This window comes from Vibrio sp. MM46 (assembly GCF_027587135.1).
In the GTDB taxonomy this organism is placed as follows: domain Bacteria; phylum Pseudomonadota; class Gammaproteobacteria; order Enterobacterales; family Vibrionaceae; genus Vibrio; species Vibrio harveyi.
This window is the reverse complement of the sequence record NZ_JAPPTO010000019.1, coordinates 1-57,671: the sequence shown is the minus strand read 5'-3', so window position 1 is coordinate 57,671 and position 57,671 is coordinate 1. Positions and strand designations below refer to the sequence as shown.

The window sequence follows — 57,671 nt, the reverse complement described above, 5'->3', positions numbered from 1 at the left end:
GCTGAGTTTTGTGAAGCGCTTGCCGTCAGCTCTGCATGACTTGCTACCTCAGCAGCGGTTGCTGACATCTCATGAATGGCGGTTGCAATTTGGTTAACGTCATTTTGTTGATGCTCAACGCGACCCGCAGCCATCGCAGATAGCTCATTTGCTTGATTCGCTTGTTCTGAAAGCTGTTCACTGTTCTCGACAATGCTTTTTAACATGGTCTGCATTTGTGCAAGGAACTGGTTCACGTGGGTTGCGAGTTCGCCAATTTCATCCATGCGCTCGATCTTGATGCGTTGCGTAAGATCGCCTTCGCCCTGTGATAGCTCTGAAAGCGCATCAGACAGCGTTTGGAGAGGTTGTAGCAAGCGAGTGATGATGTAAGTACTGATTGCCGCAATAATCAGGTACAGCACGATAGAAGCAATAGCCGTAAATGTCACTTGTTCAGAGACAGACGCAAATGCCATTTGTTTGTCTTGCACAATACCTAAAGACCAATCGGTGTTCGGCACTTTAGCTACGTAAATCAGCTTATCGCCTTGGCTGGGCCATTGAATCGTGTCTAGCCTTGCTTCGCCAGCAAGTGTCATCATCGTACTATGAGTTAAGGCTGGATTGAGTTCTGTCAGCGGTTTTTGGCTAAGCTTTTCATCTTTGTAAGCTACCAAGTTATTGTTGCCATCAACTAGGAATGCGAAACCGTCATTATCAAGCTGAATATTAAGGACTTCTTTGATGATGTCAGTTACCGCTAAGTCAGCGGCAAGCACACCTTTCTTACCTTGATTGAATGCCTTAGCAAAGCTAACCACAATGCTGCCATCGAAATCTTGGTATGGCTCTGTGATGATCAAACCAGATTTCGCCATCGCATCTTGGTACCAAGGGCGAGTGCGAGGATCGTAGTCAGAAGGCCAAGATTCAGATTTATCACCGTAGGCAATTGAGCCATCAGAGAAGCCAGCATAAACCGATAGAAACTTACCGGCTCGCTTTGTCAGTAGCATCTCGCGATCGGCATCGTCACTGCCAGCGATGATGTTTTCATTCGCGAGCATCATATCGCTACGAATCGCAAGCCAGTCACTGATGTAGCGGTTGGTCGATTGAGAGATGTTTTGAATTTCTCGATTAAGGGTAGAAGTGGTTTCTTCGCGTAGTTGATTGACGGAAACCCAAGCCTGAACGCCACTAACAATGGCGATAATGACTGCAATCGCAATCTGTATTTTTAATTTGATGGTATTTCTCATTGTCTTACCTTCATAAAACAGACAAAAAGATCAACGTCACGAGTTGTGACTCCAAAGGGTATGAGACGATTCAAGCACTGAAAGTTACATGAAAGGCTGTACAAAATTTATCGACCTATATTCGATAAACTTGAGTCGAATAGTGTGATTTTTATTCAACTTATTGATTAACTAAGTGAATCAAATTTGAGATAAAAACAGAGGGAGTGATGCAAAACCAGATAGGTATATGGGTGATAAAGCTCTGCGGCAACCTTTTGTTACCGCAGAGCGATGGACTAAAACAGAATAATTACCGCACCATAGACAATGAACAGACCGACCAAGCCGATAATCAAACCGACCTTCGCCATGTCTTTACTTTCAATTAATCCCGTCGAGTACGCAAGGGAGTTTGGTGGTGTTGATACTGGTAAGATCATACCTAGTGAAGCCGAGAAAGCGACGACAACCAGCAATCCTTGTAAGCCACCGATAGCAACCAGACTTGGCATAGAAGCACCAATCGCCGCTGCAATCGGCATCAACAAGTTCGCTGTGGCGGTATTCGACATAAAGTTTGCCATTAGCCAGCACACGATCGATAGGGCAACAACGACAGCGAATGGTGATAGGGACTCATAATCAATTGCGTGTGCGAGTGCTTCAGCCAAGCCAGTTTTATCTAACGCAATACCAATGGCGATACCACCGGCTACCAGCCATAGCACATCCCAGTTGATAAGCTTGAGCTCTTCTTTGCCCATGATTCCCGTTAAGGTAAACACCGCGAGTGGAATGATAGCGACTACATAGGTATTCATGCCATGCACTTTAGTTGTCATCCATAGCAGGATGGTCATGGCGAAGGTCACGTAGACCACTATGGCACGCCAGCTTTTCTTAAATTTACCATCCAAGCGCAGTTTCATTTCCGGTTCACTAGAAGGGAAGAGCTTTTGCAATAAGAACCAAGCTAGCGTCAGTTGCACTAAGACAAAAGGCAAGCCCATCATCATCCAAGATAGGAAATCGATGCTGTTTTCTCCGGTTAAATATTGCAAGGCAATCGCGTTAGGCGGGGTACCGATTGGTGTCGCGATACCACCTGTATTAGCCGCAATTGGAATACAGAGAACCAGCGCTTTTATCCCCAAATCGCCTTTTGGTGCAGATGCCACGATAGGACCCAATAACGCAAGCATCATAACGGTAGTCGCAGTGTTTGACATAAACATCGAGAACACGGCAGTGATCAGCATTAAACCCAACATAATGAACTTAGGTTGAGTACCGAACGGTTTAAGAAGAACACGGGCGAGGTTGTTATCAAGTTCGTATTTAGAAGCGGCAATCGCGAGCGCAAAGCCACCCATGAAAAGGATGATAATAGGAGAAGAGAACGCGGAAAATATATCCGTATAAGCAATCAAATCCCCCAAATCATGCCCCGGAGGAGGGGTACGAAAGAGATGTAAGCCTTTGTCCGATATCATAATCAATTCAAGAGCAATGATAAGAATGGACGTAGCAAATACGGGGACGGGTTCTAAAACCCAAAGTAGTGCAGCAAGAAGGAAAATAGCCAATAGACGATGTTGAATTAAAGTGAGATCGTCAATTGGAATGGCATCGATCGGCATCATTAAGACACCGAGTGGAATCAAAAAACACACCAGTAATTTGACCAGTGTGTCCGCACTCATCTTTGGCATTGGCAGCCCCTTTTATCATCATCCCTCAACGCAGAATAATTGATTGCGCTTTTAGGTACTTAGAGGCAAGTACGAGTTTGAAAAAGAGAGGCGAAATTTCGAACAGAGTTTTGCTTTTCGTCAATAAAAAAGCCCCCGTAAACGGAGGCTTCAAAGTCAGTTTGAGTAGGAGTCTTACTGCTGATGAGCGTAAGGTGTACCCATTACGGTTGGCTTACCATTTTCCATGCTTTCATCGAATGCGATAGCATCTTTTGCAAAAAGGTTGATAACGGTTGAGCCAAGCTTGAAGCGCCCCATTTCTTCGCCTTTCTTCAAGATAACCGCTTTATCGCCTTCAGCAGGGTAGTCCCATTTGTAAACCGAGTTACCGCGTGGTGGCGTGATAGTGCCTGCCCATACTTGCTCGATGCTACCTACGATAGTTGCACCAACCAGTACTTGTGCCATTGGACCAAACTCAGTATCGAAGATACACACTACACGCTCGTTACGTGCAAATAGGTTTGGCACGTTCTCTGCGGTTAGTGGGTTAACTGAAAATAGGTCACCAGGTACGTAAATCATCTGACGCAGCGTACCGTCACATGGCATGTGTACGCGGTGGTAGTCACGAGGCGATAGGTACAAAGTAGCAAAAGAGCCGTCTTGGAACTCTTCAGCCAGTTTTGCGTCACCACCTAGTAGCTCTTGTGCTGAGAAGTTATGACCTTTAGCTTGGATAAGCTGACCATCTTCAATCGGACCAAATTGGCTTACGCACGCGTCCGCAGGGTGAGTGATCACCTTTTCACCTTCCGTAATTGGACGAGCGCCTTCTTTTAGCTCACGTACAAAGAATTCATTGAAGGTTTTGAAGTGCTTAGGATCGGAGTACTTCGCCTCATCCATGTTCACATTGTATTGTTTGATAAACCAGCGAATGATTGCTGTTGTTAGACCGCCAGCCTCAGCTGAAGCCAGTTTACCCACTAGGCGCGTTAGTCCGTGTTGTGGGATCCAGTACTGCAGTCCAACTTTAATCTTGTCCATCTTTAATTCCGATACTTCTGTTAGATTCTCGCTTTAGGGCGCGTGATGTTACTGAAATTTCATCTGCTTGTCAGTATTAGGTGATGATTTCTTACACAGTTGCAGCGTTATCTCGGCTACAGATCAGCTTTCTTGCTGCGTGAGTACTGACGGTTGGCTTTGTTTTCCACCATGCTTTCTAGGATGCGATGGTAGTTCTCAAAACGGACTTCACTCACTTCGCCTTTTTCCACGGCTTCTCGCAAGATACAGCCAGGATCGTCATTGTGCTTACAGTCGCGGAACTTACAACCGCCAAGATAGGGACGGAATTCAACAAATGCTTTGGTCACTTCCTCTGCTTCTAAGTGCCACAGACCGAATTCGCGTACTCCTGGAGAGTCAATCAAATCGCCACCAGTAGGGATGTGATACAAGCGAGCTGCTGTGGTTGTATGCTGACCCAAACCTGAGTTCTCTGAGATCTCGCCTTCTTCCACTTCCTGCTCAAGTTCAGGCATCAGTGCGTTTACTAGGCTCGATTTACCCACGCCAGATTGACCAACGAAGATATTGATACGATCACGCAATTGCTCTTCAAGTTCGGCAATGCCTTCACCTGATTGCTTGCTCACAAACAGTACTTTGTAGCCAATGCGTTTGTATTCTTCTAGCCACTCTTCGTACATTGCTCGATCTTCATCAGCAAGTAGGTCTATTTTGTTGAGTACTAGTAGCGGTGCGATGTTCAGGGTTTCTGACGCCACCAAGTAGCGGTCAATGATATTGAGCGAAAGCTCAGGCAAAACCGAAGACACGATCACCATTTGGTCGATGTTAGCGGCGACAGGTTTCAAGCCATCGTAGTAGTCAGGGCGAGTTAGCATTGATGTGCGAGGTTCTACGGCTTCAACCACGCCAGATATACCTGCCATTGACTCAAGCCCTTCACGCCAAAGCACGCGATCACCAGACACCAGTGATTCGATACCACGACGAAGGTTACAACGCTGCACCTCACCGGTTTCTAGATCTTCGATGTCAGCGTGTTGACCGAAACGAGTGATAACGAGACCCTGTTTACTTGCGCCTAGCATGTTCTCATCCCACTGGATAGACTCTTCTTGCTTCTTTAGGCGTTTTTGTTGGTTGCTGCGTACGCGGCGCACCTGACCTTTGGTTAACTTTTTCTTTTTTGCCACAATCTTGTACTTAATGTGAGTTAACTCAACTGATTGAGCACGCTTTCGGCTCAAACTCGTGAGTATCGTGTTTCAAGTATTTTCAGGTATAGTACCTCTTTTATCGATAAACAAATAGGCGGCGTAATCATGTCCTTTAGCGATCAAAACCTGATTTGGGTGGATTTAGAGATGACAGGTCTCGATCCTGAAACGCACAAAATCATCGAAATTGCTTCTATCGTCACGGATAGTGAGTTAAATATTTTAGCTGAAGGTCCAGTTTTAGCCGTTCATCAGCCAGAAGAAGAGCTGGCGAAGATGGATGACTGGTGTACCAATACGCACACTGCAAGTGGTTTGGTTGATCGCGTTCGCAACAGTGACGTCTCTGAACAAGATGCCGTTGCGCAGACCATCGAGTTCCTTGAGAAATGGGTACCAAAAGGCGTTTCTCCAATTTGTGGTAACAGTATTGGTCAGGACCGTCGATTCTTGTACAAGCATATGCCTGAGTTGGAAGAATACTTCCACTACCGTTATTTGGACGTGAGTACGTTAAAAGAACTGACTCGCCGTTGGAAACCAGAAGTGTTAGACGGTTTTTCGAAGCAGGGCACGCATCTGGCATTGGATGATATCCGTGAGTCGATTGCTGAGCTAAAGTACTACCGCGAAACGATCTTTAAGATCTAACTGTTAAGGCTGCGATCCAAATTGTTGTAATTAATGAGCGTTTTGCTTGCTTTTTCATCTGTCAGTAAAAAAATAAAGTTTTTTTGAACGAAGGACTTGCATCACAAAAAAATGCTCTTATAATTCGCAGCCCTGAACAGCGGAAACGTTGTTGATGCGACACTAGCTCAGTTGGTAGAGCGCAACCTTGCCAAGGTTGAGGTCACGAGTTCGAACCTCGTGTGTCGCTCCACTTTTCTTAAGTGGAAAGAAAGGCTTTCATCATGCCTTAAATGGTGAACTATGGACGCGGGATGGAGCAGCTTGGTAGCTCGTCGGGCTCATAACCCGAAGGTCGTCGGTTCAAATCCGGCTCCCGCAACCAATTCTCTTTTGAGAGTATGCGACACTAGCTCAGTTGGTAGAGCGCAACCTTGCCAAGGTTGAGGTCACGAGTTCGAACCTCGTGTGTCGCTCCAATTTTATAGCTCTCATTGTGCTTAACAATGAAATACGGACGCGGGGTGGAGCAGCTTGGTAGCTCGTCGGGCTCATAACCCGAAGGTCGTCGGTTCAAATCCGGCCCCCGCAACCAATTCTCTTCTGAGAATATGCGACACTAGCTCAGTTGGTAGAGCGCAACCTTGCCAAGGTTGAGGTCACGAGTTCGAACCTCGTGTGTCGCTCCAAATTAAAAGGTTTTCATCATACCTTAAATGATGAACTATGGACGCGGGGTGGAGCAGCTTGGTAGCTCGTCGGGCTCATAACCCGAAGGTCGTCGGTTCAAATCCGGCCCCCGCAACCAATTCTCTTTTGAGAATATGCGACACTAGCTCAGTTGGTAGAGCGCAACCTTGCCAAGGTTGAGGTCACGAGTTCGAACCTCGTGTGTCGCTCCAATTTGATAGCCTTCATTGTGCTTAACAATGACATTGCGACACTAGCTCAGTTGGTAGAGCGCAACCTTGCCAAGGTTGAGGTCACGAGTTCGAACCTCGTGTGTCGCTCCAATTTGATAGCCCTCATTGTGCTTAACAGTGACATTGCGACACTAGCTCAGTTGGTAGAGCGCAACCTTGCCAAGGTTGAGGTCACGAGTTCGAACCTCGTGTGTCGCTCCAGCTTTATAGCTTTCATTGTGCTTAACAGTGAATTGCGACACTCGCTCGTTTATAGAGCAAAAACTTGCCAAGGTTGAGGTCACGCCTTTCTATTATGAATAGGGAACCTCGTGTGTCGCTCCAGCTTTATAGCTTTCATTGTGCTTAACAATGAATTGCGACACTCGCTCGTTTATAGAGCAAAAACTTGTCAAGGTTGAGGTCACGCCTTTCTGTTATAGATAGGGCAACCTCGTGTGTCGCTCCAATTCTTATTACTGCAAAAGCAGTGATACACGGACGCGGGATGGAGCAGCTTGGTAGCTCGTCGGGCTCATAACCCGAAGGTCGTCGGTTCAAATCCGGCTCCCGCAACCAATTCACATCGCTCTTTTCATAATGCTGCGAAGCATGAACCCCTGAAAAACAATATTTAATCCGCATCACTCGATGTCGGACGATTTCGTTTGTGTTTTAAACATGAGACGACTTGTCTGAACAGCGAATAATCTGGTGTTCGGGCCCCTTTCTGCTCTTTAATTAACAGAGTTATCCACATATGTCATTCTGTGGATAAGTTGGTTGATAAAGTGTTCTCAGCTTCAATTTGAAGGACTGTAAAGAAAGATCTTTTCTTTGTGAGGGCACAATAAAAGTTTTCTGTAACTGCATAACTGCTTGTTTTATATAGTAAAACTTGCTTTTATTGCGGATCGGGTGCGTTAAATTAGGATCATTAATTTGTGTTTTTTTGATCCTAGTCATTTCTTCAGGTTGTGTTTAACTTTTTTATCTTCCCTGAATTCCTTCGACTCTATAATTTTTTTCCACATTACAGAATTGAGAACAAGGTCATGAATTGATCGTGCAAAAAGAGTTTTCAATCTCTTGCATATGAGCTACGCATTATGCGTCTCTTGGAAGTCCTTTTTCTACGATTCTGATTAAACGCTTTTTCTTGGTCTCAATAGAATCCGATTCATTTGCTGGAAGTTGGTTGAATTGTTGTGCAAGAGCCCATTCAATGTGTTCATCGAGCAGTTCACTTTCACCGCGTCTTGCTTCTAGGGCATCAATTGTTCTCTGGCTGTATTCTGCATTGCCAAGTGCGACAGAAATATTACGTAGCCATTGCAGGTGTCCAATTCTACGAATTGCTGACCCTTCCATTTGTTTTAGGAAGGTTGCCTCATCCCAATTGAACATGGTAACGAGATCTGGGTCTTCAAAACTCTCGCGGCGATGAAAATCCTCTTGCTCAGTGATTTCTGCATATCGGTTCCAAGGGCAAACTAATTGGCAATCGTCGCATCCATAGATACGGTTTCCCATCGGTTTGCGGAACTCTTCTGGGATCACACCATCAAACTCAATCGTGAGATATGAGATACAGCGTCTCGCATCCACGACTTTTTCATCGACAATCGCTTGTGTCGGACAAGATGTGATGCAAGCTTTACATTTGTCACATTGATCAACGCTTGGTTCATCAACAGGCAAAGGTAAGTCGATAAGCAGCTCACCAAGGAAAAACCAAGAGCCGCAATCTTTATCCAAAATCAGAGAGTGTTTGCCAGTCCAGCCTAATCCGGCTTTTTGCGCCAATGGACGTTCAAGGATCGGGGCTGAGTCGACAAAAGGGCGATAGCCAAATTGTCCGACTTCTTGCTCAATAAGTTTGCCAAGTTTATTAAGCTGTTTTCTCACCAATTTGTGATAGTCACGCCCGAGCGCGTAACGGCTGATATAAGCGTGGTTTTTGTTTGCCAGATTGGAAGCAAACTTTGCTTCGGGTGGCAAGTAATCCATACGTACGCTAATCACTCGCACGGTTCCCGGCAAAAGTTCATTTGGTCTGGCGCGCATCATGCCGTGACGAGCCATCCAGTCCATTGAACCGTGGTAGCCTTGATCAAGCCATTTTTGCAGAGCCGCTTCATGTTCACTAAGATCAACATCGCAGATACCGACTTTCTGAAAGCCGAGCTCTTTACCCCAAATTTTGATTTGTTGAGCGAGTTGTTCGAAGTTCATGTTTTATCACCGAGATAAAGGGGGGCGGATCTTACCGGATCTTATGAATTGGTGCTACCAGAAAGTCTAGACATAAAGTCGAGAAATAGATTTTGAAACAAAGTCATCAAAAGTTGACGCAGGCATGAGCAATTTTGTTTATGCATTCAATAGAATCAGGTAATTAGGTTTTGCCTTATTGGCTACTTTTTTCGCACATATGACATTTGAAAGCTTGTCTCTCAAAACCAACACAGTTTACTATTCCTGTTCTTTTGATTTTTATATAGTCAACGATCATTAGTTAGAGAAACATCAATGAGCACGAAACAATTTAACCTGAAAGATGAGCATGAAACGGTAGCACTAGGTACCGCGTTGGCTCAACTTTGTTCCCAACAAACCACTATTTATCTGCATGGCGATCTGGGTGCGGGTAAAACAACCTTTAGTCGTGGTTTTGTCCGTGCTCTTGGTCATCAAGGAAACGTAAAAAGCCCGACCTATACTTTGGTTGAACCTTATCAGCTGGATAAGTGGCAAGTTTACCACTTTGATCTATACCGACTGGCAGATCCTGAAGAGTTAGAATTCATGGGGATTCGCGATTACTTCACGGATGATGCGATTTGTTTGGTTGAATGGCCAGAAAAAGGGCAAGGAATGCTGCCACAACCGGATCTTGATGTGGATATTCGCTACCAAGGCGAGCAGCGCGTAGCCGAACTTACGGCAAATAATGAATATGGTGTGCAGTTACTCAGTCGATTGGAGCTATGTTGAGTCTTTCAAAATTTAGAGTAGTGGCGGCATTTGTCGCCACTTTTCTCCTTATCATCCCCAATTTAGCATTTGCTAACGTCGTTAAAAGTTTCCGAGTTTGGCCTTCACCAGATGAGACTCGTGTTGTCATCGATTTAAGCGCGGAAGCTGACTATTCCTATTTCTCTTTATCTGGACCGGATCGCTTGGTCGTGGATATTAAAAACACGTCTATGCAAGCTAAGTTGCCTGTTACGGTAACGGACAGTCCTGTGTTGAAGCGTGTTCGTAAAAGCTCTCCGCCAAACAAAAGCACATACCGTTTGGTTTTTGAGTTGAAGAAGAGCGTCAAAGCTGAACTGTTTACGCTAAAACCAACGCCAGGTGGTCAGTATGGTCATCGTTTGGTGATTGATTTGCCACATGGGGCGAAAACATCAGCGGCGGCGAGTAATACTTCTAAGCCGAGCAAACCGGCAAAACCAAGCAAAGACATGAGTACGGTCCAACGTGCACAAGAGATTCTGATCGTGATCGACCCAGGCCACGGTGGTGAAGATCCTGGTTCAATTGGTCCATCACGTCGAAAGTATGAAAAAGACGCGGTATTGAGCATCTCTCGTAAGCTTTCAGCCCAGCTAAATGCAGTACCTGGCATCAAAACTCGCATGACTCGTACTGGTGACTACTTCGTCAACTTGAATCGCCGTGTTGCGATTGCTCGTGAACATGACGCACACTTATTAATTTCGATTCACGCCGATGCGTTTACCTCTCCTAAACCTCGTGGTGGTTCGGTGTTCGTGTTAAATACTCGTCGTGCCAATACCGAAATTGCACGTTGGGTAGAGAATCACGAGAAACAATCTGAGCTACTTGGTGGCTCTGGAACGGCATTTGTGAGCAATTCAAATGACCGTAACGTCAACCAAACTTTGTTAGATCTTCAGTTCAGCCATTCGCAAAAAGAAGGTTATAAGTTAGCGACAAACATTTTAGGTGAGATGGGCAAAGTTGCTCGCCTGCATAACTCGAAACCAATCAATACCAGCTTGGCAGTTTTGCGTTCTCCGCAGATTCCTTCTGTTTTGGTTGAAACGGGCTTTATCTCGAACCCAACGGAAGAGAAGTTACTATTCCAACGCTCTCACCAAGATAAGCTAGCGCGTGCGATTACTAAAGCTGTCGTACAGTACTTGAAAGATAATCCTCCAGAAGGCACGGTGTTCTCGTCTTCTGCGAAACCTGTTGTTCATACCGTGAAGCGTGGTGAATCGCTTTCTGTGATTGCACAGAAATATGGCTCGTCGACCAAAGCGATCATGAGTGCGAACAAGCTCAAATCAAGCGGTTTAGCCGTCGGTCAGAAGCTGAAAATCCCGGGTACAGGTGCCGTTTCAGTATCCATCCCGAATAAACCTAACACGGTAGAAACTGAGACAATTACGCACACTGTTAAATCTGGCGAGTTCCTCGGTAAGATCGCAAGCCACTACAAAGTGAGGATTGCTGATATCCGCCGTGAAAATAATTTGAAATCAGATACGCTTTGGGTCGGTCAGAAGTTGAAGATCACCGTTGCGGTGAAAGACAAACCAATTCGCAAACACAAGGTTGCTCGTGGAGAATACCTAGGCAAGATTGCGTCGAAATATGGTGTCAGTGTCTCTAGCATTCGCAAAGCGAACAACTTGCGCTCTGATGAGCTTGCCGTCGGGCAGGTACTGATTATTCCAAACAAGTAAGTGAACTGATAACTCATCATGACCATTAAGATTTTGCCAGCACGATTGGCAAACCAAATCGCGGCAGGGGAGGTAGTTGAAAGACCTGCCTCTGTCGTGAAAGAACTGGTAGAAAACAGTCTCGACTCTGGTGCAACCCGTATCGATATTGATATCGAGAAAGGTGGCGCTAAGCTAATTCGTGTGCGCGATAACGGCAAAGGGATTGTGAAAGATGAGTTAGGTTTGGCGCTAAGTCGCCATGCTACGTCTAAGATCCATACATTGGACGATCTCGAAGCCATCATGAGTTTGGGGTTCCGCGGTGAGGCGTTAGCGAGTATTAGCTCGGTGTCGCGCTTGACCATGACTTCTCGTCCAGCCGCACAGGAACAAGCGTGGAGTGCCTATTCTGAAGGGCGTGACATGAAGGTCAAACTCCAACCGACGGCGCATCCAATTGGTACCTCAGTTGAAGTCTTAGACCTGTTCTTTAATACGCCTGCGCGCCGTAAATTCCTCCGCACGGAAAAAACCGAATTTGCTCACATCGACGAGCTGCTAAAGCGTATTGCGTTAAGTCGCTTTGATGTCACTATCAATGTTCGCCACAACGGCAAAATGATTCGCCAATATCGCGCGGCAAAAAATCAGCTTCAAACAGAAAAACGCATTGCTGCGGTATGTGGTAATGCTTTTGTGCGTAATATGCTGCGCATCGAACTGGAACATCAAGGGCTCAAGCTTCATGGTTGGATTACAACGCCAGAAGGGGCTAGGCAGCAAAGTGATCTACAGTATTGCTACGTGAATGGCCGCATGATGCGTGACAAATTGATCAATCACGCGATTCGTCAAAGTTACGAAACCAGCCTCAAACCTGATCAATTCGCGGCGTATGTATTGTTTATTGAGCTCGATCCGCACCAAGTGGATGTTAACGTGCACCCTGCAAAGCATGAAGTGCGTTTCCATCAAGCACGTCTGGTGCATGATTTCATCTATCAAGCGTTGGCAGATGCCCTTGCGCAAAGTTCAGTGATTGATAAGCCACATGTGAATGAATCTGCATTCCACCACGCAGATCCTGTTGAGGCAGCAGAGTCACTTGAGGCAATGACGTCTCTCCCTGAACCAGAAAGTTCGCCAGAGGCAACTAGCACTCCAGAACTAACTGGTGCTCCAGAACATATCGCTTCCCCAGTGCCAGAACGCGTGTATCAAGCGATTGATAATACCCCAGCCTATCCGGGGCGCTCAGACTACGAAACGAAACCTCGCGATCGTATGCCAAGCGATTCCTCTGTGCGAGAAGCGCGCGTAGCAGACTCGTTCAAGAGAACAGATTGGATTGAATCAAAACCTGCGCCTAAACCGAGTGCACACAAAGAACAGCGTCATGCTGAGCCAGCACCAAGCAAACAAGAGGTGCGTGCGTATCATGAATTGCTACAGACACCTGATTTTGAACCTCGAAGCGAAACCAGTGCGGCTGCGATCACTAATCAAGCAGAGACAGCTTTAACCCCAGTGATGGCGCTGAGCAAAGCTTTAGCTGTGGTCGATGAGCAGTACGTATTAATGAGCAGCGACAGTGGTGTGGCTTTGGTTGCACTACCAAGAGCTGAGTTCTATCGAACCAAAGGGCAACTCACACCAAGTGATGGTGCATTAAAAGCGCAACCACTACTGGTACCATTATCGGTGAAATTGGAGCCGGAGTTGGTTCAACTTGCGCAGGATTACCAACAAGATTTTGCTCAGTTAGGCATTCAGCTAAAAGCTCGAAATGATAAAGCCTTGATGGTCATGGGCGTACCTTCACCATTGCGTCAACAAAACTTACAAAATTTGATACCAGATCTGTTATCTTACGCGCAAACTCGCGTGACGAGGGAAGTGGCAACGGCTCAGTTATTATCTGAGCTGATAGATTGGCTTGCTTTGCAGGTCACCACAGTTAAGAGCCACTATACTCTTTCCGAAGCCATCCAAATTATTGCGGAACTTGAACAGCTAAGACATGGTCAATTGCCATTAGAAGACACGAAATTTGTGTCTGCTGTTGATTTCTCTGCCACGATTGCCAAATTAAGACCATGACAGACAAACTACCTTTGGCGCTATTTTTAATGGGGCCAACTGCATCAGGTAAAACAGAGCTAGCGATTCGTCTTCGCCAGAAATATCCGGTTGAGATCATCAGCGTGGATTCGGCGTTGATCTACAAAGACATGAACATTGGTACGGCGAAACCTGATGAGCGCGAGCTGAGTCTAGCGCCGCATCGTCTCATCGATATTCTTGACCCGAGCGAATCGTACTCTGCGGCGGACTTCCGTCGTGATGCACTACAAGCAATGGATGACATTGTTGCAGAAGGAAAAATTCCGCTCTTAGTTGGCGGTACAATGCTGTATTACAAAGCGTTACTTGAAGGCTTATCACCTCTTCCTGCTGCAAATCCTGAAATTCGTCAGCAAATTGAGCAAGAGGCATTGACTAAAGGTTGGTCGGTGTTGCACGATGAGCTGAAAGAGATTGATCCTGTATCAGCTGCGAGAATTCATCCAAACGATCCTCAACGTTTATCGAGAGCGTTGGAAGTCTTCCGTATTTCAGGTAAAACTCTTACTGAGTTGACTCAAACTAAAGGCGACAGCTTGCCTTACCGAGTCAAACAGTTTGCAATAGCTCCCAAGGACAGGGCAGAACTTCACCGTCGAATTGAACTGCGTTTCGATAAGATGATGGAAGCGGGTTTTGAAGAGGAAATGAAAGCGTTGTATGCGCGCAAGGATCTTCACCCTGATCTTCCTTCTATTCGTTGCGTTGGCTACAGACAGATGTGGGAGTACTTAGATGGGGACTGCACACGCGACGAAGCCGTTTTTCGTGGCATTTGTGCAACTCGTCAATTGGCCAAGCGTCAAATCACCTGGTTACGCAGCTGGAATGATTTAACTTGGTTGGATAGCGATAACATTGAACAGGCACTTGAAACCATGTCAGAAGCAATAGCATCTGATTGAGATAGCTGTGTATAATGTGATCGTTTTTGCGTGAACGCACTCTCAAAGGATCTGTTATTGGCGGTTTTTATACTATGCTGCTAATTACTTAGGGTGCATTTTTGATTCGTTTAGCTCAGATGCAAAAAGCAGTACCTTTTGCATTGCACCACTAGCTAAATAATTACAACTACAAATTAAATAAGGAAAATAAAATGGCTAAGGGGCAATCTCTACAAGACCCATTCCTAAATGCGCTACGTCGTGAGCGTATCCCGGTATCTATCTACCTTGTGAACGGTATCAAACTGCAAGGTCAGATCGAATCTTTCGATCAATTCGTGATCCTATTGAAGAACACTGTTAACCAAATGGTGTACAAGCACGCAATCTCTACAGTTGTGCCGGCTCGTCCAGTAAGCCACCACAGCGGTGATCGTGCTCAAGGTGATCGTCCACAAGAGAAATCTGAAGATTAATTCTTCATTTAGTATTTTTACAATAAGGAGTTGATTGCTTGTTTGACCGTTATGAATCCGGTGAGCGAGCCGTACTTGTTCATATCAACTTCACGCAAGAAGGTGAATGGGAAGATCTAGCTGAATTCGAAATGCTGGTTTCTTCCGCTGGGGTAGAGACGCTACAAGTTGTGACTGGTAGTCGTCAATCCCCACACCCGAAATACTATGTCGGAGAGGGTAAGGCACAAGAAATTGCTACTGCGGTGCAATTAACTGGTGCTGAAATTGTGATTTTTAATCACTCCCTCTCTCCTGCCCAAGAACGTAACCTCGAAGCACTGTGCAAATGTCGAGTTCTCGACCGCACCGGTCTCATCCTCGATATCTTTGCTCAACGAGCACGAACACACGAAGGTAAGCTACAAGTTGAGCTAGCCCAACTTCGCCATATTTCTACTCGTTTGATTCGTGGTTGGACGCACCTTGAAAGGCAGAAAGGCGGTATCGGTCTACGTGGTCCAGGTGAAACCCAGTTAGAAACCGACCGTCGTTTATTGCGTGACAGAATCAAAGCTATCTTGCGTCGACTTGAAAAAGTGGCCAAGCAGCGTGAACAAGGACGCCGTGCCCGAAACCGAGCTGAAATACCAACCATTTCTCTCGTGGGCTACACCAACGCGGGTAAGTCGACACTCTTCAACCGTATTACAGAAGCTGGCGTTTACGCGGCAGATCAACTGTTTGCTACTCTTGACCCAACTTTACGTAAGATAGAGTTAGCAGATGTAGGACCTGCAATACTTGCAGATACTGTTGGTTTTATCCGACACCTGCCTCACGATTTGGTTGCTGCCTTCAAAGCAACCTTGCAGGAAACGCAAGAAGCTGACATTTTGTTACATGTTGTTGATGCCAGTGACGAGCGTTTTCGTGAGAATATTCAAGCTGTTCATGAAGTCTTAGAAGAGATCGATGCACATGAAGTGCCGACGCTCGTAGTAATGAACAAGATTGACAATCTAGAAGAGCAGAAACCACGTATAGAACGAGATGAGGAAGGCGTGCCTCGCGCGGTCTGGGTTTCTGCAATGGATGGATTAGGCATTGATCTTCTGTTTGACGCGCTGACCGAGCGTTTAGCGTCGCAAATGGTTGAGCATCAGTTGCGAATTCCTCCACAGTATCAAGGACGATTCCGTAGTACATTCTTCCAAATGAAGTGTATTCAACGTGAGGAATATGACCAGGAAGGTAACTTGTTGATCGATATTCGAATGCAACAGGTAGATTGGTCTAGACTTGAAAAAAGAGAAGGGGCAGTTTTAGTCGACTTTATAGTCACTTAAAGGACTGCTACAGTATAACGTCATATCAAATGATGGAGCTTTCTAATGGCGTGGAATGAGCCTGGAAATAACAACGGCAACAATGGCCGCGATAATGACCCTTGGGGTAATAATAATCGTGGTGGCCAGCGTCCTGGTGGCCGAGATCAAGGTCCGCCAGATTTAGATGAAGTGTTCAGCAAACTGAGTCAAAAGCTGGGTGGCAAGTTTGGTAAAAAAGGCGGCGGTGGTTCTTCTATCGGCGGTGGCGGTGGCGCAATTGGCTTCGGCGTAATTGCGGTTATTGCGATTGCGGTGTGGTTCTTCGCTGGTTTTTACACCATCGGTGAAGCAGAACGTGGTGTTGTGCTGCGTTTAGGTAAATACGACCGTATCGTAGACCCAGGTCTGAACTGGCGTCCTCGTTTTATCGACGAATACGAAGCGGTTAACGTGCAAGCGATTCGTTCGCTACGTGCATCTGGTCTAATGCTGACAAAAGATGAAAACGTAGTAACAGTAGCAATGGACGTTCAATACCGTGTTGCTGACCCATACAAATATCTATACCGCGTAACCAATGCAGACGACAGCTTGCGTCAAGCAACAGATTCGGCGCTACGTGCGGTAATTGGTGACTCACTGATGGATAGCATCCTAACAAGTGGTCGTCAGCAAATCCGTCAAACGACACAAGAAACGCTAAATCAAATCATCGATAGCTATGATATGGGTATCGTGATTGTTGATGTGAACTTCCAGTCTGCGCGTCCGCCAGAGCAAGTTAAAGATGCGTTTGATGATGCAATCGCTGCGCGTGAGGATGAAGAGCGTTTCATCCGTGAAGCAGAAGCTTACAAGAACGAAATCTTGCCGAAAGCAACAGGTCGTGCAGAGCGTTTGAAGAAAGAAGCGCAAGGTTACAACGAGCGTGTAACCAACGAAGCTCTTGGTCAAGTCGCTCAGTTTGAAAAACTGCTGCCTGAATACCAAGCGGCACCTGGTGTAACTCGTGACCGTCTGTACCTAGATGCGATGGAAGAGGTTTACTCAAGCACATCGAAAGTGTTGATTGACTCTGAATCTAGCGGCAACCTTCTTTACCTTCCAATCGATAAACTGGCTGGTCAAGATGGTCAAACAGACACTAAACGTAAATCGAAATCGACTTCAACGTACGATCACATCCAATTGGAATCTGAGCGTTCGCAAGAAGACACTTCGAACACGCAGTCTCGTTCAACTGGTACACGTCAAGGGAGATACTAAGAATGCGTAAGTTAATGATCCCTGTACTGGTCATCGCACTGGCATTGATGCTGATGTCACTGTTTGTGATTCCTGAAGGCGACCGCGGTATTGTGGTTCGATTTGGTCGTGTCTTGAAAGACAACAACGACATTACTCGTATTTACGAGCCGGGTCTGCATTTCAAAATGCCTTTGTTTGACCGCGTGAAAACACTAGATGCGCGTATCCAAACAATGGATGGTCGTGCTGACCGTTTTGTAACGTCTGAGAAAAAAGACGTAATCATCGATACCTACGTGAAGTGGCGTATTGAGGATTTCGGTCGTTACTACCTAGCAACTGGCGGTGGTAACACGCTGACTGCTGAAGCGCTTCTTGAGCGTAAAGTAACAGACGTTCTACGTGCAGAAATCGGTTCTCGTGAAATCAAGCAAATCGTATCTGGTCCACGTAATAACGACGTACTTCCAGAAGACGCAAGCAGTGATGAAGTGAGCACTGAGGCGGCTCGTGAAGCATTAGAAATCGATGGCGAACGTGACCTAATCATGTCTGAAGTGTTGAAAGACACGCGTGACAGCGCAATGAAAGACTTGGGTGTTCGTATCGTCGACTTCCGTATGAAGAAGATCAACCTACCAGATGAGATCAGTGAATCTATCTACCGTCGTATGCGCGCAGAGCGTGAGTCGGTAGCTCGTAAACACCGTTCTCAAGGTCGTGAGAAAGCAGAAGTAATCCGCGCACAAGCTGAGCTTGAAGTAGCGACGATTCTTGCTGAAGCAGACAAAACAGCTCGTGTAACACGAGGTGAAGCGGATGCAGAAGCAGCGAAGATCTACGCAGATGCGTACAACAAAGATCCTGAGTTCTTCAGCTTCCTACGTTCTCTAAAGGCTTACGAGAAATCGTTCAGCTCTAAGAGTGACATCCTTGTTCTGGATCCGAAGAGTGAATTCTTCCAATACATGAACAACGCGAAAGGCGCAGAAGCGAAATAACCTAAGCGTTACCGCAAATTGAAAAGGCTCCGTTATGGAGCCTTTTTTGTATCTTTTGTTTCTAACGGTATCTGCTAGACAAATTCAAGATAGAGTCAGAAGCGTGATTAACTCATCATGATAGCGATGACAGCCCCTGCTACCACTAAGCAACCACCAATGCGACGTAATTGGTTATCTGGCTGCTCACTCAACTGAGCCACCATGTTGCGCCAGCCATTTGGTGCGACCAATGGTCCAATACCTTCAACAATCAATACTAGCCCTATCGCTAGCCAAATAGACTCAGACATCATGATTCCTAGTTGAATTCTGAAAAGTAAATATTATCAGCGATGTAGTGATTTCGAAATGAGCAGGGGTGGCGAGTTTGCATTCTAGTATCAACTCTGTGAACAAAAAATGACTGCAAGAAGAGTGATTCGGTGCTAGAATCCATTTTTAACTAGCAATCAGACTTGGAAAGATGGGAAATAACGTAGTCGTTCTAGGCACCCAATGGGGTGACGAAGGTAAAGGTAAAATCGTAGACCTTTTAACTGAAGATGCAAAATACGTGGTACGCTACCAAGGCGGTCACAACGCAGGTCACACACTTGTAATTGACGGTGAAAAAACCGTTCTTCACTTAATTCCATCAGGTATCCTTCGCGATAACGTAAAATGCGTTATCGGTAACGGTGTTGTACTATCGCCTGAAGCTCTAATTAAAGAAATGAAACCTCTTGAAGAGCGCGGCATTCCAGTACGCGAACGTCTTTTCATTTCTGAAGCATGTCCTCTAATTCTTCCTTACCACGTTGCAATGGACCAAGCTCGCGAAATCGCTCGCGGTAAAAAAGCTATCGGTACAACGGGTCGTGGTATTGGTCCAGCATACGAAGATAAAGTTGCTCGTCGCGGTCTACGCGTTGGCGACCTATTCGATATGGCTACTTTTGCAGAGAAACTAAAAGAAGTAATGGAATTCCATAACTTCCAACTAGTTAACTTCTACAAAGCTGAGCCAGTAAGCTACGAAGAAGTACTTGAGCAAGCGAAAGGCTACGCTGAACTACTAACTTCAATGGTTATCGACGTAACTGACGAACTAGACGCAGCACGTAAGCGCGGCGACAAGATCATGTTCGAAGGTGCACAAGGTACTCTACTTGACATCGACCACGGTACTTACCCGTACGTAACTTCTTCTAACACGACTGCTGGTGGTGTTGCTGCAGGTTCTGGTTTCGGTCCTCGTCACATCGGTTACATCCTTGGTATTGCGAAAGCTTACTGTACTCGCGTTGGTGCAGGTCCATTCCCGACTGAGCTATACGACGGTCTAGACAAGCAAGATCCAGTAGGTAAACACCTAGGTGAAGTTGGTCATGAGTTCGGTGCGACAACAGGTCGTTTACGCCGTACTGGTTGGTTCGATGCTGTTGCTATGCGTCGTGCAATCCAAATCAACTCTGTATCTGGTTTCTGTCTAACTAAACTAGATGTACTAGATGGTCTAGAAGAGCTAAAAATCTGTACTGGTTACAAGATGGAAGATGGCTCTACGCTAGAAGTTTCTCCGATGGCTGCTGAAGCATTCGAAAAAGCAACGCCTATCTACGAAACAATGCCAGGTTGGTCTGAGAACACATTCGGTGCGAAATCAATCGAAGAGCTACCACAAGCTGCTCTAGATTACATCAAGCGTATCGAAGAGCTAACTGGCGTGCCAGTAGACATCATCTCTACAGGTCCTGACCGTAACGAAACTATCATTAAGGTTCACCCATTCGAAGCTTAATCGATACTCGTTAGAGATTATAAAAACCGGCTTTTATAGCCGGTTTTTTTGTATCTGTGAGTTGGGTTCACTGCCGAAAAATGCGACTCGCCGTGGCAAATATTTGCCGTTAAGCTTAAGTAGGAGGCAAAAATTGCCTAAAGCTTAACTGACCTTTGCCGATAAGGTTATCAAGCAGAGGAGATCCTTGGCTGATCTTTGGTTTCTTAGATACCTTAAAGAGTACATTTATGAAGTTACGAACAGTGGCTGCTTCACTGTTATTGATGCTGAGTGCGACATCGGCTTGGGCAGATGTTGCCGATGTAGGGGCGCCTGTCCCCATCTACACCGAAGCAGAGCTTATTAAGCTTATTGAGCAGAATAAGCACTTAGAACGCGTGCGCGCTGATAACTGCCAGCTAGTGGAAGATATCGTGGCACGTGCGACGCGCATTAACTTGCCGTCTTATGAATTCCTTTATGGCGATATGTTGGCGTGGGGCGTATGTGTAGAGCAAGACGTAGAGCTCGGTCTGTACTACATGGAAAACGCAGCCCACCAAGGCTTGCCAGCTGCACTAGAGCAGCTAGGTCGCTATTACTCTCGCGGTACTTTAGTCCAACAAGATAAAGAACGTGCAATCCCATACCTGCGAGAAGCGGCGGCAATGGGCAACTTAAATGCGCGTATTCATCTTGCTGAGCTATTGCTGCGTGATTACGGTAGCCCGTTGGATTACGAAGATGCCTACCGTTGGCTTTATAATTCGGTGACTGCCGATCAAAGAAAGCACAAACGTATTGCGATGCTGAGAAACGGTCTTGAGCAACGCATGCCACAAAACATTATTGCGCGCGCTAAGCGCCGCGACACCTTCTGGTAGGTGTACTCTTAAAACACCAGTAACTTCATAAAGCTCTGCCAATACATACAACAAAGCCCACATCATGTGGGCTTTGTTGTTTTTCCCGAAGCGTAATCGCAGGCGATTAAACGACTTTGTGTGGACCGAAGCACTCGTAATGGAACTGCTCTTGCGCTACGCCAAGCTCAAGCAATTGTTTCGCGACGTGCTGCATAAAGCCAACAGGACCACAGAAGTAAACTTGTACGTTGTCTTGCTTAAGGGCTGCTTCAATTTCAGTTAAGTTGACGAAACCGGTGAAGTGGAAGTCTTCACCAATCTTGTCTTCTGCTGTTGGTTGGTTGTACCAAACCAACGAGTTCATGTTCTCTTTAGCATTTACGAGCTGGTTTACGTGCTGTTTGAATGCGTGTTGTTGACCGTTTTCTGTAGCATGTACCCATGTGACTGGTGCTTGGTGCTCAGAAAGGCTCTCAAGCATTGATAGAGTCGGAGTTAGACCAACGCCCGCTGATACCAAAACAACCGGTGTAGCCGCGTCCACATCCATAAAGAAATCACCCGCAGGTGCCGCAAGTTGCACCTTATCGCCGATGCTCAACTCATCGTGAAGGAAGTTCGATACTTTACCGCCTTCTTCACGTTTTACCGAGATACGGTAAGTGTTCTCTTGAACCGCAGAGGATAGGCTGTATTGGCGAATCTCTTGGTTTTCGAACTTATCACTGTTGATGTAGATACCTAGGTATTGACCAGGTTTGTACTCAGAAACCACTTCACCATCGGTTGGTTTGAAAACAAAGCTACAGATGTTTTCGCTCTCAAGCTGCTTGCCCACCAACTCAAATTCACGCAGGCCACGCCAGCCACCTTGCAGTGCTGCATTCTCTTGGTAGATTTGCTCTTCACGCTGAATAAATACATTGGCCAGCACGCCATAAGCTTCTGCCCATGCATCAATCACTTCCTGACCCGGAGAGAACAACTCGTCGATCGTCGCAAGTAGATGTGTACCAACGATTTGGTACTGATCTTTGGTGATCATAAAACTGGTGTGTTTATGGGCGATTTTTTCTACTGCACTAAGCAGTGCTGGTAGGTTATCGATGTTGGTTGCGTAAGCGCAGATTGCATTAAATAGAGCTTCACGTTGGTCACCATTACGCTGATTACTCATGTTGAAAATGTCTTTCAACTCAGGGTTATGGGTGAACATACGATCGTAAAAGTGTGCCGTTAACTTCGGACCGGTTTCAGCAAGAAGTGGTGCGGTTGCTTTCACGATATCAATGGTTTGGTTGCTGAGCATAATGGCTTCCTATTTAAAGTTGTATTTGTAATGCATGTTTAAAGTTGTATCTCAAATGTATCTTTCGATCAAGAAAAGAATTACAATTTTGCTACTACAGAGGATAGCAACATGCAGTTAACTAGCTTTACCGATTATGCGCTCAGAACCTTGATTTACTTGGCTTCATTGCCAAAAGATGAGCTGACAAATATTACCGAAGTGACTGATTTATTTGGTGTATCACGTAACCATATGGTGAAAGTGATTAACCGTCTTGGTCAGCTTGGTTATGTGCATACGGTGCGCGGTAAAAATGGTGGTATTCGTTTGATGAAAGCGCCGCAAGAAATCACTGTCGGTGGTGTGGTGCGTGATTTAGAGCCATTAGATTTGGTGAATTGCTCTGTAGAATTTTGCCATATCACGCCGGCATGTCGTCTAAAAGAAAAGCTAGCGAAAGCGAAAATGGCGTTTTTGGCTGAATTAGATGGTTGCACGATTGAAGAGCTATTAAGTGATAATTCTGAACTGCTGATCTTACTTACCCGTCCTTAGCCTTCTTAACGTTCTATAAATCTTCTCACTGACACTCTTTTTTAAAGCAATTTCTGTAGCTTATCGAGAGACTCGGATATACTAGCTCTATACCTTCCTTGCTAGATAGGCGTGCCTATGTCAGACAATATTCCAAACGATCCTTTCGCAGATCGTGAATCCAAAAATTACGAAAATCCAATCCCAAGCCGAGAGTTCATTCTTGAGTTTCTAGAAGAAGCGGGCGTACCGATGAATCGCAATGATTTGTTTGAAGCGCTAAAACTTGAAGGTGAAGAGCATTACGAAGGTTTACGCCGTCGACTGCGCGCAATGGAGCGTGATGGGCAGCTCGTATTTACGCGCCGTCAGTGTTACGCGTTGCCAGAAAAACTTGAGATGGTGAAAGGTTACGTAATTGGTCACAAAGATGGTCATGGTTGGGTTCGTCCAGAAGGCAGTGTCGGCAAGGATAATGACATTGTACTGCCGCATCACCAGATGAAGCACATCATCCACGGTGACTACGTGTTGGTGCAACCAACTGACAACAGCAAGCGTGGTCGTCGTGAAGGTCGTCTTGTTCGTGTTTTAGAAGAGCGTAACACGCAGATCGTGGGGCGTTTCTTCCTTGAATACGGCTACTCATACGTTGTGCCAGATGACTCTCGCATCAGCCAAGATATTCTGATCCCAAATGAGCACAAAGCAGGTGCTCGTATGGGTAACGTGGTCGTTATTGAGATTACTGATCGCGGCTCTCGCTCACGTGGCATGATGGGTAAAGTGGTTGAAGTTCTTGGTGAGAACATGGCGCCGGGCATGGAAACGCAAATAGCAATCCGTACCCACCAAATTCCACACGATTGGCCAGCAGCCGTCGATAAACAGATCGAAAATCTGGGCGAAGAAGTTCCAGAAGAAGCAAAAGAAGGTCGTGTCGATCTACGTGACTTGCCACTAGTAACCATTGATGGCGAAGACGCTCGTGACTTTGATGATGCGGTTTACTGTGAGAAGAAAAAGAGCGGCGGTTGGCGTCTATGGGTCGCGATTGCTGACGTAAGTTACTACGTACGTACAGACTCTGCGCTGGACAAAGAAGCCATCAACCGTGGTAACTCGGTATACTTCCCATCGCAAGTTGTGCCAATGCTACCTGAAGTGCTATCAAACGGTTTGTGTTCACTTAACCCTCAGGTTGATCGCTTGTGTATGGTATGTGAGATGACCATCTCTGACACCGGTAAGCTATCAGGCTATAAACACTACGAAGCTGTGATGAACTCGCATGCGCGTCTGACTTACAACAAAGTGGGTGCGATTCTAGAAGGGGATGAAGAGCTGCGCATGCGTTATCACGCTGTCGTTCCTCACCTTGAAGAGCTGCACGCGATGTACAAAGTACTTAAAGAAGCGCGTGATAACCGTGGTGCGATTGAATTCGAAACCGTTGAAGCTAAATTTATCTTCAATGCGGATCGTAAGATTGAAAGCATCGAGCCGGTAATTCGTAACGACGCACATAAGATCATCGAAGAATGTATGATTCTAGCGAACATCGCTTCAGCGTCTTACGTTGAGAAAGCAAAAGAGCCAGCGTTGTACCGTGTTCACGAATCTCCGGGTGAACTGCGCCTGCAGGGGTTCCGTGATTTCCTCAGTGAGCTAGGTCTGGATCTGAAAGGTGGTTTAGAGCCATCACCAACCGATTATGCAGATTTGGTAAAACAAATTGCAGAACGTCAGGACAAAGAACTGATTCAAACCATGTTACTGCGCTCAATGAAGCAAGCGGTATACAACGCAGACAATGCCGGTCACTTTGGTCTAGCGCTGAAACGTTACGCGCACTTCACGTCGCCAATTCGTCGTTACCCTGACCTGTTGCTGCACCGCGCAATCAAGTACCTGATTGCTAAAGAAGAAGGTCGCAACCAAGATCGTTGGACACCAACTGGCGGTTACCATTACTCGTTTGACGACATGGACTTCTACGGTGAGCAATGTTCGATGACAGAGCGCCGTGCAGACGACGCAACTCGTGAAGTGGCAGATTGGTTGAAGTGTGAATACATGCAAGACCATGTTGGCGACGAGCTGGATGGTGTTATTGCCAATGTAACCAGCTTTGGTTTCTTTGTTCGTCTGACGGAACTGCATATCGATGGTTTGGTGCATATTTCAACGCTAGCGAACGACTACTACCAATTTGATCCTATTGGTCAAAGACTTATCGGCGAAAGCTTCGGTAACATCTATCGCCTAGGCGATGCGGTAAAAGTGAAAGTGCTTGCGGTTAACTTAAATGACAAGCAAATTGACTTTGAATTAATCGAAACAAGCCGTAAGCTACGCGGCAAAGGTAAGACTGCGAAGAAACGCGCAGCGGATGCCAAACGCAAAGCGAAAGAGAAAAAACGTGCGGCAACGAAAGGCGGCACTCGTGCAATACCTGCGATTGAACCAACCAAGCGACCAGAATCTGCTGAAGCAGAAAAACCTCGCAAAAATGGAGCAAAACGCAGTGACACTGAAGGTGCTAAAAAGCCGAAGAAAGCACGCAAGAAAAAGCCACACAGTAAGCCGAGAAAGACTAAGCGTACTAAGAGCGACGCTGAGTAGGCTGAATCGCCAATCTAGTCTGGATTTAAAGGGGTAGATTGGCGCAGGCAATACGACCAGAACAACAGGTTAAACAATGAGTAACGAATTTATCTACGGCATTCACGCAGTGAAGGCGGTATTGGAGCGCGAACCAGAGCGTTTTATCGAAGCATTTGTACTAAAAGGTCGTCAAGACGATCGCCTAATGCCAATTTTAAATGACCTTCAGGTATGTGGTGTTTCGATTCAGCAAATGACGCGTAAAACCTTGGATGACAAAGCGCGTGGCGCAAACCACCAAGGCATCATCGCTCGCGTGAAGCCAGCGAAACAGCTGAACGAAAACGACATCGATGACATCCTAGCGCAGCACGAGTCACCGCTACTATTGGTGTTGGATGGCGTGACTGATCCGCATAACCTAGGGGCTTGTCTACGTAATGCCGACGCAGCTGGCGTAGCAGCGATCATCGTACCGAAAGATCGCTCTGCACCGATGAACGCAACTGTAAGCAAAGTAGCTTGTGGTGCAGCAGAAGTCGTGCCATTGATCCGAGTGACCAACTTGGCTCGTACTATGCGTACACTGCAAGAGCAAGGCATCTGGTTTGTTGGTACGGCGGGCGAAGCGACGCACGATATTTACCAAGCAAAACTAACGGGTCCTCTTGCTATCGTAATGGGTGCAGAAGGTGACGGCATGCGTCGTCTGACTCGCGAAACCTGTGATGATTTGATTAAGATCCCAATGGCAGGTAGCGTTTCAAGCTTGAACGTATCTGTGGCATCTGGCATTTGTTTGTTTGAAGCGGTTCGTCAGCGTATTGCTGCAAAGTAATTGCTAAATAAATTTCTAATAAACAAATAGTTACTACAAAGTCAGACACAATGATAAAAACAAAGGATGGGGTGCCATCCTTTGTCGTTTTCACCGATTTATAAATAAAAATCTTCAGGGAAGTTATGACTCAACAAGACATTAAATTCATTGCCTTTGACCTAGACGGTACTTTGCTTGATAGCGTGCCAGATCTCGCGGTAGCGGCTGACCAAGCAGTACAAGCGCTTGGTTTTCCTTCTGTTTCAGAAGAGCAGGTTCGTGACTATGTTGGTAACGGCGCAGACGTGCTGATTGGACGCTCACTAAGCCAAAGCCTGACCATCAACCCAGAGTTGAGTGAAGAGCTTCGTGCAAAAGCGCGTGTACTGTTTGATGACTACTATGATCAAAGCGGTCACAAATTAAGCCACCTTTACCCGACGGTAAAAGAGACACTGGAAGAGTTACACAAAGCCGGCTTTGTTATGGCATTGGTAACCAACAAGCCTTCGAAGTTTGTGCCTGATGTTTTAGAAAAGCACGACATCGCAAAATACTTTGTTGATGTGCTAGGTGGCGATGCATTTCCAGAGAAAAAACCAAACCCAGTAGCACTGAACTGGCTGATGGAAAAACACCAAATCCAACCAAGTGAAATGTTGATGGTCGGCGACTCGAAGAACGACATTCTCGCGGCAAAGAATGCAGGTTGTGCTTCATTTGGTCTGACTTATGGTTACAACCACGGTGAGTCTATCTCTGCATCAAATCCAGATTTTGTCGCTGACAGTTTGGCAGAATTATTGGACGTTGTAGCGGTTTCTGCATAACGGCTACAAAAGAGCTTCCAAAATACTCGTTAATGAGTACACTGAGTAAACCGTGCACCTATTACTGCACGGTTTTTTTCATTTAATTAGATTAAGAAGTCAAAGGAATCATTCTAATGAGCAAACCCATTGTATTGAGTGGTGTTCAACCTTCAGGTGAACTAAGTATCGGTAACTACTTGGGTGCTCTACGTCAATGGCAGCAGATGCAAGACGATTATGATTGCCAATACTGTGTGGTAGACCTTCACGCGATTACGGTTCGTCAGGACCCTAAAGCGCTGCATGAAGCGACTCTAGACGCACTGGCGATCTGTCTGGCAGTTGGTGTTGACCCGAAGAAGAGCACGCTATTTGTTCAGTCACACGTACCAGAGCATGCTCAACTTGGTTGGCTTCTTAACTGTTACACCCAAATGGGTGAACTGGGTCGTATGACACAGTTTAAAGACAAATCTGCACGTTACTCAAACGACAACTCAAGCCAATTTGGTGATGTAAACGTTGGTCTGTTTGACTATCCAGTACTGATGGCGGCAGATATCCTGCTGTACGGTGCACATCAAGTGCCTGTAGGTAGCGACCAGAAGCAACATCTAGAGCTAGCGCGTGATATTGCTAACCGTTTTAACAATATCTACTCACCAGAGCAGCCAATCTTCCAAGTGCCAGAGCCTTACATTCCGACGGTAAATGCGCGTGTAATGAGCCTTCAAGACGCAACCAAGAAGATGTCTAAATCTGATGACAACCGTAAGAACGTTATCACGCTGTTGGAAGAGCCTAAGTCGATCATTAAGAAGATCAACAAAGCGCAAACCGACACAGAAACGCCACCGCGTATCGCTCACGACTGGGACAACAAGGCAGGTATCTCTAACCTAATGGGTCTGTACTCTGCGGCAACAGGCATGAGCTTTGAAGAGATTGAAGCGAAATACCAAGGCGTTGAAATGTACGGTCCATTCAAGAAAGACGTTGGTGAAGCTCTAGTTACTATGCTTGAGCCAATTCAGGCTGAATACCACCGCATTCGTGCTGACCGCGCTTACATGAACGAAGTAATGAAGCAAGGCGCTGAGAAAGCATCGGCACGTGCGGCTGAAACGTTGAAGAAAGCGTACGAAGCTGTAGGTTTTGTCGCTCGCCCATAGGTAAAATTCGAATACAAAAAAGCTCCACCATTGGTGGAGCTTTTTTTATGCTTATTTTCTGGAAGAGGCTTCTTCCTCGCAACGTGCCATATTGTAGTACTCGGCACGTCCTCGTGGTCCTGCAAACCATGCTTTTATAACAAAACCGCGTTCCGTGAAGTAACGCAGATCCTCGCATGCGATTTGATAGCTTGATTCGGTAATCGAAACTGGATCCCAAGCGTAACGCGAGAATCGCGGCAACTGAGCGGTGAAAGTAATCATCCCCTCATCACTTACATCAAAGTGTTCATACTGGTTAAGCTCGGCTTTAGCGTTCTCAATTAAGTGTTGGGTTGTGTTCGGCTTTAATGGTTGGCTTGTCTTGAGTTCGTATGGGATGGCTTGGCATCCAGCAAGAAATACCGAGCAAGCGAGAGTTAGCGCAACTGGTTGAAATCGTCTCATTTTCAGTCCTGTTTTTAATATGAGTTTTTATGGATATCCTGCTGCGTTGTTATAACCCCTGATTATCAAATTGACTAGGTGTTAGTGTCGAAAATAATGATTAATTTATAAAATCAGCCATTAAAAGGAGAATGATTCGCAATAAAATAAAGAAAATGAACCACTAAATTAGCAAGTGTTGATGTTTATTGCTCGGAAAATGACCTAAGTAATATACGAAACAGCCTTGTTAAAACCATTATTAATATTTTGCTTAACATTATGGGAAATATAAAACTGAGTAATTGATCTAATTTTACATATTTAAAGTTATTGTTAATTCTGTTAACAACAAAATCTGTTGAATGTATAAAACACCTCATAATAATAACTAAATATTTGTGAAACATTTCTCAATTAGCATGCCTTTTACTTTTCTTTTTGCATAAAAAAGAGAGATTTATCTAGTTAATAAATGAATCAAGTTGAACTGTGATCTTCCTCACAAGGAATAGGTCAGGAGACTTTTCGCGCTCAAAACTTACCGATTAAACACTCAATAGTATTGGTTAAATAAACGCCAGAGCCCAGTTTGACATATAGAACGAAATTCCATTTGAAATTAAATACAACAAGGAAATAGGCATGCTGAAAAGAAATGCAGTGGCTATAGCGATCTCTTCGCTATTTATGGCGACAGCGGTCAATGCTGCGACCATATATGAAGATGACAACGGAGACTTTCTAAAACTGTATGGCGAAGTGGGTGTTGGCGGACATGTTGGCGCAAACTACGAATACGGTGAATTTTACACTGATGAAAAAAGCTACATCGATGACTCTTTCGCTACGTTAGGCGTCAAAGGTAAGCGAGACAAAATGCACTACCGTCTAGAGCTAGATTATGAACGTGAGAATTGGAAGCACGGTTCTGGCGATCTAGTTCTAACCATCGATAAATTATTTGTTGGCTACGATGTGTGGGAAAACCAGTACATTGAAGCCGGTCTGACGGATACAGCATTTGATGATTACGATAAGTGGGGTGACTTCACTTTTGATACAACTGTAGAAACTGGTGAAGCTGGTGACCAAGACGTAACAATCAAATACGAAGGTCGTTACTTTGATGATGTAAAAGTCGGTGCTTCATACACTTACGGTGGTAAGTCTTCATCTGGTTCTGAGTTGGGTGACATTGTGAACGGCTACATTGGCTACTTTGGCGATAGCTTCTCAGCTGTTGTTGGTTTAGAAGGTCGCGGTGGTTCTGATGGTAAGTCGAAGTACGGTGAACAACGTTTGGTTGGTTTTGGTATGCGTTACGCAGTTAACGACACCATTCACTTAGGCTTCAACGCGTTCTACGAAGAAGAAGATATTGCTCGCAAAGAAACGGTTGTCGATAACACCGATAAAGAGAACAAGCAAAGCATCTTCAATGATTACCAAACCCAAGAAAACCAAGGTGCTTTGGTTTCTGCGAAATACATTTTCACCAAGCAGTGGGAGCTAGTGGGCTCTTACAACTACGAAGAATATGAAGCGTGGGATCCAAGCAGTGATGTTTGGGATGGTAAGCGATACAGCTGGGGTACAAGCCGCACATGGGGCACGCTAGGCGTGAACTACAAACCAACCAGCTCAAGCATTATTGCGCTTGAAATGAACGCTGGTGATGCTGCTCAAGACGCTTACGCTTATGCGCGCGTTTACTTCTAACCCACGATAGAGAGATTTCCCATGAATAAAAAAATGACCCTACTCGCGGGTGCGATTAGTAGTGTGCTAAGTGGCGCAGCATTTGCGGATATTAACGACATCATTATTTCTGAGTATGTTGAAGGCTCGGCATCAAATAAAGCCGTCGAAATTACCAACATAGGCTCTTCAGCACATACCTTTGACGGTACACTGTCGCTGTACTACTCGTCTTACAAAAACCAGATTAAAGATAAAGATGGTAACAACGTACTGAAAGGTAAGGACGGTAGAACTTTACAACCAGGTAAGAGCATCGTTGTTATTAACGGTGACGCGGGTGCTGAAATGCGAGCGTTCATTGAACGTTTGGGCGGTAAGGACGTGACAGTTGTTGCTGGTACTTACGATGAAGTAAAACACTCAGCAATGAACTTCAACGGTGATGACGCAGTGTGGTTGGGTACAAGCTCAGCGGAAGCGGACATTAAGGATATCTTTGGTACTTACGGTTACAAGGGCGATAAGCTTTGGGATGACCGAACCATGCGCCGTAAAGCAGGTTCAACACAAGCGACGACATATGATGAATCTCAGTGGGACAAGTTTGCAAAAGACGACTTCGGTGGTCTTGGTGATCCTACTGCAGTAAATAACGATCCAATTACACCACCAGAAAACACGCCATGTGCTGATGCTGCAGGCAGTCTTTCTTACAAAACCATTGGTGAAGTGCAAGGTGAAGGTTATTCATCGCCTCTGATTGAGTCTGGTTACGAGTCGGCAGATGAGTACTTAGTGACAGGTGTTGTGAGTGCGGTAACTACGAATCTAGTGAAGGGTTTCTTCCTTTACGACAACAATGCTGATGGTAATGTTAAGACATCAGACGGTGTGTTCGTTCAGACGAAAGGCGAGCTGTCTCAAGACATGGTTGGTCAACAAATCTGTGTTCGTGCCAAAGTAAAAGAGAACTATGGTGTAACAACACTGATTCCAACGAATGACATTTGGGAAGTTGAAAACGCTTCTCAAGTACCACCAACACCAGTTGATATGGTTCGTATCGATAGCGATGATGAAAACTTCCGTTCGACACTGGAACGTCTAGAAGGCATGCCTGTTCGATTGGTGAAAGATATGGATGCAGCTGAAGATGGCGAGCAGAACATGCGTGTTTCTCGTTCGTTCAGCTTTGATTTTGATAGCTTCCGTAACAACATGGTATTGGCATACAAGCGTCCAAACCCACAGCCAAACCAAGATCATGTAGCAGGCAGCGCAGAATCTCTGGCACAAAAAGCAGAAAACAAAGACTTCCGTGTTTATGTTGATACCGATGCTAAAGCACCAAATGGTCAAATTCCTTACTACCCAGATTTCTTTGCTGATCCAAAGAAAAACTACATCCGCATCAACGACTCTGTCGTTGGTTTAGAAGGTGTTCTGCATTACTCGTACAACGAGTTCCGTTTGATCCCAACGAATACGGTTGATAGCAAAGCGTTCATCCACAATACCGATCGAACTAAAGCGCCTTCGATCAAGGAAACAAACGATGCGTACTCTGCGGCTGATTCATTCAACATTCGTATCGCAACACAAAACGTACTGAACTACTTCAACTCACCATATGGCGGTTCTGATAACAGCTTTGGTGACAACCGTGGTGCTGAATCACAGCTGGACTTTGATCGTCAACAAGCCAAGATTGTAGAAGCAATTTACGGTCTAGATGCGGATATCGTTGGTTTGATGGAAATCGAGAACAACGGTTTCGGTGACTTTGGTGCAATCAATGAATTGCTTGCCGCAATCAATGCGAAGTACTACGACGAAGATTACGGTGACCGTAATAAGTCAAACTCTATCCACAACCGTTACGTGTTCGTTGGTTTTGATAAAAACGGCGACACCATTCTGGATGACCAAGATACGGTCGGCTCTGATGCGATTACTACAGGTATTATTTACCGCCCATCAAAAGTCTCTGTGATCTCTGGTCAAGTTATCCCGATGCCAAGTCAACATGCACCAATGATCGTCGATGAAAACGGTGCTCCAATCACAGACAGCAAAGGTGAAATCCGTGAGAGCGGTGATAACTACCAACGCAATACGGTAGCGGCTACTTTCCAAGTCTTGAACACAGGTAAGCGTCTAACGGTTTCGGTAAACCACTTGAAATCTAAAGGTTCGACTTGTTACGAAGATTGGAAAGGTTGGGAAACATGGGAAAAATTCGATCCTTCAAAAGATGATGTGAAGAGCGATGGTGACTTCCAGGGTTCTTGTGAGAACTTCCGTGTTGCTGCGGCTTATCAACTAGGTGAAGAGATGGCGAAGATCGAAGGTGACAAAGTAGTTCTTGGTGACATGAACTCTTACGCACACGAAGATCCAATGCTGGTTCTAACGTCTAACCCAACAGGTAAAACTCTGACTGCAGCGGGTTACACCTTCATTGGTAAACTGCCTCAATTTGGTCCAGAAGGCAAAGTCATTACTAAGACTTACGGCTACATCAACGCGGTTGATCGAATGATGCCTGCAGGCGAAACGGCTTGGAGTTACTCATACAATGATGAAGTGGGCTCGTTGGATCACCTATTGATCTCTGGTTCACTAGATAAGCGCTTAATTGATGCTGTTGATTGGCACATTAATGCGCCAGAGTCGTCACTGTACGATTACAACAGCAAGTACAAGGGCGGTGATACGAATGAACCAAACCCATTCTACTCACAAGACCCATACCGTTCGTCTGACCACGATTCTGCTCTCGTTACACTAGGCTACAAGTACGGTGAGGCTGGTGAGCGACTTGTGACAATCGCAACGAAGAGCGGTCGCGCAGATATCGGTTACGCAGTTCCAGCGACGGCTCAAAAGGGTGATGTAGCAACCTTGTCTATTTCTCCTGTTCCGGCTGATGCTCCAGCACTACCAAAAGTGACACTGGATAAAGATGGTGCGCAAATGGTGATGTTTGATTCAGCAAAACTACCAGTTGGTAAGTATGAGCTGACGATGACTCTGAACAACGAAACTTCAGGTGTTGTTAACCAGAAAGTGACGGATGTGGAGTTTATTAAACGTGATTCAAGCAATGTGAAACCTGTTCACCCAGAAAAAGATGGTTCTGGTGGTTCATTTGGCTTTGGCGCGCTACTTGCGATGCTAGGTCTAGGCTTCCTACGCCGTCGTCGCTAAGCGAATTTATTTCCTGACAAACAGTTCCTAAATAGCTGTAAAGACCAAAGGCCAGCCTATGCTGGCCTTTTTATTCAGCAAAAACTTGCCTTTCTTGCTTGGTATAGCAAAATACCGCCCTTGATTGTCACGAACGTGGCGATTCACCACTTAAGCATTGCCAAAACGGATTGGAGCAACCGACCTTTTATGTTGTTGATCATCGATAACTACGACTCTTTTACCTACAACCTTTACCAATACTTCTGCGAGCTTGGTGCAGACGTAAAGGTGGTGCGTAACGATGAAATCGACATCCAAGGCATTGAGGCGCTCAACCCAACTCATTTGGTGATCTCTCCAGGTCCCTGTACCCCTAACGAAGCGGGTATCTCTCTACAAGCTATCGAATGCTTTGCTGGTAAGTTACCAATCTTAGGCGTTTGCCTTGGTCATCAGGCGATTGCGCAGGTGTTTGGAGGGGAAGTGGTACGTGCTCGACAAGTGATGCACGGCAAGACATCACCAATTCGTCACAACGGTCGCAGTGTGTTTAAAAACCTTAATAACCCACTTACGGTAACCCGCTACCACTCTCTCGTGGTGAAAAACGGCACATTACCTGATGTGTTTGAATTGACCGCTTGGACTGAACTGCCTGACGGAGCCATGGACGAAATCATGGGTTATCAGCATAAAACCCTGCCAATTGACGCAGTACAGTTCCATCCTGAGTCGATTAAGACAGAACAAGGTCACGAACTGCTTGCGAACTTTCTTGCGCGCAAAGCGATCTGATCGCGATCACCTTTCTTAACAAATTCTTCATGTTTTTCGCCTGAGAATGGGAATGCAAAACTATGCGTTCTGTCTATTTGGTGGCGGCTATTCATTTTTCTCCTTTCTTTCTAAACCTTGCTATACATAACTTTTATAAAAAATCGCTTCTCTATTTGCGTTTCTTGGTGCATAAATAATCATAGATAGTGAGTATGGGTAGTCGCGCTCGGAAGCGAAAAGAATAAATCACTATTGAAATGGTTAATTAAATGTAAATACAATGCCGCAATAGCTTAAATGCAAAACATTATTTGCTGGCAAAGAGTGCCGGTTAAATTCGCTTATCTGCTAGGCATGCGGTATCAAGAAGGAATGTGCAATGACAACGGAAAACAAAGTAGAGCGCGGTTTATTCGATGAGGTAATGGTACCTTGCTATAACCCGATGGAAATGATCCCTGTAAAAGGTGAAGGTTCACGCATTTGGGATCAGAACGGAAATGAATACATCGACTTTGCTGGTGGTATTGCGGTGAGCTGTCTTGGTCATTGTCACCCAGTTATGGTGAACGCATTGACTGAGCAAGGTAACAAGCTTTGGCACCTAAGTAATGTTATGACTAACGAGCCAGCACTGCGATTGGCGAAGAAGTTAACAGAAGTCAGCTTTGCTGAGCGCGTGTTCTTCGCTAACTCTGGCGCAGAAGCAAACGAAGCGGCACTAAAGCTAGCACGTCGTTACGCAGCAGACGTTCATGGTACAGAGAAATCTGAAATCATCGCATTCAAACAAGGTTTCCACGGTCGTACTTTCTTCACGGTAACAGTAGGCGGTCAAGCGGCTTACTCAGACGGTTTTGGTCCTAAACCTGGCGATGTGACACACCTTCCTTACAACGATATCGAAGCACTTCAAGCACACATGTCGGATCGCACTTGTGCCGTAATGATGGAGCCTCTGCAAGGTGAGGGCGGCATCATTCCACCAACACCTGAGTTCGCTCAAGCAGTTCGTGAACTGTGTGACAAGCACAACGCACTGTTGATCTTCGATGAAGTGCAAACTGGTAACGGTCGTACTGGTCATTTCTATGCATACCAAGGTCTAGGCATCACGCCAGACATTCTAAGCACAGCGAAATCACTGGGTGGTGGTTTCCCTATCGGTGCGATGCTAACGACAGCAAAACTGGCTGAGCACATGAAAGTGGGCACGCACGGTTCAACTTACGGCGGTAACCCACTAGCGTGTGCGGTTGCAGAAGCGGTTGTTGAAGAAGTGACAAAACCAGAAGTATTGGCTGGCGTACTAGAGCGTGAAGCCATGTTCCGTGAAGGTCTGGAGAAGATTAACGCGAAATACAACATCTTCTCTGAAGTGCGTGGTAAAGGTCTACTGCTTGGTGCAGCACTTAATGAAGAGTGGCAAGGTCGTGCGCGTGACGTACTGGTTGCTGCGGGTAAACAAGGTCTCATGGTATTGGTTGCGGGTGCCAATGTCGTACGTTTCACACCATCACTCGTTATCACACAACAAGAAATCGAAGAAGGTTTGGCGAAGCTAGATAAAGCGATCGCAACGCTGGTTTAAGCGCGATCTCCGCTTATCGTCAACCTAGACACCCCCATCAAGGATCTCTGATGGGGGTATTGTTCCTACAATATAGTTAGGATCTTCTTGCATCTGGAGGGAGTATTGATGCTAGTAGTTCGCCCTATCGCAATGTCGGATTATGACGCGCTGCACACCTGTGCGGTTGAGTCAGGTCATGGATTTACATCTCTACCGGTTAACGCAGAACTGTTAACCAATCGAATCAAACACTCAGAATACAGTTTTGGCAAACCTGATGTGAAGGAAGCCGGTGATGAAGGCTACCTAATGGTGGGCTTTGAATCTGAAACTGGTGAGGTGGCAGGTACCACAGGTATTGAAGCTTCGATTGGCTGGGATGTGCCATTTTATTCTTACCACATCAGTAAAGTGGTGCACTCGTCACCAAAGCTTGGCGTAAACAACGTGGTTAAGCTACTGACTTTTGGTAACAACTACACGGGTAACAGCGAAATCTGTACCTTGTTCCTACGTGAGAAATTCCGTGGTGGCTTGAACGGGCGTCTGATGTCTAAGTGTCGTTTCTTAATGATGGCAGAGCACCCAGAGCGTTTCTCGGAAACCATCTTTGCTGAAATGCGTGGCGTATCAGACGAGAACGGTAACTCGCCATTCTGGCAGTGGCTTCAAGAGCATTTCTTCTCTATCGATTTTACGCTTGCGGATTACCTAACTGGTATCGGCAAGAAAGGCTTTATCGCCGACTTGATGCCGAAGTTGCCAATCTACATCAACCTACTGAGCCCAGAAGCGCAAGCCGTGATTGGTAAAGTGCACGACAATACACGTCCAGCATTGAAGCTGCTTGAGCGTGAAGGTTTTACCAACCGTGGATACGTCGACATTTTCGATGGTGGTCCAACGGTGGAGTGTGACTTACGTAATATCGAATCGGTACGCCACTCATTCCGCGCGCAAGTCAAAATCTCGGAGCACACCAGCACACAAGACTTCTTGATGTGTAATTCATCATTCGAGAACTTCCGTGCTGCAGCTGCAAAAGCGGCTTACGACGCAGAAACGCAAAGCGTAGTGCTTGCACCAGAATTGGCGGATGCACTCTTGGTTGAGGAAGGGGATTTTGTTCGCCTTCTTCCGCAGTAACTGACGACAGAATTTAAGGATAGAAACAATGACACATTGGATTGCAGGTGAATGGGTACAAGGTCAGGGTGAAGCATTTACGTCTCTGTCGCCTTACAACCAAGAAGTGATCTGGCAAGGTAACGGCGCAACAGCAGAGCAGGTCAACCAAGCGGTATCTGCGGCGCGTGAAGCGTTTGTCGATTGGAAGAAGCGCCCATTTGCAGAGCGCGAAGCGATCGTGTTGGCTTTTGCAGAGAAAGTAAAAGAGAACAGCGAAAAAATCGCTGAAGTGATTGCCAAAGAAACCGGCAAGCCAATCTGGGAAACACGTACCGAAGCGGCAGCGATGGCAGGTAAAATTGCGATTTCTATTCGTGCTTACCACGAGCGTACGGGTGAAGCGACACGTGAAGCCGCAGGAAACCAAATTGTATTGCGTCATCGCCCATTGGGTGTGATGGCGGTGTTTGGTCCTTATAACTTCCCGGGTCACCTGCCAAATGGTCACATCGTGCCAGCACTATTGGCTGGTAACACCGTGGTCTTCAAACCGTCTGAGCAAACGCCATGGACGGGTGAACTCGCTATGAAGCTGTGGGAAGAGGTCGGTCTACCAAAAGGTGTGATTAACCTAGTCCAAGGCGCGAAAGAAACCGGTATTGCGCTGGCGGATGCGAAAGGTATCGATGGCGTGCTGTTTACTGGTAGTGCAAACACAGGTCATGTTCTACATCGTCAGTTTGCTGGTCAGCCGGGCAAAATGCTGGCGCTTGAAATGGGTGGCAACAACCCGATGGTTATCTCGGATAACTACGGTGACTTAGACGCAACGGTTTACACCATCATCCAATCTGCCTTCATCAGTGCAGGGCAACGCTGTACCTGTGCTCGTCGACTATACATTCCATTTGGCGACAAGGGTGATGCAGTCATTACTAAGCTGGTGGAAGCGACACGCAATATTCGTGTAGGCCAACCATTTGCAGAGCCTGCGCCTTTCATGGGACCGCAAATTTCGGTAGCGGCGGCCAAGTTCATTCTCGATGCACAAGCGAACTTGCAATCACTGGGTGGCGAAAGCTTGATTGAAGCAAAAGCAGGCGAAGCGGCGTTTGTTTCTCCGGGCATCATCGATGTGACGAACATTGCCGAGTTGCCAGATGAAGAGTACTTCGGCCCACTTCTGCAAGTGGTGCGCTATGAAGGGCTAGAGAAAGCAGTAGAGCTGGCGAACGATACGCGCTTTGGTCTATCTGCAGGTCTGGTTTCAACCGATGACCAAGAATGGGAATACTTCGTGGACCACATTCGTGCTGGCATCGTGAACCGCAACCGTCAGCTGACGGGCGCAAGTGGTGATGCGCCATTTGGTGGTCCGGGTGCGTCGGGTAACCTACGCCCTAGTGCTTACTACGCAGCAGACTACTGTGCGTACCCAATGGCATCAATGGAAGGACAAGAGACGGTCTTACCTGCCACATTGAGCCCGGGTGTAAGCCTGTAATAGAGAAACACGAAGTGGTGACAAAGTATCGCCGCTTCTCTCTGCCGGAGCTATTTACCAAGTTAGGATTCTGGTAAGCGCGCTGGCAAACGCCAAAGGCGAGCTTAAGACTCTCCAGAGCGTGTTGACTGACTGGCACTTATGCCACACATACCGTCACAGGTTGATGACCGCTCGTTCGTGATTCTGGACAGCCCACGGGCTGTGAACGAGCGGTCAACTTCCTCTTACCCCTAACTCTACATTTCATAACAAGGAGTCGTTATGACGCCCGATGTGTTATTTGAATCGCTATGGCAAGACTACATTCAACGTCTTTGCCCTTCTGCTGCTAAAGTTCATCAGCTTCTTCAAGAAGATGAGCCTCTGATTAATGACCATATTGCGCTACGTACGTTTAATGTCGCTCCCCTAGGCATTGAAACGTTAGCGAAGCCATTCCTAGCGGTGGGTTACAAAGCCTGTGGTGACTACGTATTTGAAAGCAAAAAGCTGGTGGCAAAACATTTTGAGCACCCAGATCCGAAACAGCCAAAAGTCTTCATCAGTGAATTGAAAGTGGATGAGTGCTCACCAGAGCTACAAGCCATCGTTCATAAACTGGTAGAGCAGGTTGATGCGTCTAAATTGACCAGCAGTGATTTCTTGTACGGCGGACGTTTGTGGGACCTTAGCTATGCTGACTTCCAGATCTTAGCGAAAGAGAGTGAGTACGCTTCTTGGCTTGCTGCGCACGGTTACGGAGCGAACCACTTCACGGTGAGTGTGAATCAACTCAATCAGCATGAAGAAGTGAAGCAAGTGAACGACCACCTACGCACCGTAGGCTTTATCATCAACGAGAATGGCGGTGAAGTAAAAGGTACGCCAGAGGTGCTACTAGAGCAATCATCGACCATGGCAGACAAAGTGCCAGTGACCTTCACTGAAGGCGTTGAGGTGATTCCTGGAGGCTTTTACGAGTTTGCCAAGCGCTACCCAATGGATAACGGTGAGTTGTACCCAGGATTTGTAGCTGCATCGGCAGATAAGATCTTCGAGAGTACCAACGGTTAATAGATACAAGACGAGAACCACTTCGCTTCGAGAGGGTTTTTACTTGGAATCTGAGAAGGCTTCATCTCAAAGGATGAAGTCCGTTGTGAAGCGCAGCGCTCTCGACTCTCAATGTCTAACTCCCAAAAAACAAAAAAGCCACCAAACTTGCATTTGGTGGCTTTTAAATTTTTTAAACGTTAATCGAGATTAACGAGTCCCGTAAACAACGATAGTTTTACCGTGCGCAGAAATTAGGTTCTGCTCTTCTAGCATCTTCAAGATACGACCTACTGTCTCACGAGAACAGCCAACAATTTGACCGATTTCTTGACGAGTGATCTTGATTTGCATGCCGTCTGGGTGCGTCATCGCATCTGGTTGTTTAGCAAGGTTCAGAAGAGTCTGAGCGATACGACCAGTTACGTCTAGGAACGCTAGGTCACCCACTTTTTGGCTAGTAACTTGTAGACGACGAGCCATTTGCGCTGAAAGACGCATTAGGATGTCTGGGTTAACTTGGATAAGTTGACGGAATTTCTTGAAAGAAATCTCTGCCACTTCACAAGGAGATTTAGCGCGAACCCAAGCTGTACGCTCTTGGTCTTCTTCGAATAGACCAAGCTCACCAATGAAGTCGCCTTGGTTTAGGTAAGAAAGGATCATTTCCTTACCTTCTTCGTCTTTGATAAGAACCGCAACAGAACCTTTAACGATGTAGTACAAAGTCTCTGCTTTTTCGCCCGCGTGAATTAGCGTGCTCTTTGATGGGTACTTATGAATATGACAGTGTGAAAGAAACCACTCTAATGTTGGGTCGGTTTGAGGTTTACCTAGAACCATAATATCTCACTTCCTCTGCAGGGTACGCTTGCGCTATCCATATTTTAGCTAAGCCTGAATTGGCTTACTAGAATAAGAGCACTTTTTATATGCTGCAAGCTCTCTTGTGTTTCGGTTAGAAATAGTATCCTTTTTCGGAAACGATTTCTTGATTTTAATCGTGCCATGATTGAGATTTTGTAAGCAAAACTGTGCACATGATCACGGTATGAAAAGTAAACACTCAATTAACGAGGTTTTTAGCCAATTTTTCCGGTTTCGATGAGTTGCTGCAGAATCGGTCTCACTATGAGCTCCATTGCAAAGCTCATCTTACCGCCAGGAACCACAATGGTGTTATGGCGAGACATGAAGGAGCCATCAATCATCGCCAACAAATACGGGAAGTCGACATTCTTGATACCGCGCAGGCGGATCACCACGAAGCTTTCATCCAAGCTAGGGATGCCTTTAGCGTTAAGTGGGTTAGAAGTATCGACGGTTGGTACGCGTTGGAAGTTGATATGTGTGCGAGAAAATTGCGGGGTAATGTAGTTCAGGTAATCGTCCATCGAGCGCACGATCGAATCCATCACCGCTTCTCTTGAATGACCACGATCGCGCGTGTCACGAACGAACTTTTGAATCCATTCCAAGTTCACAATCGGCACCATGCCAATTAGAAAGTCGACGTGACGCGCCACATTGACATCACCATCTACCACGCCACCGTGTAAACCTTCGTAGAACAGCACATCGCTGTTTTCTGGCAGATCTTGCCAAGGCGTAAAGGTGCCCGGCATTTGGTTGTATGGAACGGCTTCATCAAAAGTGTGCAGATAGCGGCGCACGCTGCCAGTGCCATCTTCACCGAACTTACGGAAGAACTCTTCTAGCCCCGGAAAGTCATTGGCTTGTGGACCAAAGTAGCTGATGTGTTTGCCTTGCTCACGCGCTTTGCGGATTTCGACATCCATCTCTGGACGTGTAAAGCGGTGGAAGCTGTCACCTTCAACCCACGCTGGTTTGACGTTCATCATATTGAACATCTTGCGGAAGGCTTCAGAAGTGGTGGTAGTGCCGGCACCGGACGAACCAGTAACCGCAATGATTGGGTGTTTCGCTGACATGACAAACCTTGTCGAAAATTACTTACCTGTAAAGTGCAGCACACGTATGCTGCACGGTCGATAACCCACTATAGCACGTAACAAGCCCTTGTCATCGAGTGGGATACGGTAAAATGTGAAGGGTCTAAAACTTTGCTTTTAGTTGGATATCAACCGTTTCATGAAGCTCAGAAAATACGATGACCGCTTCGCCTTTCTCTAATTGGGTTTTGACCTGATCGATTTTACTCTGCAGTGAAACTTCGACTGAGCCGTAGTCGGTGCCTTCACGTAGCACGAATTCGCGGATCAGGTTTTCTAGTGTCTCTGGCGAAATGTCTTGCCATGGAATGATCATAAATACCTCAAACTTTTATGATGTTTAAGCGCGCCTCTTAGGTTATTGATGTCTGGCGCGCCTAGATAGTTTACTGTGTTCGTGGCACTGATACAGCAGAAAGGTACTCAGCGGCGATACTTTCGTAATAAGCCGGTAATGCTTCTTCTAACCAGAATTTAGGTTTTAATGCCGTGCCCGTCAGGAAGCCAACGTGTCCACCATGTTCATAAAGCCGATAATCAATGTTGTCTGGCAATACGAATTTTGGGATCACCTCTTCGGTCATAAACGGATCGTCTTTGGCGTGGATGATCAAGGTTGGCAAGGTGATCTGTTGCAACTTGCTTAAGCCTGAACATTGATCGTAATAATCTTGCGCGTCTTTAAAACCATGCAGAGGCGCGGTGATCAAGTCATCAAATTCATACAAGCGAGTCACGCGTTTGATCGAGTTATACGACAAGGCGAGTTCACCTTGGATTAAGTCGTGCTTTTGCAGTGCATTGCGTTTGAGTGAAGAGAGCAAGTAACGTCGGTAAACTTTCGAGAAGCCCTGCTCAATACGATTGGCACATGCTGCCAAGTCCAGTGGTGCAGAGACAATGGTTGCGGCACTTAATATTGGGTCGTCTTTATACTCAGCCAAGTAGTTCGCCAGCATGTTACCGCCAAGGGAAATGCCGACCGCAACTTTAGGGTTGTTAGGGAATTGCTGATTGAGTTGCTCAAGAAAGAAACGAGCATCCGTTACTTCGCCAGAATGATAGGCGCGGGCTTTCTTGTTTGGCTTACCGCTGCAACCACGAAAGTGCATCATCACTGACAGCCAACCCGATTTAGAGAAGGCGTTCATCAAACCGTTCGCATACGGACTATAGAAGCAGCCTTCTAAGCCATGAAAGAGGACGAAGATTGGTTTGTTGTGAGCGGCTTCAGAATCTGGCTGTTGTGACCACGCCAAATCTAAGAAGTCACCATCCGGTGTATCGAGTGTTTGCCAAATAGGCGTAAACAACGCTTTCTTGCGGATAAAGCGTGGCAATAGCGTCTGAAGATGCGGGTTCTTAATCCCGGCGGCTGCGAAAAATTGTGTCATACCTAACTGCTCTTATATGGTCCTTCAATGTTCGCTGAAGAACTTATTAATATAATCCTTTATAGCTTTAGTATAGATATTTTACTGGTTTATGACTGATTTATGGATATTGAATGTTTGGAACTGGAATGGAGAATGCCTGTTGCAGATGCTCTCCACCTAACTGGCGACAGTATCTCAGCGTCAGTGGTTCGCCATCATTCTTGACTAATCTGAGTGAGTTGACGCAGTCGACGAGGTCGGACTGTTGCTGTTTTTCGAGCTGCAATTCGAACTGTAATGCTTCGCGATAAAGCGCGTCATTAACTTGTGATTTGAGGTGGCGACGAAGTTCACGGTAAGAGTGGAGCAGGGTTTCACTTCGACCAAGACAGCCTTGAACTAAATGCCAGTCTTGCTCTTGGAAAATCACCTGCTGCTCATCGAGCCATCTGAGCAGCAGTAATAGGTTCACGTTGCCGTGGTAGTTGTTTTGCAATGATAAGCACGCTTCCTTCACTTCTCGCACACCATAAAATTGCAAACTGAACTGCCAAAGGTGTTCTAGGGTAAGAGTGTATTCCGCGTGCTCGTTTGTCATTGATTAAACTCTAGTTCCATCTGCTCGAGTGTTTCTTGGGCAGACATCCATTCCATTTCTATTTCTTCAAGATCTGCTTTGCTAGAAGCTTGAAGCGCCAACACTTCGTTAAGTTTAGCCTTGTTTTCGGCTTCATACAGCGAGTTATCCGCTAATTGCTCTTCTGCTTTCGCTAGAGCTTCACCTAACTTATCCATTTTGTTTTCTAACTGTGTCAGCGTTTTGCGAATTGGTGCGGTCTGCTTACGAAATTCTGCTTCGCGTCGCTTTTGCTCTTTTTTCGCCGCTGCACTGTTGGCGTTATCTTTAACTGGTTGAGCAGCTTGTGCTTCTTTACGCTCGGCTTTTTGTTGCTCGGTCAACCACTTGTAGTAATCGTTCAAGTCACCGTCGAATGGTGCGACTTGGCGATCGTGCACAAGGTACAAATCATCTGTGGTTGCACGCAATAGGTAGCGATCGTGCGAAACAATCACCATCGCACCTTCGAATGTTTGTAGTGCCATCGTTAGTGCTTGGCGCATGTCCAAGTCTAAGTGGTTGGTCGGTTCATCGAGTAGCAATAGGTTTGGTTTCTGCCACACAATTAATGCCAATACCAAACGTGCTTTTTCACCACCAGAAAACGGTGCGACTTTCTCAAGTGCTTTATCACCTTGGAAACCAAAGCTACCTAGGTAATCACGTAGCTGCTGCTCGGTTTGATCCGGTGCGATTTGCATCATGTGTTGCAGCGGTGTTTCTTCTGGGTGCAGTGTTTCTAGTTGGTGCTGAGCGAAGTAACCGATCTTCACGCCTTGTGAATAAGTGAGATCACCGCCTTGCGCTTTGAGCTCACCAGACAGCAATTTGATCAAGGTTGATTTACCCGCGCCGTTACGACCAAGTAGACCAATACGGCTGCCCGGCACTAAGTTAAGGCGGATCTTCTCTAAGATCAGGTTGTCACCGTAGCCTGCCGATACTTCATCCATCATCATGATTGGGTTTGGTAGGGCTGCAGGATCGCGGAACTGGAAACTAAATGGGTTATCGAACTGCGCTGGCAGTACCTTCTCCATACGCTCCAGCGCTTTAATACGGCTTTGTGCTTGGCGCGCTTTGGATGCTTTGTAACGGAAGCGGTCAATATAGCTTTGCATGTGCGACATCTGTTTCTGTTGCTTCTCGAACATCGCTTGTTGCAGCACCATCTTTTGTGCGCGTTGGTTTTCGAATGACGAGTAGTTACCCGTGTATTCGTTCAACTGCTGGTTCTCGATGTGAATGATGCGACCAACGATCGGGTCCAAGAAGTCACGGTCGTGCGAGATCAGAATCAGCGTACCAGGGTAGTTTTGTAGCCAGCGCTCTAGCCACATTACCGCGTCCAAATCCAAGTGGTTGGTTGGTTCGTCGAGTAACAGTAGATCAGAACGACACAATAGCGCTTGAGCCAAGTTAAGGCGCATACGCCAACCACCCGAGAACTGAGTCAGGTTCCAACTCATTTGCTCTTGGCTAAAGCCCAGACCATCAAGCAGTTCGGCAGCACGTGCGCGAATGCTGTAACCGCCAATGGTTTCAATTTTGCCGTGGATCTCCGCAACTAGGGTGCCGTTGTCTTTCTCTTCGGCGACAGCCAGTTGAGCTTCAAGATCGCGGAACTCACGATCACCATCAATGACGTATTCCAGTGCACTACGGTCGAGTGCTGGCGTTTCCTGTGCAACCCAAGCCAATTCCCAATGTTGAGGTTGGCTAAATGAGCCTGCATCAATCGACAGTTCATCTTTTAGTAGGGCAAACAGAGTTGATTTACCACAGCCATTTTTACCAACCAGACCTACTTTGTCGCCTGGGTGAATGGTTGCAGATGCTTGGTCTAAAAGAGGTTTACCGCCACGCAGTAACTGAATATCAGAGAAGGTAATCATAGAGTTTTAATTCACTTTGCGCAGTGCGCGTTTCTTGGTCGTTGATCTCGCGGTGAATAGTAGGGGTATTGGCGGGAAAAGTCGATCTCTGCGCTTTAATTGCATTATGCTATACAAAAAAGTATAACAAACTGATAACGATAATTTTCCCTGAGAAATCAACACAAGGACGACCATTTGGCTGTTGCTACGCCCATTCCTCCGAGGGTTCTGGTTATTTATGCTCACCCAGAACCGCAAAACTCCATTGCCAACCAAGTGATGATTAAAAAAATCGAATCACTGGGTCATGTCACCGTGCACGATCTTTATGGCGCGTACCCTGATTTCTTTATTGATGTGAACTACGAACACGATCTGCTGATGTCGCATGATGTGATCGTTTTTCATCATCCTCTCTATATGTATTCCTGTCCTGCACTGTTGAAAGAATGGATGGATCGTGTGTTGGGCAAAGGTTTTGCGTTCGGTGATGGTAGCGCATTAGCGGGTAAGTACTGGCGCAGTGTGATCACTACTGGCGGTAAAGAGGATGCGTTCAGCCCGATGGGTTACAACAAATACCCACTTGAGCAAATTCTACAACCGTTTGAACTGACTGCCGCTTTATGTCAGATGCATTGGATTGAGCCTTTAGTGCTGTACTGGTCGCGCAATGTATCGGACATCGAACGTTATCAGCATGCTGAACAATATCGTCAATGGCTGAACAACCCCCTGAGAGAGTGGGATGAGCAAGGAGGTTACCATGGCGATAACCAGTGAGTTTCTTCAAAGTAGTGTGGTATTCCTTTCTGCTGCCGTTATTGCAGTGCCGATTGCCCAGCGACTTGGTCTGGGCTCTGTGCTTGGCTACCTGATTGCAGGCGTTCTAATTGGTCCTTGGGGGCTGGGGTTAATCAGTGATGTGGACGCGATTCTCCACTTTGCTGAACTCGGGGTGGTGTTGCTGCTGTTCTTAATTGGTTTAGAACTGAACCCCAAAAAGTTATGGCAGATGCGCGGACCAATCCTCGGTCTGGGTGGTGCCCAAGTTATTGTTACCACGGCGGTGATAGGCAGCATCGTCAGCCTGTTTGGATTGAGCATGCAAGTGAGCTTAGTGATCGGTATGGGCTTGGCACTCTCGTCCACCGCGATTGCACTAAAAGTGATCGAAGAGCAGGGGCAAGCTGGCACGGAAACCGGACAATCTGGTTTTGCGGTGCTGCTGTTCCAAGATATTGCCGTCATTCCGATGCTCGCCATGTTGCCATTACTCGCTGGTGGTCAAAGCGGCGGTGATTGGTTAGATGCTATTTGGGTATTAGGCAGTGTGGTTGCGTTATTAGTTGGCGGTCATTTCCTCTTACGTCCTTTGTTCCGTTTTGTGGTGATGAGTGGTGTGCGAGAACTCTTCACCGTTGCCGCCCTCCTAGTCGTACTTGGCATTTCTGTTGCGATGCAAAAGCTGGGGCTGTCGATGGCACTCGGTACTTTCTTAGCAGGTGTGTTACTGGCAGAAAGTGAATACCGTCATGAACTAGAAATCGCGATTGAACCGTTTAAAGGTCTGCTGCTTGGCTTGTTCTTTATTGCTGTGGGTATGGCAGTGAATCTTGGTTTATTAGCCTTGCAACCGTTCGCAATTATTGGTGCCGTGATTGCTCTCGTGGTGGTCAAAGGTTTGGTTCTGTATGTCTTAGCTCGCACTGCTCGAGTCCGTGCGAAATCGCGCAGTCGTATGGCGGCGATTTTGAGCCAAGGTGGCGAGTTTGCGTTTGTGATTTTTACCGCTGCAAGTCAAGAAGGAATCTTAACCAAAGAGCAAGTTGCCTTCCTGTTGGTGGTGGTGAGCTTGTCGATGGTGACGACGCCGCTGTTGCTCATGGGGCAGAAAAAATGGTTTGCGCACACGCTTAACCAAGAAGAAGAGAGCGTCACGACCAATGTGGTGGATCGTCGACCACGAGTGATCATCGCAGGCTTTGGTCGTTTTGGTCAGATTGTTGGACGCCTGATGTACGCCAACAAGATCAAAGTAACGGTACTAGAAAGTGACGCGAGCCAAATCCACTTGCTGCGTAAATATGGTTATAAGGTGTTTTATGGTGATGCGACTCAGATTGATTTGTTACGCGCCGCGGGAGCGGATAAAGCAGAAGCCTTAGTGATCTGTACCGACTCACCAGATGAGGTGATGGCGATTGTCGACATTTGCCGTGCGCACTTCCCGAAATTGAAGATCCTTGCCCGTGCCCGCAGCCGCGTAGAAGCCTACCAGCTAATGAACCACGGCGTGCAAAATTACTCGCGAGAAACCTTTTTAGGCGCATTAGATCTAGGTCGCCAAGCGCTCGTAGAATTAGGTATGCACCCGTATCAAGCAAAGCGGGCAGAAGCACATTTTCGCAAGCTAGATAATGCTATGCTCAAAGACTTGTTACCTCAGCACAATGAGGACAAAGAACTCGCTCAACGCTCGAAAGAAGCACGTAAAGAACTAGAAGAAATCTTCGGTCGTGAAATGGAAAGCGACCAACAGTCGCCAAATCATTGGAAGTAGTACCCGCGCAGCATCAAGCGGGAAAAGGAACAAAAGTGAAAGCCAAGAAACGTTTTATCGCGGGTGCAAGCTGCCCGCAATGCAGTCAGCAAGATACTCTGCGCTGGTGGATTGATAACAACATTGAGCTGGTTGAGTGTGTCGACTGCGATTATACCGAGCAGCGTAAACCGCAATCTGTAGAAAAAAATAAACACTCAGAACAAGAAATGATCGGGATTTTTAAGCCTGAGTAATTGAACTTCGTTAATTGATCCCCATAATACTATCATCTCGGTACTTAACCCCATTCTGGTTAGGTCAATTAATCTCCCTGGAGTTAGTATGAAAATTGAAAAGAACGTTGTTGCAAGCCTTGCATACAAAGTAATGTTGGAAGACGGTGTTGTTGTTGATCAATCAACTTCTGAAGCACCTCTTGATTACCTTCACGGTCACAACAACCTAATCACTGGTCTTGAGAAAGAACTAGAAGGTAAAGTGGCTGGCGACAAGTTCTCAGTAACAGTAGCTCCTGAAGATGCGTACGGCGACCACAACGATGCACTAGTGCAACGTGTTCCTGCAGACGTATTCCAAGGCGTTGACCAAATCGAAGTTGGCATGCGTTTTCTAGCAGATACTGACCAAGGTCCAATCCCTGTAGAAGTAACTGAAGTAGACGGCGACGAAGTTGTTGTAGACGGCAACCACATGCTAGCTGGTCAAACACTAACTTTCGAAGTAGAAGTTATGGCTACTCGTGAAGCGACAGCTGAAGAGATCGAACACGGTCACATCCACCAAGGTGGTGGCTGTTGTGGCGGTCACGACCACGATCACGAAGGCGGCTGCTGCGGTGGCGAAGAAAAAGCTGACGACCACGAATGTTGTGGCGGCGGCGGTTGCGGTTCTCACTAATCGCACGCTCTTCACTAGATAACGCTATCTAGCAAAGCTTTAAAAAGCGCAAGTTGAGGTTTCAACTTGCGCTTTTTGTCTATCTGGGGTGTAGTGCCAATCATACAAGGAATAACAGTTGGACAAAGCGATGATGAAACCTTTCTCGATTGCCATTCATGGTGGTGCAGGCACTATCTTGCGTGAACAGATGAGTGACGAACTGCAACAATCCATCTTGGCGGATTTAGAAGCTGCGGTAAAAGCGGGGCATCAAATCCTAGCAACAGGTGGTGAAGCCATAGATGCGGTCGTGGCGGCAGTGAAAGTGCTGGAAGACTCTCCTAATTTTAATGCGGGTAAAGGCTCGGTACTGACCCATAACGAGATGGTCGAAATGGATGCCTCTGTGATGGATGGTCGACAGCAAGCCGCAGGGGCAGTCGCTGGGGTGCGTCATATCAGAAACCCCATTGAACTCGCTCGTGACGTGATGCGAAACAGCAACCATGTATTGTTGGTGGGCGAGGGCGCAGAGAAGTTTGCTTTTGAACAAGGTCATGAGTACACCGAGCAGGATTACTTCTTTACCGATCGCCGCTATGAGCAGTTGCTGTCTATGCGTGAGAAAGGACTGTTTGCTCTGTCGGAATCTCGTTACCCAGATGATCGTAAGCACGGTACGGTTGGTGCGGTGGCATTGGACCAACAAGGCAACTTAGCCGCTGCAACCAGTACTGGTGGCGTGACCAACAAGAAATACGGTCGAGTGGGAGACTCCGCTCTGATTGGTTGTGGTACGGTGGCAGAGAATGGTGTCGTCGCGGTTTCCACTACGGGCGTCGGTGAGTTCTTTATTCGTAAACGTGTTGCGGAAGACGTTGCAGCACGCATGCGTTATTTGCAAGAAGACGTTCATACGGCGTGCGAACACATTATTCAGGGTGATTTAAAAGCAATGGGCGGCGAAGGTGGTTTGATTGCAATTGATGCTAAAGGTGAGCTGCACTTTGCGATGAACAGTTCTGGCATGTACCGAGCTGGCATCAATACACAAGGCGAGCTGACCGTTAAAATCTACGCAGACGAATAATTTCGTCCCGCTCATTCCTAAGCAACATTTTTAAGTTGCGAATACAACAAAGCCCAGAACACGTTCTGGGCTTTATGCTATTTGAGCCTGCATTTTAATAATGCGGTGGTGGGGTTTCTTCTGACGGATCGGCTAAATTCGACGAGTCCATATTTTTCACTTTACCTACCACATATTTCATCTGATCGAGCATCTTGGTAATTTGCAGTTGTTGCTGCGACAAGGCGCCGTTCAGATCTTCAATAGTCTGTTCTTGGAACGCAAGCTGACATTCTAAGTCATTGATGCGAGCTTCCAATTGCTGAATGATTTTATCTGTCATGATCCGTTCTCTAGCTGCCAAGCTTGGGCAATGCCCGCAGAAGTGGCAGTAATTACACGTTGCTTGGAATCAAAGGCTGCATCATACACGACCGCGCGGGGAGGGCGAGTATCTTTTTTCGGCTCAACTTCAAATCCATCGACGCGTTTGCCGGTCTGGGTATCCCACACCATCACACGACCTGAAGGTGTGCCAGTTACTAACAAGCTGCCATCATCGGAGAAGCGCGCCGTCGAAAAGATTAACTGACGAGACCAACTGCTCAGTTGCGTGACTTCTTCACCCGTCTCTAAATTCCAGATGATGGCTTGGTTGCCACCGTCTGAGGTCATGGCCAGTTTGCCATCTCTCTGTAAAGCGACTCTGACTACGCGTTGGTCGTGCTCAAAGGTACGCAATACCAGCCCTGTTTCGGTATCCCACAGATACGCTTTGTAGTCGTTGCCACCTGTGAGAGCGAAGCGACCGTTGGGCGAGATAGCGACAGAATTGACTTTTTCTTGGTGCGCAAGGAACTCTAGCCGACGACCAGTGACTAAGTTGACGTAAATCGCTTTACCGTTGGACAGTCCAAGTAATACCTGTTCACCGTTACTGGTGATATCAACGTCTCGAATCAGTGCGTCATCGATAGACCACAGCCCTTCAGCTTGAGTCCATCCGAGATCCCACACAGCGAAGTTCATTTGGCTTGCTGTGACTGCATAACGACCATTGTCTGAAATGCGAATATGGGAGACCACGTTGGCGGCTTGATCGAGTTCACCCAGCTTTGCGAGTTGTTTGTTTTGCTCCAAATCCCAAAGAACCAATTGGTGCTCTTTGGAGTACAGCAGCGCAAATCGACCATCTCGGCTGAGCGCAAAGCTGGTGGAACCTTGTGGTTCGAGTGACCAACGTTGAACATCACGATCGGTAAAAAAGCATCCATTTAACGTGGTGATGACAATTAAATATAGGAATAAATGAGAAATTCTTTGCATCACATCTAATAATCCGGTTTGTGTCTTAAGACATATAGCTAGTATATTGGTATAACGATTGTCTTCACTAGTCTCATAGAAGATTTGTGCACAACAACCAGTGGCTAAGCCATTATTGGGAGAATTTAATGAAATCAGTTTTAAAAGTGTCGCTACTTGCTGCAACAGTAATGCTAGCGGTAGGTTGTCAAAAAGAAGAAACAAAACCAGAAGCAGCACCTCAAGCAGAACAAGTTCAAGCAGAGACTGGTAAAGCAGTTCACTTTAAAACAGACGATGACAAAGCGGCTTACGCGATCGGTGTTTCATTTGCTAACTACCTAAGCACTAGCATTGAAAAACCAAGCGAAATTGGCATCAACCTAAACAAAGACCTAGTTCTTAAAGGTATCGAAGACGTATTTAAAGATAAAGCAGCGCTAAACGAAGAAGAAACTCGTGCCGCTCTAGAATCTCTAGACAAGCGTGTTGCAGAAACTATGCAAAAGCAAGCGGCTGAGAAAGCAGCTGAAGCGAAGAAAGCTGGTGATGACTTCCGTGCGGAATTCGAGAAGCAAGAAGGCGTAGTGAAGACAGAATCTGGTCTTCTATACAAAGTTGAAACACCGGCTGAAGGCGAGAAGCCAAAAGACACCGACACAGTTCAAGTACACTACAAAGGTACTCTGATCGACGGTACTCAATTCGACAGCTCTTACGATCGTGGCGAACCAGCAACGTTCCCACTAAACCGCGTAATCCCAGGTTGGACTGAAGGTGTTCAGCTAATGCCTGTAGGTTCTAAGTTCAAATTCGTTATCCCGCCAGAGCTAGCATACGGTGACCAAGACACACCGAGCATTCCTGCTAACTCAACGCTAGTATTCGAAGTTGAGCTACTAAAAATTGAGAACGACAACGCTGCTCAATAATTATCTTTAGCGATAACTCGATGAAAAAAGGTCCGTTTTACGGGCCTTTTTTGTTCTAGGTCACTAGTTGGTGAGTTTGCTAGGTTGCCTTTCAAATTTTCTGATAAACTTACACCAATTTGTTGATTTTTCGCTCGAAGGCTTATGACAACTACAGAAACAATAAATGCGGAAATGTTGCTCGAAATGGAATCTGTCAACGTGATGCCATTTACCGAGCACGATAAAATCATCTTGAGATCTTACGAAGCGGTCGTGGACGGCATTGCCAGTCTTATTGGTCCGTTCTGTGAGATCGTTCTTCACTCACTGGAAGACCTCAATACCTCTGCAATCAAAATCGCTAACGGTGAGAACACCGGTCGTCAGGTAGGTTCTCCTATCACTGACTTAGCACTTAAGATGCTGAAAGACATCGAAGGTTCTGAGCGTAACTTCTCACGTTCGTACTTCACCCGCGCTAAAGGCGGCGTATTAATGAAGTCGATCACCGTTGCTATTCGTAACGGCGAAAACCGTGTGATTGGTTTGCTTTGTATCAACGTCAACCTTGATGCGCCTTTCTCTCAAGTGCTGCAATCTTTCATGCCAACGCAAGAAGCGAAAGAAGCGGCGTCATCCGTTAACTTCGCAAGTGATGTTGAAGAACTCGTAGACCAAACGGTTGAGCGTACGATTGAAGAGATCAACGCCGACAAATCCGTCTCGAACAACACCAAAAACCGTCAGATAGTGATGGAACTGTACGACAAAGGTATTTTCGATATCAAAGACGCTATCAACCGTGTCGCAGATCGCCTGAATATCTCTAAACACACCGTTTACCTATACATTCGTCAGCGTAAGACTGAGGACGAATAAGCGTGAGTGGATTAACTTACACGCTGGTAGTGAACGGGCCGGTTTACGGCAGTCAATCGGCGCGCAGCGCATATCAATTCGCACAAGCGGTAATTGAACAAGGACATACTCTGGTGAGTGTGTTCTTTTACCAAGATGGCGTCACTAATGGTACGGCTTTGAGCGTGCCTGCCAACGACGAGTTTGACCTAACCAAAGCATGGCAATCACTCGCACAGCAACACGATGTTCGTCTGGAAACCTGCGTAGCAGCCGCTTTGCGTCGCGGCATCATCAGCGAAGATGAGGCGAATCAACATGGTCTTGAGCAGAACAACCTAGCGACAGGGTTCGAGCAAGCCGGTTTGGGGAGCTTAGCTGAAGCCATGTTAACGCAAGATAGAGTGGTGCAGTTTTGAGTCAGTTAACTTACCTATTTCGTAGCGCGCCTCATGGTAACAATGCAGGGCGTGAAGGTGTGGATGCGCTGTTAGCAGCGTCTGCGTACTGTGAAGACATCACCGTTCTATTTGTTGGGGATGGTGTGTATCAGTTACTGCTTGGACAAGAGCCTAAAGGCATATTAAGCAAAGACTACGCTCCAATGTTGAAGTTGTTCGACTTGTACGACATTGAGCAAGTGTTTGTTTGTGCCGATTCGCTTGCCGAGCGTGGCTTGGCTCAAGCCGATTTAGTCATTGATGCAGAGGCGCTAAATACAGAGCACCTAAAAGCTCAACTACAACAAGCGGGCAAACTGCTGTCATTCTGAGGAAGCCATGTTACATATCATCAAATCCGTAGCTGCATTAGACGATGCAATGGCACTGTACAGTGAGCAAGATGATGTCTTGTTGATTGAAGATGCCGTGTACGCTGCGAACCCTCAGCATAAGGCATTCAGCAAGGTAAAAGGTCCATCAATGTTTGCGCTGCAAAGCGATATTGAAGCCCGCGGTATGAACAATCGTATCAGCCCATCTATTGAGGTGATTGGCTATGCTGGCTTTGTTGAACTAACAGCAAAACAAGCCAAATCTCTGACTTGGGATTAACCCTTCTTTCCTGTCGATTGAGCTTTACGGATTAATTGCCCTAATTGAACAAAAAAGATCCGTATATTTCTTGACACACCTCTCACTGCTGCATAGAATTTTGCGTCCCTAACTGCCAACCGCTGTTAGGGATAGATTTTTCACAAAGCTTACTTTCAAGTAAATCAGGAGCTAGTTAATGGCAACTATTAACCAGTTGGTACGTAAGCCACGTGCAAAGCAAGTTGTTAAAAGCAACGTGCCTGCACTAGAAGCGTGCCCACAAAAACGTGGTGTATGTACTCGTGTTTACACTACTACACCTAAAAAACCTAACTCAGCACTTCGTAAAGTTTGTCGTGTACGTCTGACAAACGGCTTCGAAGTTACATCGTACATCGGCGGTGAAGGTCACAACCTTCAAGAGCACAGTGTTGTACTAATCCGTGGCGGTCGTGTAAAAGACCTTCCGGGTGTACGTTACCACACTGTTCGCGGTGCACTTGACTGTGCTGGCGTTAACGACCGTAAACAAGGTCGTTCTAAGTACGGTGTGAAGCGTCCTAAGTCTTAATGGATTCCGTTAAGTAAGGCCAAACACTAAATTATTTTTAATTTTTTGAAAAAACTGAAAAGTTTTGGATAAAACCTGAAGAAGACAACGGAGAAAATCCATGCCACGTCGTCGCGTCATTGGTCAGCGTAAGATCCTTCCAGATCCAAAGTTCAAATCTGAACTGCTGGCAAAATTCGTTAACATCCTAATGGTTGACGGTAAAAAATCTACTGCAGAAAAAATCGTTTACACTGCACTAGATTCTATGGCTGAAAAGTCTGGTAAAGACCACTTAGCTATTTTTGAAGAAGCTCTTGAAAATGTTCGCCCAGCGGTAGAAGTTAAATCTCGCCGTGTAGGTGGTTCAACTTACCAAGTACCTGTAGAAGTACGTCCGGTTCGCCGTAACGCACTTGCTATGCGTTGGTTGGTTGAAGCTGCGCGTAAGCGTGGTGAAAAATCTATGGCTCAACGCCTAGCTGCTGAAATGCTAGACGCGTCTGAGAACAAAGGTACTGCGGTTAAGAAACGTGAAGACGTTCACCGCATGGCTGACGCAAACAAAGCGTTCGCTCATTACCGTTGGTAATACCTTTTCAGTGCTGCAAGGTTCCTTGCAGCACTTCTTTAGTTCCTATGCCTATGCTAGGAACTATTGCTATATCTAGGGGATAGCATTTTTTAGTTATAGCAATAGTCCCTATCTCTAAGTTAAGAGGATTCAATCGTGGCTCGCAAAACTCCTATTGAGCGCTACCGTAATATCGGTATCTGTGCTCACGTAGATGCAGGTAAAACAACCACTACTGAACGTATTCTGTTCTACACTGGTCTGTCTCATAAAATCGGTGAAGTTCACGATGGCGCAGCAACCATGGACTGGATGGAGCAGGAGCAAGAACGTGGTATCACAATCACGTCTGCGGCGACTACTACCTTCTGGCGTGGTATGGAAGCACAATTCCAAGAGCACCGCGTTAACATCATCGACACCCCTGGACACGTTGACTTTACTATCGAAGTAGAGCGTTCTCTACGCGTACTTGATGGTGCAGTTGTTGTGTTCTGTGGTTCATCTGGTGTTGAACCTCAGTCTGAAACTGTATGGCGTCAAGCTGACAAGTACCACGTTCCACGTATGGTATTTGTAAATAAGATGGACCGTGCAGGCGCTGACTTCCTACGCGTTGTGGACCAAATTAAAAACCGTCTTGGTGCGAATCCTGTTCCAATCCAACTAAACGTTGGTGCAGAAGATGATTTCCGTGGTGTTATCGACCTTATCAAGATGAAGATGATCAACTGGAATGAAGCTGATCAAGGTATGTCGTTCACATACGACGAAATTCCAGCTGACATGCAAGAGCTTGCAGAAGAATGGCGCAACAACCTAGTTGAAGCGGCAGCAGAAGCAACTGAAGAGCTAATGGACAAGTACCTTGAAGAAGGTGAACTGTCTGAAGCAGAGATCAAACAAGCTCTACGTACTCGTACACTAAACAACGAAATCGTACTGGCTACTTGTGGTAGTGCGTTCAAAAACAAAGGTGTTCAAGCAGTACTAGACGCAGTGATCGAGTTCTTGCCATCGCCAATCGACGTACCTGCAATTAAAGGTATCGACGAAAGAGAGAACGAAGTTGAGCGTCACGCAGACGACAACGAACCGTTCTCAGCACTAGCATTCAAGATCGCGACTGACCCATTCGTGGGCACGCTAACTTTCATGCGCGTTTACTCAGGTGTTGTGAACTCAGGTGATGCTGTTTACAACTCAGTAAAAGACAAGAAAGAGCGTTTCGGTCGTATCGTTCAGATGCATGCGAACAAGCGTGAAGAAGTAAAAGAAGTTCGCGCTGGTGATATCGCAGCTGCTATCGGTCTGAAAGACGTTACAACAGGTGACACACTATGTGACCAGAACCACAAAGTGATTCTAGAACGCATGGAATTCCCTGAACCTGTAATTCAGATCGCTGTAGAACCTCGTTCTAAAGCAGACCAAGAGAAAATGGGTATCGCGCTAGGTAAACTGGCAGCGGAAGACCCATCATTCCGCGTGGAAACGGATGACGAAACAGGTCAGACTCTGATCTCTGGTATGGGTGAGCTTCACCTAGATATCATCGTTGACCGTATGAAGCGTGAATTCAGCGTTGACTGTAACGTTGGTAAACCTCAGGTTGCTTACCGTGAAACCATTCGTGGTAAAGCGGAAGTAGAAGGCAAGTTCGTTCGTCAATCTGGCGGTCGCGGTCAATACGGTCACGTATGGATCAAACTTGAACCTTCAGAGCCTGGTGAAGGTTTCGTATTCGTAGACGAGATTGTGGGTGGTGTGGTTCCTAAGGAATACATCAGCTCGGTATCGAAAGGTATCGAAGAACAAATGAATAGTGGTGTTCTAGCGGGTTACCCTGTTCTAGATATTAAAGCAACACTATTTGACGGTTCTTACCACGATGTTGACTCAAGCGAGATGGCGTTCAAGATCGCTGGCTCGATGGCATTCAAGAAAGGTGCACTAGAAGCACAACCTGTGATTCTAGAACCAATGATGAATGTTGAAGTAACTACGCCGGAAGATTGGATGGGTGACGTTGTTGGTGACCTAAACCGCCGCCGCGGTATGATCGAAGGTATGGATGAAGGTGTGGCTGGTCTTAAGATCATTCGTGCTCAAGTTCCACTATCTGAGATGTTTGGTTACGCAACTGACCTACGTTCTGCAACTCAAGGCCGTGCGTCTTACTCTATGGAGTTTAACGAGTACGCTGAAGTACCGAAAAACTTCGCAGATAAAATCATTGCAGACCGTGGTTACTAATTAAAACGCTTTGAGCTGAAAAAAAGTCCAGCTTTTTTTAAAGATCAATGCGTCCAAATATTGCGCTAACAGGCGTTGGCGCATAAAATAACAATTTCTGGCGCGTCGAGATCAATAATGATCACGGCGAATCATAACTAGGAAGGAACACGATTG

General features: G+C 46.3%; 52 protein-coding genes and 10 tRNA genes (1 of these 62 running past the window's edge). 46 read left to right on the top strand and 16 right to left on the bottom strand.

Going from position 1 to position 57,671, the window contains the following annotated elements:
• The 4 genes from OH459_RS19845 to rsgA form a co-directional block, all read right to left on the bottom strand.
• A protein-coding gene (locus OH459_RS19845) for a methyl-accepting chemotaxis protein (protein WP_017190943.1) crosses the window boundary here: on the bottom strand, positions 1–1,244 show its 5' portion. Its footprint begins 637 nt before the window's first position; the window shows 1,244 of its 1,881 coding nt (coding positions 1–1,244); it begins with the start codon at positions 1,242–1,244; the stop codon falls past the left edge of the window.
• A 278-nt stretch (positions 1,245–1,522) separates the two neighbouring features.
• Positions 1,523–2,938 carry an SLC13 family permease gene (locus OH459_RS19840; RefSeq protein ID WP_005448329.1) on the bottom strand — a complete coding sequence of 472 codons (1,416 nt, stop codon included), beginning with the start codon at positions 2,936–2,938 and terminating at the stop codon, positions 1,523–1,525.
• Between the two features lie 174 nt (positions 2,939–3,112).
• Positions 3,113–3,970, bottom strand: coding sequence for an archaetidylserine decarboxylase (gene asd / locus OH459_RS19835; protein WP_009701924.1), 858 nt, complete (start codon positions 3,968–3,970; stop codon positions 3,113–3,115).
• 116 nt (positions 3,971–4,086) lie between these two features.
• Positions 4,087–5,151: a small ribosomal subunit biogenesis GTPase RsgA gene (gene rsgA / locus OH459_RS19830; protein WP_005448333.1), complete on the bottom strand. Its 1,065-nt coding sequence runs from the start codon at positions 5,149–5,151 to the stop codon at positions 4,087–4,089.
• 129 nt (positions 5,152–5,280) lie between these two features.
• On the opposite strand from rsgA, the gene orn reads away from it, so the two are divergent.
• The 11 genes from orn to OH459_RS19775 all read left to right on the top strand — a co-directional run bounded on the left by orn (position 5,281) and on the right by OH459_RS19775 (position 7,286).
• On the top strand, positions 5,281–5,826 hold the full coding sequence (orn, locus tag OH459_RS19825) for an oligoribonuclease (RefSeq protein ID WP_005448335.1): 546 nt from the start codon (positions 5,281–5,283) through the stop codon (positions 5,824–5,826).
• 156 nt (positions 5,827–5,982) lie between these two features.
• Positions 5,983–6,058: transfer RNA gene (locus OH459_RS19820), tRNA-Gly, on the top strand.
• Positions 6,059–6,113: 55 nt separating this feature from the next.
• Positions 6,114–6,190, top strand: a tRNA-Met gene (locus tag OH459_RS19815).
• 18 nt (positions 6,191–6,208) lie between these two features.
• Positions 6,209–6,284, top strand: a tRNA-Gly gene (locus tag OH459_RS19810).
• Positions 6,285–6,323: 39 nt separating this feature from the next.
• Positions 6,324–6,400: transfer RNA gene (locus OH459_RS19805), tRNA-Met, on the top strand.
• A gap of 18 nt (positions 6,401–6,418) precedes the next feature.
• Positions 6,419–6,494 (top strand) — tRNA-Gly (locus tag OH459_RS19800).
• Between the two features lie 42 nt (positions 6,495–6,536).
• Positions 6,537–6,613 (top strand) — tRNA-Met (locus OH459_RS19795).
• An 18-nt stretch (positions 6,614–6,631) separates the two neighbouring features.
• A tRNA-Gly gene (locus OH459_RS19790) sits at positions 6,632–6,707 on the top strand.
• Positions 6,708–6,742: 35 nt separating this feature from the next.
• Positions 6,743–6,818, top strand: a tRNA-Gly gene (locus tag OH459_RS19785).
• Positions 6,819–6,853: 35 nt separating this feature from the next.
• A tRNA-Gly gene (locus tag OH459_RS19780) sits at positions 6,854–6,929 on the top strand.
• 280 nt (positions 6,930–7,209) lie between these two features.
• Positions 7,210–7,286, top strand: a tRNA-Met gene (locus OH459_RS19775).
• Between the two features lie 528 nt (positions 7,287–7,814).
• Here OH459_RS19775 and queG read toward each other — a convergent pair.
• Positions 7,815–8,942: a tRNA epoxyqueuosine(34) reductase QueG gene (gene queG, locus OH459_RS19770; RefSeq protein ID WP_005451394.1), complete on the bottom strand. Its 1,128-nt coding sequence runs from the start codon at positions 8,940–8,942 to the stop codon at positions 7,815–7,817.
• Positions 8,943–9,239: 297 nt separating this feature from the next.
• On the opposite strand from queG, the gene tsaE reads away from it, so the two are divergent.
• The 8 genes from tsaE (at position 9,240) to hflC (ending at position 18,456) form a co-directional block, all read left to right on the top strand.
• A complete protein-coding gene (gene tsaE / locus OH459_RS19765; protein ID WP_005438321.1) occupies positions 9,240–9,704 on the top strand; it encodes a tRNA (adenosine(37)-N6)-threonylcarbamoyltransferase complex ATPase subunit type 1 TsaE in 465 nt (154 codons plus the stop codon).
• A complete protein-coding gene (locus OH459_RS19760) occupies positions 9,698–11,428 on the top strand; it encodes a LysM peptidoglycan-binding domain-containing protein (RefSeq protein WP_005451397.1) in 1,731 nt (576 codons plus the stop codon). Before tsaE ends, OH459_RS19760 begins: the two co-directional genes overlap by 7 nt.
• Positions 11,429–11,446: 18 nt before the next feature.
• Positions 11,447–13,510 (top strand): DNA mismatch repair endonuclease MutL, encoded by a 2,064-nt coding sequence (mutL, locus tag OH459_RS19755; RefSeq protein ID WP_047517377.1) that lies wholly within the window; start codon positions 11,447–11,449, stop codon positions 13,508–13,510.
• On the top strand, positions 13,507–14,439 hold the full coding sequence (gene miaA, locus OH459_RS19750) for a tRNA (adenosine(37)-N6)-dimethylallyltransferase MiaA (RefSeq protein ID WP_005451402.1): 933 nt from the start codon (positions 13,507–13,509) through the stop codon (positions 14,437–14,439). The genes mutL and miaA overlap by 4 nt, the downstream gene beginning before the upstream one ends.
• Positions 14,440–14,633: 194 nt before the next feature.
• Positions 14,634–14,897, top strand: a complete 264-nt coding sequence (gene hfq / locus OH459_RS19745) for an RNA chaperone Hfq (protein ID WP_005451405.1) — start codon at positions 14,634–14,636, stop codon at positions 14,895–14,897.
• Between the two features lie 38 nt (positions 14,898–14,935).
• Positions 14,936–16,225 (top strand): ribosome rescue GTPase HflX, encoded by a 1,290-nt coding sequence (gene hflX, locus OH459_RS19740; RefSeq protein WP_005451407.1) that lies wholly within the window; start codon positions 14,936–14,938, stop codon positions 16,223–16,225.
• 45 nt (positions 16,226–16,270) lie between these two features.
• A complete protein-coding gene (gene hflK, locus OH459_RS19735) occupies positions 16,271–17,473 on the top strand; it encodes an FtsH protease activity modulator HflK (RefSeq protein ID WP_005451415.1) in 1,203 nt (400 codons plus the stop codon).
• Between the two features lie 2 nt (positions 17,474–17,475).
• On the top strand, positions 17,476–18,456 hold the full coding sequence (gene hflC, locus OH459_RS19730; RefSeq protein WP_005438334.1) for a protease modulator HflC: 981 nt from the start codon (positions 17,476–17,478) through the stop codon (positions 18,454–18,456).
• 107 nt (positions 18,457–18,563) lie between these two features.
• On the opposite strand, the gene OH459_RS19725 is transcribed toward hflC, so the two are convergent.
• Positions 18,564–18,749 (bottom strand): DUF2065 domain-containing protein, encoded by a 186-nt coding sequence (locus OH459_RS19725; protein WP_005451416.1) that lies wholly within the window; start codon positions 18,747–18,749, stop codon positions 18,564–18,566.
• A gap of 173 nt (positions 18,750–18,922) precedes the next feature.
• On the opposite strand from OH459_RS19725, the gene OH459_RS19720 reads away from it, so the two are divergent.
• Together OH459_RS19720 and motX are read left to right on the top strand one after the other, a co-directional pair.
• Positions 18,923–20,239 carry an adenylosuccinate synthase gene (locus OH459_RS19720; protein WP_005451418.1) on the top strand — a complete coding sequence of 439 codons (1,317 nt, stop codon included), beginning with the start codon at positions 18,923–18,925 and terminating at the stop codon, positions 20,237–20,239.
• A gap of 230 nt (positions 20,240–20,469) precedes the next feature.
• Positions 20,470–21,105 (top strand): flagellar protein MotX, encoded by a 636-nt coding sequence (gene motX, locus OH459_RS19715; protein ID WP_005451422.1) that lies wholly within the window; start codon positions 20,470–20,472, stop codon positions 21,103–21,105.
• 106 nt (positions 21,106–21,211) lie between these two features.
• On the opposite strand, the gene hmpA is transcribed toward motX, so the two are convergent.
• Positions 21,212–22,396, bottom strand: coding sequence for an NO-inducible flavohemoprotein (gene hmpA, locus OH459_RS19710; protein WP_269988282.1), 1,185 nt, complete (start codon positions 22,394–22,396; stop codon positions 21,212–21,214).
• A gap of 111 nt (positions 22,397–22,507) precedes the next feature.
• Between hmpA and nsrR the strand changes: the two genes are divergently transcribed.
• The 5 genes from nsrR to trpS all read left to right on the top strand — a co-directional run bounded on the left by nsrR (position 22,508) and on the right by trpS (position 28,323).
• Complete coding sequence (nsrR, locus tag OH459_RS19705) at positions 22,508–22,933, top strand: nitric oxide-sensing transcriptional repressor NsrR (RefSeq protein ID WP_005451426.1); 426 nt, start codon at positions 22,508–22,510, stop codon at positions 22,931–22,933.
• Between the two features lie 117 nt (positions 22,934–23,050).
• Positions 23,051–25,537, top strand: coding sequence for a ribonuclease R (gene rnr, locus OH459_RS19700; RefSeq protein WP_005451428.1), 2,487 nt, complete (start codon positions 23,051–23,053; stop codon positions 25,535–25,537).
• Positions 25,538–25,613: 76 nt separating this feature from the next.
• Positions 25,614–26,357, top strand: a complete 744-nt coding sequence (rlmB, locus tag OH459_RS19695; RefSeq protein WP_050936334.1) for a 23S rRNA (guanosine(2251)-2'-O)-methyltransferase RlmB — start codon at positions 25,614–25,616, stop codon at positions 26,355–26,357.
• A 125-nt stretch (positions 26,358–26,482) separates the two neighbouring features.
• A complete protein-coding gene (locus OH459_RS19690; RefSeq protein WP_005438341.1) occupies positions 26,483–27,169 on the top strand; it encodes a phosphoglycolate phosphatase in 687 nt (228 codons plus the stop codon).
• A gap of 116 nt (positions 27,170–27,285) precedes the next feature.
• Positions 27,286–28,323 (top strand): tryptophan--tRNA ligase, encoded by a 1,038-nt coding sequence (trpS, locus tag OH459_RS19685; RefSeq protein ID WP_009703488.1) that lies wholly within the window; start codon positions 27,286–27,288, stop codon positions 28,321–28,323.
• Between the two features lie 51 nt (positions 28,324–28,374).
• On the opposite strand, the gene OH459_RS19680 is transcribed toward trpS, so the two are convergent.
• The gene (locus OH459_RS19680; RefSeq protein WP_050936335.1) at positions 28,375–28,770 is read right to left on the bottom strand and encodes a hypothetical protein; all 396 of its coding nucleotides are present in this window, start codon (positions 28,768–28,770) and stop codon (positions 28,375–28,377) included.
• Positions 28,771–29,394: 624 nt separating this feature from the next.
• Here OH459_RS19680 and OH459_RS19675 point away from each other — a divergent pair.
• From OH459_RS19675 to OH459_RS19645, 7 genes are all read left to right on the top strand, one after another.
• Positions 29,395–30,471 carry a porin gene (locus OH459_RS19675; RefSeq protein ID WP_005451442.1) on the top strand — a complete coding sequence of 359 codons (1,077 nt, stop codon included), beginning with the start codon at positions 29,395–29,397 and terminating at the stop codon, positions 30,469–30,471.
• A gap of 21 nt (positions 30,472–30,492) precedes the next feature.
• A complete protein-coding gene (locus OH459_RS19670; protein ID WP_269988276.1) occupies positions 30,493–33,663 on the top strand; it encodes an ExeM/NucH family extracellular endonuclease in 3,171 nt (1,056 codons plus the stop codon).
• Positions 33,664–33,852: 189 nt separating this feature from the next.
• Entirely contained in the window at positions 33,853–34,440 is a 588-nt protein-coding gene (locus tag OH459_RS19665; RefSeq protein WP_050922681.1) for an aminodeoxychorismate/anthranilate synthase component II, read from the top strand.
• Between the two features lie 361 nt (positions 34,441–34,801).
• Positions 34,802–36,013 carry an aspartate aminotransferase family protein gene (locus OH459_RS19660; RefSeq protein ID WP_005438347.1) on the top strand — a complete coding sequence of 404 codons (1,212 nt, stop codon included), beginning with the start codon at positions 34,802–34,804 and terminating at the stop codon, positions 36,011–36,013.
• Between the two features lie 108 nt (positions 36,014–36,121).
• Positions 36,122–37,141: an arginine N-succinyltransferase gene (astA, locus tag OH459_RS19655; protein WP_045412733.1), complete on the top strand. Its 1,020-nt coding sequence runs from the start codon at positions 36,122–36,124 to the stop codon at positions 37,139–37,141.
• A gap of 28 nt (positions 37,142–37,169) precedes the next feature.
• Positions 37,170–38,627 carry a succinylglutamate-semialdehyde dehydrogenase gene (gene astD / locus OH459_RS19650; RefSeq protein ID WP_005451447.1) on the top strand — a complete coding sequence of 486 codons (1,458 nt, stop codon included), beginning with the start codon at positions 37,170–37,172 and terminating at the stop codon, positions 38,625–38,627.
• A 264-nt stretch (positions 38,628–38,891) separates the two neighbouring features.
• Positions 38,892–39,683, top strand: a complete 792-nt coding sequence (locus tag OH459_RS19645) for a DUF1338 domain-containing protein (protein ID WP_005451448.1) — start codon at positions 38,892–38,894, stop codon at positions 39,681–39,683.
• A gap of 189 nt (positions 39,684–39,872) precedes the next feature.
• Here OH459_RS19645 and crp read toward each other — a convergent pair whose 3' ends face one another.
• From crp to OH459_RS19615, 6 genes are all read right to left on the bottom strand, one after another.
• A complete protein-coding gene (gene crp, locus OH459_RS19640; RefSeq protein WP_005381432.1) occupies positions 39,873–40,505 on the bottom strand; it encodes a cAMP-activated global transcriptional regulator CRP in 633 nt (210 codons plus the stop codon).
• A 239-nt stretch (positions 40,506–40,744) separates the two neighbouring features.
• Positions 40,745–41,614: a phosphoribulokinase gene (locus OH459_RS19635; protein WP_005438358.1), complete on the bottom strand. Its 870-nt coding sequence runs from the start codon at positions 41,612–41,614 to the stop codon at positions 40,745–40,747.
• Positions 41,615–41,738: 124 nt separating this feature from the next.
• On the bottom strand, positions 41,739–41,951 hold the full coding sequence (locus tag OH459_RS19630; RefSeq protein ID WP_005451451.1) for a YheU family protein: 213 nt from the start codon (positions 41,949–41,951) through the stop codon (positions 41,739–41,741).
• A gap of 70 nt (positions 41,952–42,021) precedes the next feature.
• Positions 42,022–43,029 (bottom strand): hydrolase, encoded by a 1,008-nt coding sequence (locus OH459_RS19625; RefSeq protein ID WP_005451453.1) that lies wholly within the window; start codon positions 43,027–43,029, stop codon positions 42,022–42,024.
• 100 nt (positions 43,030–43,129) lie between these two features.
• Positions 43,130–43,609: a TIGR02444 family protein gene (locus tag OH459_RS19620; protein WP_017190933.1), complete on the bottom strand. Its 480-nt coding sequence runs from the start codon at positions 43,607–43,609 to the stop codon at positions 43,130–43,132.
• Positions 43,606–45,525 (bottom strand): ABC transporter ATP-binding protein, encoded by a 1,920-nt coding sequence (locus tag OH459_RS19615; protein ID WP_269988237.1) that lies wholly within the window; start codon positions 45,523–45,525, stop codon positions 43,606–43,608. Before OH459_RS19615 ends, OH459_RS19620 begins: the two co-directional genes overlap by 4 nt.
• A gap of 177 nt (positions 45,526–45,702) precedes the next feature.
• Here OH459_RS19615 and kefG point away from each other — a divergent pair, with 177 nt between their 5' ends.
• The 5 genes from kefG to OH459_RS19590 all read left to right on the top strand — a co-directional run bounded on the left by kefG (position 45,703) and on the right by OH459_RS19590 (position 50,042).
• Positions 45,703–46,290 carry a glutathione-regulated potassium-efflux system ancillary protein KefG gene (gene kefG, locus OH459_RS19610; RefSeq protein WP_005451460.1) on the top strand — a complete coding sequence of 196 codons (588 nt, stop codon included), beginning with the start codon at positions 45,703–45,705 and terminating at the stop codon, positions 46,288–46,290.
• The gene (gene kefB, locus OH459_RS19605) at positions 46,274–48,070 is read left to right on the top strand and encodes a glutathione-regulated potassium-efflux system protein KefB (protein ID WP_038897874.1); all 1,797 of its coding nucleotides are present in this window, start codon (positions 46,274–46,276) and stop codon (positions 48,068–48,070) included. Before kefG ends, kefB begins: the two co-directional genes overlap by 17 nt.
• Positions 48,071–48,105: 35 nt before the next feature.
• Positions 48,106–48,306, top strand: a complete 201-nt coding sequence (locus OH459_RS19600) for a YheV family putative zinc ribbon protein (RefSeq protein ID WP_005432753.1) — start codon at positions 48,106–48,108, stop codon at positions 48,304–48,306.
• An 88-nt stretch (positions 48,307–48,394) separates the two neighbouring features.
• Entirely contained in the window at positions 48,395–48,970 is a 576-nt protein-coding gene (slyD, locus tag OH459_RS19595) for a peptidylprolyl isomerase (RefSeq protein ID WP_005432768.1), read from the top strand.
• A gap of 130 nt (positions 48,971–49,100) precedes the next feature.
• Positions 49,101–50,042 (top strand): isoaspartyl peptidase/L-asparaginase family protein, encoded by a 942-nt coding sequence (locus tag OH459_RS19590; protein WP_005451462.1) that lies wholly within the window; start codon positions 49,101–49,103, stop codon positions 50,040–50,042.
• A gap of 94 nt (positions 50,043–50,136) precedes the next feature.
• Here the strand turns inward: OH459_RS19590 and OH459_RS19585 are convergent, their stop codons facing one another.
• Both OH459_RS19585 and OH459_RS19580 read right to left on the bottom strand, forming a co-directional pair.
• A complete protein-coding gene (locus OH459_RS19585; RefSeq protein ID WP_005451463.1) occupies positions 50,137–50,364 on the bottom strand; it encodes a SlyX family protein in 228 nt (75 codons plus the stop codon).
• Complete coding sequence (locus OH459_RS19580; protein WP_005451464.1) at positions 50,361–51,347, bottom strand: WD40 repeat domain-containing protein; 987 nt, start codon at positions 51,345–51,347, stop codon at positions 50,361–50,363. The genes OH459_RS19585 and OH459_RS19580 overlap by 4 nt, the downstream gene beginning before the upstream one ends.
• 128 nt (positions 51,348–51,475) lie before the next feature.
• Here OH459_RS19580 and fkpA point away from each other — a divergent pair, with 128 nt between their 5' ends.
• From fkpA to fusA, 8 genes are all read left to right on the top strand, one after another.
• Positions 51,476–52,258, top strand: a complete 783-nt coding sequence (fkpA, locus tag OH459_RS19575; protein ID WP_005451465.1) for an FKBP-type peptidyl-prolyl cis-trans isomerase — start codon at positions 51,476–51,478, stop codon at positions 52,256–52,258.
• Between the two features lie 144 nt (positions 52,259–52,402).
• A complete protein-coding gene (locus OH459_RS19570; protein WP_005438378.1) occupies positions 52,403–53,119 on the top strand; it encodes a helix-turn-helix transcriptional regulator in 717 nt (238 codons plus the stop codon).
• A 2-nt stretch (positions 53,120–53,121) separates the two neighbouring features.
• A complete protein-coding gene (gene tusD / locus OH459_RS19565; RefSeq protein ID WP_005438379.1) occupies positions 53,122–53,517 on the top strand; it encodes a sulfurtransferase complex subunit TusD in 396 nt (131 codons plus the stop codon).
• Positions 53,514–53,870, top strand: a complete 357-nt coding sequence (tusC, locus tag OH459_RS19560) for a sulfurtransferase complex subunit TusC (RefSeq protein WP_269988197.1) — start codon at positions 53,514–53,516, stop codon at positions 53,868–53,870. The genes tusD and tusC overlap by 4 nt, the downstream gene beginning before the upstream one ends.
• Before the next feature lie 7 nt (positions 53,871–53,877).
• Entirely contained in the window at positions 53,878–54,153 is a 276-nt protein-coding gene (tusB, locus tag OH459_RS19555; protein ID WP_017190929.1) for a sulfurtransferase complex subunit TusB, read from the top strand.
• A 178-nt stretch (positions 54,154–54,331) separates the two neighbouring features.
• Complete coding sequence (rpsL, locus tag OH459_RS19550) at positions 54,332–54,706, top strand: 30S ribosomal protein S12 (RefSeq protein WP_004399892.1); 375 nt, start codon at positions 54,332–54,334, stop codon at positions 54,704–54,706.
• A gap of 100 nt (positions 54,707–54,806) precedes the next feature.
• Complete coding sequence (rpsG, locus tag OH459_RS19545; protein WP_005438390.1) at positions 54,807–55,277, top strand: 30S ribosomal protein S7; 471 nt, start codon at positions 54,807–54,809, stop codon at positions 55,275–55,277.
• 138 nt (positions 55,278–55,415) lie between these two features.
• Entirely contained in the window at positions 55,416–57,515 is a 2,100-nt protein-coding gene (gene fusA / locus OH459_RS19540) for an elongation factor G (protein ID WP_005451470.1), read from the top strand.
• Positions 57,516–57,671: the final 156 nt, after the last annotated feature.

What these genes read in the sequence shown, in the direction of transcription:
- OH459_RS19840 (WP_005448329.1), bottom strand. Translation starts at nt 2,938, where the DNA reads ATGCCAAAGATGAGTGCGGACACACTGGTCAAATTACTGGTGTGTTTT.
- asd (WP_009701924.1), bottom strand. Translation starts at nt 3,970, where the DNA reads ATGGACAAGATTAAAGTTGGACTGCAGTACTGGATCCCACAACACGGA.
- orn (WP_005448335.1), top strand. Translation starts at nt 5,281, where the DNA reads ATGTCCTTTAGCGATCAAAACCTGATTTGGGTGGATTTAGAGATGACA.
- queG (WP_005451394.1), bottom strand. Translation starts at nt 8,942, where the DNA reads ATGAACTTCGAACAACTCGCTCAACAAATCAAAATTTGGGGTAAAGAG.
- tsaE (WP_005438321.1), top strand. Translation starts at nt 9,240, where the DNA reads ATGAGCACGAAACAATTTAACCTGAAAGATGAGCATGAAACGGTAGCA.
- OH459_RS19760 (WP_005451397.1), top strand. Translation starts at nt 9,698, where the DNA reads ATGTTGAGTCTTTCAAAATTTAGAGTAGTGGCGGCATTTGTCGCCACT.
- mutL (WP_047517377.1), top strand. Translation starts at nt 11,447, where the DNA reads ATGACCATTAAGATTTTGCCAGCACGATTGGCAAACCAAATCGCGGCA.
- miaA (WP_005451402.1), top strand. Translation starts at nt 13,507, where the DNA reads ATGACAGACAAACTACCTTTGGCGCTATTTTTAATGGGGCCAACTGCA.
- hfq (WP_005451405.1), top strand. Translation starts at nt 14,634, where the DNA reads ATGGCTAAGGGGCAATCTCTACAAGACCCATTCCTAAATGCGCTACGT.
- hflK (WP_005451415.1), top strand. Translation starts at nt 16,271, where the DNA reads ATGGCGTGGAATGAGCCTGGAAATAACAACGGCAACAATGGCCGCGAT.
- hflC (WP_005438334.1), top strand. Translation starts at nt 17,476, where the DNA reads ATGCGTAAGTTAATGATCCCTGTACTGGTCATCGCACTGGCATTGATG.
- OH459_RS19725 (WP_005451416.1), bottom strand. Translation starts at nt 18,749, where the DNA reads ATGTCTGAGTCTATTTGGCTAGCGATAGGGCTAGTATTGATTGTTGAA.
- OH459_RS19720 (WP_005451418.1), top strand. Translation starts at nt 18,923, where the DNA reads ATGGGAAATAACGTAGTCGTTCTAGGCACCCAATGGGGTGACGAAGGT.
- motX (WP_005451422.1), top strand. Translation starts at nt 20,470, where the DNA reads ATGAAGTTACGAACAGTGGCTGCTTCACTGTTATTGATGCTGAGTGCG.
- hmpA (WP_269988282.1), bottom strand. Translation starts at nt 22,396, where the DNA reads ATGCTCAGCAACCAAACCATTGATATCGTGAAAGCAACCGCACCACTT.
- nsrR (WP_005451426.1), top strand. Translation starts at nt 22,508, where the DNA reads ATGCAGTTAACTAGCTTTACCGATTATGCGCTCAGAACCTTGATTTAC.
- rnr (WP_005451428.1), top strand. Translation starts at nt 23,051, where the DNA reads ATGTCAGACAATATTCCAAACGATCCTTTCGCAGATCGTGAATCCAAA.
- rlmB (WP_050936334.1), top strand. Translation starts at nt 25,614, where the DNA reads ATGAGTAACGAATTTATCTACGGCATTCACGCAGTGAAGGCGGTATTG.
- OH459_RS19690 (WP_005438341.1), top strand. Translation starts at nt 26,483, where the DNA reads ATGACTCAACAAGACATTAAATTCATTGCCTTTGACCTAGACGGTACT.
- trpS (WP_009703488.1), top strand. Translation starts at nt 27,286, where the DNA reads ATGAGCAAACCCATTGTATTGAGTGGTGTTCAACCTTCAGGTGAACTA.
- OH459_RS19680 (WP_050936335.1), bottom strand. Translation starts at nt 28,770, where the DNA reads ATGAGACGATTTCAACCAGTTGCGCTAACTCTCGCTTGCTCGGTATTT.
- OH459_RS19675 (WP_005451442.1), top strand. Translation starts at nt 29,395, where the DNA reads ATGCTGAAAAGAAATGCAGTGGCTATAGCGATCTCTTCGCTATTTATG.
- OH459_RS19670 (WP_269988276.1), top strand. Translation starts at nt 30,493, where the DNA reads ATGAATAAAAAAATGACCCTACTCGCGGGTGCGATTAGTAGTGTGCTA.
- OH459_RS19665 (WP_050922681.1), top strand. Translation starts at nt 33,853, where the DNA reads ATGTTGTTGATCATCGATAACTACGACTCTTTTACCTACAACCTTTAC.
- OH459_RS19660 (WP_005438347.1), top strand. Translation starts at nt 34,802, where the DNA reads ATGACAACGGAAAACAAAGTAGAGCGCGGTTTATTCGATGAGGTAATG.
- astA (WP_045412733.1), top strand. Translation starts at nt 36,122, where the DNA reads ATGCTAGTAGTTCGCCCTATCGCAATGTCGGATTATGACGCGCTGCAC.
- astD (WP_005451447.1), top strand. Translation starts at nt 37,170, where the DNA reads ATGACACATTGGATTGCAGGTGAATGGGTACAAGGTCAGGGTGAAGCA.
- OH459_RS19645 (WP_005451448.1), top strand. Translation starts at nt 38,892, where the DNA reads ATGACGCCCGATGTGTTATTTGAATCGCTATGGCAAGACTACATTCAA.
- crp (WP_005381432.1), bottom strand. Translation starts at nt 40,505, where the DNA reads ATGGTTCTAGGTAAACCTCAAACCGACCCAACATTAGAGTGGTTTCTT.
- OH459_RS19635 (WP_005438358.1), bottom strand. Translation starts at nt 41,614, where the DNA reads ATGTCAGCGAAACACCCAATCATTGCGGTTACTGGTTCGTCCGGTGCC.
- OH459_RS19630 (WP_005451451.1), bottom strand. Translation starts at nt 41,951, where the DNA reads ATGATCATTCCATGGCAAGACATTTCGCCAGAGACACTAGAAAACCTG.
- OH459_RS19625 (WP_005451453.1), bottom strand. Translation starts at nt 43,029, where the DNA reads ATGACACAATTTTTCGCAGCCGCCGGGATTAAGAACCCGCATCTTCAG.
- OH459_RS19620 (WP_017190933.1), bottom strand. Translation starts at nt 43,609, where the DNA reads ATGACAAACGAGCACGCGGAATACACTCTTACCCTAGAACACCTTTGG.
- OH459_RS19615 (WP_269988237.1), bottom strand. Translation starts at nt 45,525, where the DNA reads ATGATTACCTTCTCTGATATTCAGTTACTGCGTGGCGGTAAACCTCTT.
- kefB (WP_038897874.1), top strand. Translation starts at nt 46,274, where the DNA reads ATGGCGATAACCAGTGAGTTTCTTCAAAGTAGTGTGGTATTCCTTTCT.
- slyD (WP_005432768.1), top strand. Translation starts at nt 48,395, where the DNA reads ATGAAAATTGAAAAGAACGTTGTTGCAAGCCTTGCATACAAAGTAATG.
- OH459_RS19590 (WP_005451462.1), top strand. Translation starts at nt 49,101, where the DNA reads ATGATGAAACCTTTCTCGATTGCCATTCATGGTGGTGCAGGCACTATC.
- OH459_RS19585 (WP_005451463.1), bottom strand. Translation starts at nt 50,364, where the DNA reads ATGACAGATAAAATCATTCAGCAATTGGAAGCTCGCATCAATGACTTA.
- OH459_RS19580 (WP_005451464.1), bottom strand. Translation starts at nt 51,347, where the DNA reads ATGCAAAGAATTTCTCATTTATTCCTATATTTAATTGTCATCACCACG.
- fkpA (WP_005451465.1), top strand. Translation starts at nt 51,476, where the DNA reads ATGAAATCAGTTTTAAAAGTGTCGCTACTTGCTGCAACAGTAATGCTA.
- OH459_RS19570 (WP_005438378.1), top strand. Translation starts at nt 52,403, where the DNA reads ATGACAACTACAGAAACAATAAATGCGGAAATGTTGCTCGAAATGGAA.
- tusB (WP_017190929.1), top strand. Translation starts at nt 53,878, where the DNA reads ATGTTACATATCATCAAATCCGTAGCTGCATTAGACGATGCAATGGCA.
- rpsL (WP_004399892.1), top strand. Translation starts at nt 54,332, where the DNA reads ATGGCAACTATTAACCAGTTGGTACGTAAGCCACGTGCAAAGCAAGTT.
- rpsG (WP_005438390.1), top strand. Translation starts at nt 54,807, where the DNA reads ATGCCACGTCGTCGCGTCATTGGTCAGCGTAAGATCCTTCCAGATCCA.